The 57,671-nt window shown below is 38.7% G+C and carries 51 protein-coding genes, 1 tRNA gene and 1 other RNA gene; 23 read left to right on the top strand and 30 right to left on the bottom strand.

Annotated features, from left to right (window positions below; all coding sequences use genetic code 11):
• Nucleotides 1–6: 6 nt before the first annotated feature.
• Nucleotides 7–873: a triphosphoribosyl-dephospho-CoA synthase gene (locus IO68_RS30090; protein WP_023013972.1), complete on the bottom strand. Its 867-nt coding sequence runs from the start codon at nucleotides 871–873 to the stop codon at nucleotides 7–9.
• Nucleotides 873–2,552 carry a malonate decarboxylase subunit alpha gene (gene mdcA, locus IO68_RS30085; protein ID WP_023013971.1) on the bottom strand — a complete coding sequence of 560 codons (1,680 nt, stop codon included), beginning with the start codon at nucleotides 2,550–2,552 and terminating at the stop codon, nucleotides 873–875. The genes IO68_RS30090 and mdcA overlap by 1 nt, the downstream gene beginning before the upstream one ends.
• Nucleotides 2,553–2,767: 215 nt before the next feature.
• On the opposite strand from mdcA, the gene ssrA reads away from it, so the two are divergent.
• Nucleotides 2,768–3,127, top strand: a transfer-messenger RNA (tmRNA) gene (ssrA, locus tag IO68_RS33740).
• Nucleotides 3,128–3,562: 435 nt separating this feature from the next.
• Here ssrA and adeE read toward each other — a convergent pair.
• On the bottom strand, nucleotides 3,563–6,676 hold the full coding sequence (gene adeE / locus IO68_RS30080) for a multidrug efflux RND transporter permease subunit AdeE (protein ID WP_031234905.1): 3,114 nt from the start codon (nucleotides 6,674–6,676) through the stop codon (nucleotides 3,563–3,565).
• A gap of 11 nt (nucleotides 6,677–6,687) precedes the next feature.
• On the bottom strand, nucleotides 6,688–7,812 hold the full coding sequence (locus IO68_RS30075; protein ID WP_023013969.1) for an efflux RND transporter periplasmic adaptor subunit: 1,125 nt from the start codon (nucleotides 7,810–7,812) through the stop codon (nucleotides 6,688–6,690).
• 76 nt (nucleotides 7,813–7,888) lie between these two features.
• Here IO68_RS30075 and IO68_RS30070 point away from each other — a divergent pair, with 76 nt between their 5' ends.
• Nucleotides 7,889–8,521 (top strand): TetR/AcrR family transcriptional regulator, encoded by a 633-nt coding sequence (locus IO68_RS30070; RefSeq protein WP_023013968.1) that lies wholly within the window; start codon nucleotides 7,889–7,891, stop codon nucleotides 8,519–8,521.
• A gap of 217 nt (nucleotides 8,522–8,738) precedes the next feature.
• On the opposite strand, the gene IO68_RS30065 is transcribed toward IO68_RS30070, so the two are convergent.
• The 6 genes from IO68_RS30065 to IO68_RS30040 form a co-directional block, all read right to left on the bottom strand.
• Nucleotides 8,739–8,948, bottom strand: coding sequence for a cold-shock protein (locus tag IO68_RS30065; RefSeq protein ID WP_004881013.1), 210 nt, complete (start codon nucleotides 8,946–8,948; stop codon nucleotides 8,739–8,741).
• Nucleotides 8,949–9,054: 106 nt separating this feature from the next.
• Nucleotides 9,055–9,288, bottom strand: a complete 234-nt coding sequence (locus IO68_RS30060; protein ID WP_004881015.1) for a hypothetical protein — start codon at nucleotides 9,286–9,288, stop codon at nucleotides 9,055–9,057.
• A gap of 181 nt (nucleotides 9,289–9,469) precedes the next feature.
• Nucleotides 9,470–9,546 (bottom strand) — tRNA-Met (locus IO68_RS30055).
• A gap of 253 nt (nucleotides 9,547–9,799) precedes the next feature.
• Complete coding sequence (locus IO68_RS30050; RefSeq protein ID WP_007481276.1) at nucleotides 9,800–11,326, bottom strand: DHA2 family efflux MFS transporter permease subunit; 1,527 nt, start codon at nucleotides 11,324–11,326, stop codon at nucleotides 9,800–9,802.
• Between the two features lie 6 nt (nucleotides 11,327–11,332).
• Nucleotides 11,333–12,481: an HlyD family efflux transporter periplasmic adaptor subunit gene (locus IO68_RS30045; protein WP_023013967.1), complete on the bottom strand. Its 1,149-nt coding sequence runs from the start codon at nucleotides 12,479–12,481 to the stop codon at nucleotides 11,333–11,335.
• Between the two features lie 267 nt (nucleotides 12,482–12,748).
• Nucleotides 12,749–13,246, bottom strand: coding sequence for a thioesterase family protein (locus IO68_RS30040; RefSeq protein ID WP_007481271.1), 498 nt, complete (start codon nucleotides 13,244–13,246; stop codon nucleotides 12,749–12,751).
• A 174-nt stretch (nucleotides 13,247–13,420) separates the two neighbouring features.
• Here IO68_RS30040 and hemB point away from each other — a divergent pair, with 174 nt between their 5' ends.
• The gene (hemB, locus tag IO68_RS30035) at nucleotides 13,421–14,434 is read left to right on the top strand and encodes a porphobilinogen synthase (RefSeq protein WP_007481269.1); all 1,014 of its coding nucleotides are present in this window, start codon (nucleotides 13,421–13,423) and stop codon (nucleotides 14,432–14,434) included.
• Nucleotides 14,435–14,758: 324 nt separating this feature from the next.
• Nucleotides 14,759–15,880, top strand: a complete 1,122-nt coding sequence (thiO, locus tag IO68_RS30030) for a glycine oxidase ThiO (protein ID WP_023013966.1) — start codon at nucleotides 14,759–14,761, stop codon at nucleotides 15,878–15,880.
• Here thiO and IO68_RS30025 read toward each other — a convergent pair.
• On the bottom strand, nucleotides 15,863–16,771 hold the full coding sequence (locus tag IO68_RS30025) for a TIGR01777 family oxidoreductase (protein WP_023013965.1): 909 nt from the start codon (nucleotides 16,769–16,771) through the stop codon (nucleotides 15,863–15,865). The two genes, thiO and IO68_RS30025, sit on opposite strands and share 18 nt — an antisense overlap.
• Nucleotides 16,772–16,842: 71 nt before the next feature.
• Nucleotides 16,843–17,295, bottom strand: coding sequence for an ABZJ_00895 family protein (locus tag IO68_RS30020; RefSeq protein WP_004881025.1), 453 nt, complete (start codon nucleotides 17,293–17,295; stop codon nucleotides 16,843–16,845).
• Nucleotides 17,296–17,599: 304 nt separating this feature from the next.
• On the opposite strand from IO68_RS30020, the gene IO68_RS30015 reads away from it, so the two are divergent.
• Entirely contained in the window at nucleotides 17,600–17,977 is a 378-nt protein-coding gene (locus IO68_RS30015) for a VOC family protein (RefSeq protein WP_023013964.1), read from the top strand.
• 47 nt (nucleotides 17,978–18,024) lie between these two features.
• Here IO68_RS30015 and IO68_RS30010 read toward each other — a convergent pair whose 3' ends face one another.
• The gene (locus tag IO68_RS30010) at nucleotides 18,025–18,807 is read right to left on the bottom strand and encodes a crotonase/enoyl-CoA hydratase family protein (RefSeq protein WP_004881029.1); all 783 of its coding nucleotides are present in this window, start codon (nucleotides 18,805–18,807) and stop codon (nucleotides 18,025–18,027) included.
• A 502-nt stretch (nucleotides 18,808–19,309) separates the two neighbouring features.
• On the opposite strand from IO68_RS30010, the gene IO68_RS30005 reads away from it, so the two are divergent.
• The 5 genes from IO68_RS30005 (at nucleotide 19,310) to IO68_RS29985 (ending at nucleotide 27,400) form a co-directional block, all read left to right on the top strand.
• Nucleotides 19,310–21,352, top strand: a complete 2,043-nt coding sequence (locus IO68_RS30005) for a BCCT family transporter (protein ID WP_023013962.1) — start codon at nucleotides 19,310–19,312, stop codon at nucleotides 21,350–21,352.
• Between the two features lie 153 nt (nucleotides 21,353–21,505).
• Nucleotides 21,506–22,756 (top strand): exonuclease SbcCD subunit D, encoded by a 1,251-nt coding sequence (locus tag IO68_RS30000; RefSeq protein ID WP_023013961.1) that lies wholly within the window; start codon nucleotides 21,506–21,508, stop codon nucleotides 22,754–22,756.
• Nucleotides 22,757–22,765: 9 nt separating this feature from the next.
• Nucleotides 22,766–26,362 (top strand): AAA family ATPase, encoded by a 3,597-nt coding sequence (locus IO68_RS29995; protein ID WP_023013960.1) that lies wholly within the window; start codon nucleotides 22,766–22,768, stop codon nucleotides 26,360–26,362.
• A gap of 28 nt (nucleotides 26,363–26,390) precedes the next feature.
• On the top strand, nucleotides 26,391–26,663 hold the full coding sequence (locus IO68_RS29990) for a hypothetical protein (RefSeq protein WP_023013959.1): 273 nt from the start codon (nucleotides 26,391–26,393) through the stop codon (nucleotides 26,661–26,663).
• Nucleotides 26,664–26,734: 71 nt separating this feature from the next.
• The gene (locus IO68_RS29985) at nucleotides 26,735–27,400 is read left to right on the top strand and encodes an HAD family hydrolase (protein WP_023013958.1); all 666 of its coding nucleotides are present in this window, start codon (nucleotides 26,735–26,737) and stop codon (nucleotides 27,398–27,400) included.
• A 35-nt stretch (nucleotides 27,401–27,435) separates the two neighbouring features.
• Here IO68_RS29985 and IO68_RS29980 read toward each other — a convergent pair whose 3' ends face one another.
• Nucleotides 27,436–28,128: a YggS family pyridoxal phosphate-dependent enzyme gene (locus IO68_RS29980; protein ID WP_023013957.1), complete on the bottom strand. Its 693-nt coding sequence runs from the start codon at nucleotides 28,126–28,128 to the stop codon at nucleotides 27,436–27,438.
• Between the two features lie 126 nt (nucleotides 28,129–28,254).
• Here IO68_RS29980 and IO68_RS29975 point away from each other — a divergent pair, with 126 nt between their 5' ends.
• Together IO68_RS29975 and IO68_RS29970 are read left to right on the top strand one after the other, a co-directional pair.
• On the top strand, nucleotides 28,255–29,292 hold the full coding sequence (locus IO68_RS29975; protein WP_023013956.1) for a type IV pilus twitching motility protein PilT: 1,038 nt from the start codon (nucleotides 28,255–28,257) through the stop codon (nucleotides 29,290–29,292).
• Between the two features lie 24 nt (nucleotides 29,293–29,316).
• Nucleotides 29,317–30,435 carry a PilT/PilU family type 4a pilus ATPase gene (locus IO68_RS29970; RefSeq protein ID WP_023013955.1) on the top strand — a complete coding sequence of 373 codons (1,119 nt, stop codon included), beginning with the start codon at nucleotides 29,317–29,319 and terminating at the stop codon, nucleotides 30,433–30,435.
• A gap of 95 nt (nucleotides 30,436–30,530) precedes the next feature.
• Here the strand turns inward: IO68_RS29970 and fur are convergent, their stop codons facing one another.
• The gene (gene fur, locus IO68_RS29965) at nucleotides 30,531–30,968 is read right to left on the bottom strand and encodes a ferric iron uptake transcriptional regulator (RefSeq protein ID WP_023013954.1); all 438 of its coding nucleotides are present in this window, start codon (nucleotides 30,966–30,968) and stop codon (nucleotides 30,531–30,533) included.
• Nucleotides 30,969–31,079: 111 nt separating this feature from the next.
• Here fur and IO68_RS29960 point away from each other — a divergent pair, with 111 nt between their 5' ends.
• Nucleotides 31,080–31,478, top strand: coding sequence for an outer membrane protein assembly factor BamE (locus IO68_RS29960; RefSeq protein ID WP_004881046.1), 399 nt, complete (start codon nucleotides 31,080–31,082; stop codon nucleotides 31,476–31,478).
• Nucleotides 31,479–31,531: 53 nt separating this feature from the next.
• Here the strand turns inward: IO68_RS29960 and IO68_RS29955 are convergent, their stop codons facing one another.
• The 10 genes from IO68_RS29955 to IO68_RS29910 all read right to left on the bottom strand — a co-directional run bounded on the left by IO68_RS29955 (nucleotide 31,532) and on the right by IO68_RS29910 (nucleotide 41,691).
• Nucleotides 31,532–31,858 carry an RnfH family protein gene (locus IO68_RS29955; protein ID WP_023013953.1) on the bottom strand — a complete coding sequence of 109 codons (327 nt, stop codon included), beginning with the start codon at nucleotides 31,856–31,858 and terminating at the stop codon, nucleotides 31,532–31,534.
• Entirely contained in the window at nucleotides 31,858–32,940 is a 1,083-nt protein-coding gene (locus tag IO68_RS29950) for a membrane protein (protein WP_023013952.1), read from the bottom strand. Before IO68_RS29950 ends, IO68_RS29955 begins: the two co-directional genes overlap by 1 nt.
• Nucleotides 32,941–33,197: 257 nt before the next feature.
• Complete coding sequence (locus IO68_RS29945) at nucleotides 33,198–33,653, bottom strand: bacteriohemerythrin (RefSeq protein ID WP_004881051.1); 456 nt, start codon at nucleotides 33,651–33,653, stop codon at nucleotides 33,198–33,200.
• Between the two features lie 283 nt (nucleotides 33,654–33,936).
• The gene (locus tag IO68_RS29940; protein ID WP_007481247.1) at nucleotides 33,937–34,785 is read right to left on the bottom strand and encodes a class II glutamine amidotransferase; all 849 of its coding nucleotides are present in this window, start codon (nucleotides 34,783–34,785) and stop codon (nucleotides 33,937–33,939) included.
• 99 nt (nucleotides 34,786–34,884) lie between these two features.
• Nucleotides 34,885–35,661, bottom strand: coding sequence for a GNAT family N-acetyltransferase (locus tag IO68_RS29935; RefSeq protein WP_023013951.1), 777 nt, complete (start codon nucleotides 35,659–35,661; stop codon nucleotides 34,885–34,887).
• A gap of 126 nt (nucleotides 35,662–35,787) precedes the next feature.
• Nucleotides 35,788–36,687, bottom strand: coding sequence for an acetylglutamate kinase (argB, locus tag IO68_RS29930; RefSeq protein WP_023013950.1), 900 nt, complete (start codon nucleotides 36,685–36,687; stop codon nucleotides 35,788–35,790).
• A gap of 14 nt (nucleotides 36,688–36,701) precedes the next feature.
• Nucleotides 36,702–38,120, bottom strand: a complete 1,419-nt coding sequence (locus IO68_RS29925; RefSeq protein ID WP_023013949.1) for a phosphomannomutase/phosphoglucomutase — start codon at nucleotides 38,118–38,120, stop codon at nucleotides 36,702–36,704.
• A 193-nt stretch (nucleotides 38,121–38,313) separates the two neighbouring features.
• Nucleotides 38,314–38,766 (bottom strand): dUTP diphosphatase, encoded by a 453-nt coding sequence (gene dut, locus IO68_RS29920; RefSeq protein WP_023013948.1) that lies wholly within the window; start codon nucleotides 38,764–38,766, stop codon nucleotides 38,314–38,316.
• Between the two features lie 23 nt (nucleotides 38,767–38,789).
• Nucleotides 38,790–40,829 (bottom strand): DNA helicase Rep, encoded by a 2,040-nt coding sequence (rep, locus tag IO68_RS29915; RefSeq protein ID WP_023013947.1) that lies wholly within the window; start codon nucleotides 40,827–40,829, stop codon nucleotides 38,790–38,792.
• A gap of 196 nt (nucleotides 40,830–41,025) precedes the next feature.
• Nucleotides 41,026–41,691, bottom strand: a complete 666-nt coding sequence (locus IO68_RS29910) for an OmpA family protein (protein ID WP_004881069.1) — start codon at nucleotides 41,689–41,691, stop codon at nucleotides 41,026–41,028.
• 391 nt (nucleotides 41,692–42,082) lie between these two features.
• Here IO68_RS29910 and IO68_RS29905 point away from each other — a divergent pair, with 391 nt between their 5' ends.
• The 6 genes from IO68_RS29905 to IO68_RS29880 all read left to right on the top strand — a co-directional run bounded on the left by IO68_RS29905 (nucleotide 42,083) and on the right by IO68_RS29880 (nucleotide 46,547).
• Nucleotides 42,083–43,000 carry an acyltransferase gene (locus tag IO68_RS29905; RefSeq protein WP_007481233.1) on the top strand — a complete coding sequence of 306 codons (918 nt, stop codon included), beginning with the start codon at nucleotides 42,083–42,085 and terminating at the stop codon, nucleotides 42,998–43,000.
• 24 nt (nucleotides 43,001–43,024) lie between these two features.
• Nucleotides 43,025–44,083, top strand: coding sequence for a hypothetical protein (locus IO68_RS29900; protein WP_023013946.1), 1,059 nt, complete (start codon nucleotides 43,025–43,027; stop codon nucleotides 44,081–44,083).
• Between the two features lie 117 nt (nucleotides 44,084–44,200).
• Complete coding sequence (minC, locus tag IO68_RS29895) at nucleotides 44,201–44,920, top strand: septum site-determining protein MinC (RefSeq protein WP_031234904.1); 720 nt, start codon at nucleotides 44,201–44,203, stop codon at nucleotides 44,918–44,920.
• A 65-nt stretch (nucleotides 44,921–44,985) separates the two neighbouring features.
• The gene (gene minD, locus IO68_RS29890; protein WP_004881075.1) at nucleotides 44,986–45,798 is read left to right on the top strand and encodes a septum site-determining protein MinD; all 813 of its coding nucleotides are present in this window, start codon (nucleotides 44,986–44,988) and stop codon (nucleotides 45,796–45,798) included.
• A 2-nt stretch (nucleotides 45,799–45,800) separates the two neighbouring features.
• A complete protein-coding gene (gene minE, locus IO68_RS29885; RefSeq protein ID WP_004663449.1) occupies nucleotides 45,801–46,073 on the top strand; it encodes a cell division topological specificity factor MinE in 273 nt (90 codons plus the stop codon).
• A gap of 186 nt (nucleotides 46,074–46,259) precedes the next feature.
• Nucleotides 46,260–46,547 carry a PA4642 family protein gene (locus IO68_RS29880; RefSeq protein WP_023013944.1) on the top strand — a complete coding sequence of 96 codons (288 nt, stop codon included), beginning with the start codon at nucleotides 46,260–46,262 and terminating at the stop codon, nucleotides 46,545–46,547.
• A gap of 47 nt (nucleotides 46,548–46,594) precedes the next feature.
• On the opposite strand, the gene rhtC is transcribed toward IO68_RS29880, so the two are convergent.
• Entirely contained in the window at nucleotides 46,595–47,212 is a 618-nt protein-coding gene (gene rhtC, locus IO68_RS29875) for a threonine export protein RhtC (protein WP_004881080.1), read from the bottom strand.
• Nucleotides 47,213–47,340: 128 nt separating this feature from the next.
• Complete coding sequence (locus tag IO68_RS29870; protein ID WP_023013943.1) at nucleotides 47,341–50,406, bottom strand: DNA translocase FtsK; 3,066 nt, start codon at nucleotides 50,404–50,406, stop codon at nucleotides 47,341–47,343.
• Between the two features lie 254 nt (nucleotides 50,407–50,660).
• Here IO68_RS29870 and trxB point away from each other — a divergent pair, with 254 nt between their 5' ends.
• The 4 genes from trxB to IO68_RS29850 all read left to right on the top strand — a co-directional run bounded on the left by trxB (nucleotide 50,661) and on the right by IO68_RS29850 (nucleotide 54,932).
• Complete coding sequence (trxB, locus tag IO68_RS29865) at nucleotides 50,661–51,611, top strand: thioredoxin-disulfide reductase (protein ID WP_007481220.1); 951 nt, start codon at nucleotides 50,661–50,663, stop codon at nucleotides 51,609–51,611.
• A 102-nt stretch (nucleotides 51,612–51,713) separates the two neighbouring features.
• Nucleotides 51,714–53,270, top strand: coding sequence for a class I SAM-dependent methyltransferase (locus IO68_RS29860; protein ID WP_023013942.1), 1,557 nt, complete (start codon nucleotides 51,714–51,716; stop codon nucleotides 53,268–53,270).
• Between the two features lie 86 nt (nucleotides 53,271–53,356).
• Nucleotides 53,357–54,088, top strand: a complete 732-nt coding sequence (gene aat / locus IO68_RS29855) for a leucyl/phenylalanyl-tRNA--protein transferase (protein WP_023013941.1) — start codon at nucleotides 53,357–53,359, stop codon at nucleotides 54,086–54,088.
• A gap of 28 nt (nucleotides 54,089–54,116) precedes the next feature.
• Nucleotides 54,117–54,932, top strand: coding sequence for an arginyltransferase (locus tag IO68_RS29850; RefSeq protein ID WP_019385021.1), 816 nt, complete (start codon nucleotides 54,117–54,119; stop codon nucleotides 54,930–54,932).
• Here the strand turns inward: IO68_RS29850 and rimI are convergent.
• The 3 genes from rimI to IO68_RS29835 form a co-directional block, all read right to left on the bottom strand.
• Complete coding sequence (rimI, locus tag IO68_RS29845; RefSeq protein ID WP_023013940.1) at nucleotides 54,918–55,379, bottom strand: ribosomal protein S18-alanine N-acetyltransferase; 462 nt, start codon at nucleotides 55,377–55,379, stop codon at nucleotides 54,918–54,920. The genes IO68_RS29850 and rimI overlap by 15 nt on opposite strands.
• A gap of 92 nt (nucleotides 55,380–55,471) precedes the next feature.
• Nucleotides 55,472–56,356, bottom strand: a complete 885-nt coding sequence (locus IO68_RS29840; RefSeq protein WP_023013939.1) for a metal-dependent hydrolase — start codon at nucleotides 56,354–56,356, stop codon at nucleotides 55,472–55,474.
• A gap of 214 nt (nucleotides 56,357–56,570) precedes the next feature.
• Nucleotides 56,571–57,452: a metal-dependent hydrolase gene (locus tag IO68_RS29835; RefSeq protein ID WP_007481212.1), complete on the bottom strand. Its 882-nt coding sequence runs from the start codon at nucleotides 57,450–57,452 to the stop codon at nucleotides 56,571–56,573.
• Between the last annotated feature and the right edge of the window lie 219 nt (nucleotides 57,453–57,671).

The raw sequence follows: 57,671 nt of genomic DNA, 5'->3' as shown, positions 1-57,671 counted from the left end.
TCGAACTCAGTTGTATTGTTCAACTTCATCGAGAAACAAAAGCGTGGCCAATAAATCTGCCGCTCCGCCCGCTGATGCCCGAATGGCTAATAAGTCGCGCTCTAGTTCTTCAAGCCTTTGTTTTCCTTGAGCAGTTGAACAACCACCTAGTGCTAAAATCTGTTGAGCACCTATTTGCATCTTGTTCAAACCATTCAGTCCAGCACGATGAATCACACAGGTATCCGTAAGCTGTGCCATCATCGAAATGAGGGCATTTAAGCGTGCTTCCGACTCTGTACCACCCTGATCACGACTATGTCTTAACTGGGGCAAACCATGTTGCGTGATCATTGGAAAACCAAGTTGAGCCTGTTGTTTAGCACCATTTACACCAAATTGCTGTCTGACTTTCTCACCATGACTCGTCTTTTGTTGAGGAACGAAACGATCTTCGATCAGTGCAATTTCACTCGCTGTCGTGCAAATATTTTCAATAAAAAATGGTTGTTTATTGAAAACTCTGAGTGCTGTAGCAGTCACCACAAGTCCAATCGACCAAATCGCCCCTCGATGAGTATTTACACCTTGTGTGACTTGCAACATGCGTTGCTCACCTTGTCGCCCCAATTGCCCGATGTCTTCTCTTAACGCCTGACAAACCTGTCCATGATGCTCTGCTGCTTCTGCCATTGCTTTGAACATCGGTGCTAGACTGCGTGCAGATCGCTCCATTAGTTCAAGCGTAAGGTCATCGTGTGCACCACATCCACGTTGATCAACCAGTGCTGGTTTTGGGGTTAGATTCACTTCATCTAACAATGCCGCAACTGCCATATCAGCAAGATGCTCTGAGGTACTGAAGAAACTGGTTGTTTTTAGGATTGCATTCATTACCAGCTCCTGAATTTTGCAGGAGGCTCATATAGTCCATCTGACCAAGTCACCAAATCGGCAATATTTTTTGCGGCTAACAACTCGCGTGTCGCATCTGTTCGTCGAATTCCTAAATCCTCAGGGAACACGACTAGCCCTTCTTGGCGTAGTTTTTGTGTCTTTTTAGGATCTTGGCTTAGTCCAATTTCAGTCACACCAGCAACCGCGGCGATCATGTCTCGACGCTCTTCTAAGCTGCGCGCCTTGTATAAATAGGCAATACCTTCTTCTGTTAATAAATGCGTAACGTCATCGCCATAGATCATAATTGGCGCTAAATCCATTCCTGATTTCTTAGCCACATCCACAGCATCCAAAGTCTTAACAAATGTTGGCTTACCACCTTCTTGATAAGTTTCAACCATTTGCACAACTAACTTTTTACCGCGGGCTAAATACGTATCTGTATCCGTATTTCCTGCGACTCGCATATCAATCCAAGCAGGTGTAGCATGACGACGTCCACGAGGATCATGTCCCATATTCGGTGCTCCACCGAATCCCGCTAAGCGCCCTTTCGTTACAGTTGATGAATGCCCATCACCATCTACTTGCAAAGTTGCACCAATAAATAAATCAACAGCATACTGACCTGCAAGCTGACACATCATCCGATTTGAGCGCAATGAACCATCTCGACCAGTAAAGAAAATATCAGGACGAGCAGCGACATATTTCTCCATACCGAGTTCCGTACCAAAGCAGTGCACACTTTCAACCCAGCCTGTTTCGATTGCTGGAATTAAGGTTGGATGTGGATTGAGCGTCCAGTTTCGGCAGATTTTTCCTTTTAGGCCTAATGACTCGCCATAAATCGGCAGAATCAGCTCAATCGCAGCGGTATTAAAACCAATACCATGATTCAATGACTGTACTTGATGCTTTTCATAAATACCTCGAATTGCCATCATTGCCATTAAGACATGCACTGGTTTAATGTGTTTAGGATCACGTGTAAATAATGGTTCGATATAAAAAGGCTTATCGGAAACAACAACAAAATCGACCCAAGATGCTGGAATATCTACTCTTGGCAAATCAGTCACATCATCTACAAGTTCATTAACCTGCACGATTACAATGCCATCACTAAAAGCCGCAGGTTCAATTAGCGCTGGTGAATCTTCCGTACTTGGACCTGTGTAAATATTTCCTTGTCGATCTGCCATAAAACCTGCCGATAGCACGACATTCGGAATCAGATCAACCAATAAACGTGAATACAGTTCGATATATGTATGGATCGCCCCGATCTCAAGCAGTCCATCCTCTAGCAGCTGACTAATACGTAAACTTTGTGTACCTGCAAAAGAAAAATCGAGTTTTCGAGCAATTCCATTTTCAAATAAATCTAAATGTTCGGCACGTCCCACACTTGGCATGATCATGTGCAAGTCATGTAAAACGTCAGGATTGGCCTTTGCCAAAGAACGAGATAAAAAGTCGGCTTGTTTTTGATTATTCCCTTCTAAAACAACTCGATCTCCGGGAGCAATCAGCGTTTCTAACACTTTGATAATATCTGCTGTTGGAATGACCACACCATCTGTGTATTTGCTTGCCATTTCCAATTTTAGTTGTTTACTATGTCGACGCTTTGTCCAAAGTCGTTCTTTATGCTGAACAGAACCTTCCATGTGTATTTCCTTGGTTATGTCTTGATCTTCTCTTATAAAAAGCTTTTTCAAGTTTCCAATCAATCAACCCCATTTGCAGTTCATTAACTTCAGGTTAACAATTATTCAGGATCTACTTCTCTAGATACATCGCGTACTTTTCAATCAAAAATACATTCCATTAGAGATTTAGATTTAAATTTCCTATATTTGTGTTATGATGCTCGTTCATATATGGGGATGTTATTGGCTTCGACGCTGGTGATGAAGCTCATAGATGCATGCCGAGAGCGCATTTTCTCTCGTAAATAAAATTTGCATTTAAATAGTCGCAAACGACGAAACTTACGCTCTAGCTGCCTAAGGGCAGCTTGTCCGCTTCCTAGAATACTTGTGGTTTAGGAACCCGACCGAAGCGCACGCACACAAGTCCGTATAGAGTCAAGCCTCGGGGCTTTATACCAAACTTAGAGGATCGCACTTTGTACCCTGTTCGTCGGGTCACTTGGTGTTAAAACAATAGACGATATCTAAGCATGTAGTATTCTCGAGTGTAGTGCTGGCGGACGCGGGTTCAACTCCCGCCATCTCCACCAAAATTCGATTCGGAGCAATCCGATGAAATATATAAAAGCCTTTAAGCATTGAACTTAAAGGCTTTTTTATTTGACTCATTATGTACAATCTCATTTGACTTTTTTATTACTTCACGTAGATAAGATCAATAAAAATCTAACGAAGGTGATTCTTTATAATTAACAAATATAATTTACAAGTATGGAATGCAGCAGCCCACCTACAGAAAAAGATGCGCCGTATTTCAAAGGGAAAACATAGATCTTATGCCATTCATTCTAATGAAATCGCCATTAAACTTTGATACTTAACATAAGTTAGGAATATGAATCCAATTCTCTTTTAAATTTCATAGCAATATACCAAGACACTGTATATAGTTTTCAGGAACATCATGTTTAAAAATCTCTAATCGAAATCACTCTAGATGTTTCGATTAGAAATTTTTATTCAACTCATGTTTTAGGTATCATTTTTCTTCTAGTAAAGAAATGACGAACCAAAAAGAAAAATAAAGGAACAAAGAAAATTGAAAGCAACGTTCCGGATATCATCCCCCCTGTCACAGCGATACCAATTTCTCGTCTACTCGCAGCACCAGCTCCTGTGGAAACTGCCAGAGGTAAAACACCAGCAACAAATGCCAATGAGGTCATGATAATGGGCCTTAACCTTTGACCTGCACCCTCAATAACAGCCTCTATTAATGACTGACCTTCAGCTAGTTTTGCTGCGGCAAACTCCACGATAAGAATCGCATTTTTAGCTGAAAGACCAATAGTCGTGAGCATCGCAACCTGAAAATAAATGTCATTAACATATCCTGCAATACTTGCAGCAATAACAGCACCAATTAATCCAAGAGGAATAACAAGTAAAACGGAGAATGGAATTGACCAACTTTCATATAATGCAGCCAAACATAAAAAGATAAATATGATAGATGCCAGATATAACCAGATCGTCTGACCACTCGCTAACTTTTCTTGATAAGACAAACCACTCCATTGAAGGCTAAAGCCTTGTTGTTGATCAATTAACTGTTGCATTTTATTCATAGCACCCCCTGAACTTTCACCAGTTGCGGCAGAACCCTGAAGTTGAACAGATGAAAGGCCATTGAAACGCTGCAACATCTGCGGTCCCATTTGCCAATTAACAGATGAGAAACTAGCAAATGGCGTCATTTCTCCTGTCGTTCCTCTCACATACCACTGGCTAATGTCTTGTGGTAATGACCGATATGCTGCATCACCTTGTAAATAAACGCGTTTGACACGTCCTCTATCAATGAAGTCATTGATATAAGAGCCACCCCATGCAGTAGATAAAGTACTGCTAATATCTGTCTGCGCCAAACCGAATGCACTTGCCTTACGTTGATCAATATTAACCTGTAATTGAGACTTATCTTCGAGTCCATTTAATCGGACTGCAGCAAGGCTAGAATCTGCGGTTGCCTCTTTTAAAACTGCATTTTGCGCGGCTAATAAAGCATCTCGCCCTTTACCTTCCACATCTTGCATCCATAATTCAAAACCACTAGATTGACCAAGTCCACGTACCGCCGATGGAGAAAGAACTTGAACCCGCGCTTGTTTCATTGATCGAAAATGTGCATTTGCACGAGAAATAATTGCCTCAGCAGTATTATCTTCACCCTTACGATCATTCCAATGCTTTAGACTGGCAAATGCCATACCAACATTCTGACCACTACCAGCATTATTTCGCCCCATAACCATAAAAATAACGTTCAAGTTATCTTTCTCATTCGTCATGAAATACTCTGAAATTTGATTACCTATCTTTTGAGTTTCACCTAAAGTCGTGCCCACAGGCGTACTAAACTGAACCATGACGGAACCCTGATCTTCTTGCGGAAGGAAACCAGTATTCATTCGTGTATATTGCCATCCTAATAAAGCAGTAATCACTACAAATAAAACCATAAATATTTTAGGTTTACTGATGATCTTAGTGAGTAAATTGCGGTATTTAGATTGACTCTGATCTACTTTTTGGTTAAACCAAGTAAAGAAACGTCTCTTTTTATGCTGATGGTTTGTTGGTCTAACTAAAGTCGCACATAAGGCTGGAGATAACGTTAAGGCAACCACTGCAGAAAGCACCATCGCTGCGACCAATGTCACAGAAAATTGCCGATAAATCATACCTACGGAGCCGCCAAAAAATGCCATCGGCAAAAATACAGCAGACAAGACCATCGCGATACCAACTAAAGCACCTGAAATTTCTTTCATAGAAAGAAGTGTGGCTTCTCTTGGGTCAAGACCTTGCTCATGCATCACACGCTCAACATTTTCTACAACAACAATGGCATCATCAACCAAGAGTCCAATTGCTAAGACCATCGCGAACAATGTCAACGTATTAATGGTATAACCCAATACACTCAGAACTCCAAATGTACCTAGCAAAACTACTGGAACTGCGATAGCAGGAATTAAAGTTGCACGCCAACTTTGCAAAAATACGAACATTACGATAATAACAAGTACGATTGCCTCAGCGAGGGTCTTAATCACACCTTGAACAGAAGCCTCTACAAATGGAGTACTATCACGTGGATAGGCCACCTTTAAACCTGCTGGCATCGATGCTGTTAATCTGGAAACTTCTGCTTTAACACGTTCTGCAGTTTCAAGGGCATTTGCACCTGAAGCTAACTGAATTGACATACCTGAAGCATATTTACCATTCAATCTTGTGGTTGTCTGATAACTTTCTGCACCTCGTTCGACTCGAGCAACATCTTTTAGCAGCACCACACTACCATTTGGCTCAGTCCGCAAAATGATATTTTCAAATTGACTTACCGTTTGTAAACGTGAAAGTGCTGTCACAGTAGCATTTAAAGCTTGATTTTCTTTAGTTGGTAAAGCGCCAAGCTCACCTGCTGTAATTTGAGTATTTTGAGCTTCAATAGCTGCTCTGACATCGGATGGCATTAAGCTATAACTATTTAGCTTATGCGGATCAAGCCATATCCGCATCGCATACTGCGCACCAAATACTGTAATCTCCCCCACTCCATCTACTCGACTTAATGGATCTTGAAGTGTACTTACCATGTAATCTGATATATCAACATCTGATTTTGCACCACTTTCATCATAAAGAGCAAAAACTAACAGACTGTCTCCTTGAGACTTTGTAACGGTTATGCCCTGTTGTTGAACTTCTTGTGGTAAACGGCTCAAGGCTTGATTTACTGCGTTCTGTACCTGAACTTGAGCTGTATCTGGATTCGTATTTTGATCAAAACTCAAACTAATACGAGCCTGACCGGCTGAACTACTTGTAGAAGAAAAATAAAGTAAACCATCAATACCCTTAATTTGTTGCTCTAATATTTGAGTAACACTATCTTCAACTGTACTGGCTGAAGCACCAGGATAATTTGCTGTTACATTTACACCGGGAGGTGCAATATCAGGATATTGCTCAACAGATAAAGTGAAAATAGAAATTGCACCCAGCGCCATAATGCATATGGACAATACCCAAGCGAATATCGGACGCGCGATAAAGAAACTAGATAGCATACGAAAATTCCTCAGCGAATTGGTGTAGGTTCAACGACCAGACCAGCACTTAACCCTTGCAGACCTTCAACAACAACTTTGTCTCCAGAACGCAAACCAGATAATACTAACCACCGATTATCTATGGCTTCGCCTAAAGTAATCGCTCTTTGTTCAACTTTATTCCCCTGTACAACAACCCACACAAATGCTTCACCATCAGCATTTCTCATTTCAATCCCTTGGGGAATTAATAAACTTTTTGGACTTGGTCCTGTACCAAGTTGTGCCCGCACATACATTCCTGGCAATAAAGATTGATTGGGGTTAGCAAATGAAGAACGTAACGTAACACTACCAGTCGCTTCATCTACTGTAATATCGCTAAACTTAAAAGTGCCCTTTTCTGGATAGTTCATTCCATTATTCATCTGCAAATCAACACTTAACTCTTCAGGCTGTATTCCATCCTCTGTGAGTTGTTTCCGAAGTGCCATAAACTCATCACTGGATTGTGTTAAGTCCACATACATAGGATCTAGATTCTGAATTGTTACTAGAGCATCTACTTGACTAGACGTTACAAGAGCGCCACGTGTAATCGTTGATCGACCAATTCGCCCCGAAATTGGAGCCGTAATTTGAGTGTAATTAAGATTGGTTTGTGCAGTTTTTAGTAATGCTCTATTAACATTTACAGCAGCCTTTGCTTGTGCATAAGCAGCCCGTGCATCATCTAATTCCTGACGACTAACACCATTGACACTAATTAATTGTTCGTAACGTTCAGCTTGAAGACGAGTAGAGTTTACTGTTGCTTGAGCCAATTCGAGATTTCCTCGCGCTTCCTCAAAACTATCTCGATAAAGTGTTGAATCAATTTTATAAAGTGGTTGGCCCTTTTTTACATATGAACCTTCCTGAAAAAGCTGTGCAATGACTACCCCATTTACTTGAGGCCTGACTTGTGAAATTTCTGATGCAACTGTTCTTCCAGCTAATAGGTTGTTAGTTTCAATAGTTTCAGGTGTCATAGTCATCACGCTCACCTGTTGAATAGCTTTTTTTATAGGTTGATCTGAATCACATCCATTTAAAAAAGGGAGTAAAAGAAAGTAAAAAAAAATTTTATAACTTGAAAATCTCAAATCAGACATATCTAGAATCCTAGACCTATAGATAATTTATTTACTTTACTGTAAAATAAATATTAATCCGTTAGAAATTGTAATTATGTTGAAATTAAAAAAACCTAGAGGAAGGCCTTCAAATATTCGCCCAAAAATCATCTTAGCCGCACGTGAGCAATTTCTTGAGCATGGTTTAGATGTAAGTTTAGATAACATTGCAATTAAGGCAGGAACTACAAGACAAACGCTATATAACCATTTCCCAACAAAGACAGCACTACTTATTGAAATATTTGAAGATTTCAAAGCTGAAATGGATACTCCTTTTATTGATAATAAAAACCTAGATAAGATCAATCATTTAGATAAGTTATTGTTAGAAATTTGCCAATCTGTTCAAAAACACTTTTATGATCACGATGTAATTCGAATTCAAAGACTTCTAATTATTGCTTTAGTAGAAATGCCTGAAATTCTTGAGCAAGTCCAACAACGGACTCATGGAAGTGTTAAAAAATCTCTAATCAATATTCTCGAAAAAGCAAACAATGCTGGGATCATCAAAGTATTAAATCCTGAAGCAGCAGCAAAAGTATTTTTGGGTGCTGTTATGGGATACTCATATCCAGCAACACTAATAGGTGGTAAAACACCACCCCAACAAGAGTTTCAGCAACTTAACCAAGAAATCTGCGAAACATTTTTAAAGGCTTGGGAATATAAGACTAAGAGCTAATGCCATAATTTTAATATTCACAGTTCATTAGATTTAATTGTTTACTATGTAAAGCTTAAATCTATTGAACACCTCAATGATCAGTTGGAAAAAATATTTTATTTTGATCAGCTATCTTCGTATCACAACTTAATAATCGCCAAATTGACTAAATATTTAAACTATAGACGATAAAAAAGCCCACCTAATGTGAGCTTTTTTATTGTGATCTAATGCCTTAGATCACAGTAATCGTTTTAGCTACTGGCCCTTTCTGCCCCTCACCTAACGTAAATGTTACGCGTTGCCCTTCTTGTAGTGCTCGAAAGCCTTTACTTTGGATTTCACTAAAATGGGCAAACACTTCTTGGCCAGAATCAGATTGAATAAATCCAAATCCTTTCTTTTCATTGAACCATTTTACTGTACCATTGATTGTTTCACTCATGCCTGCTGTACCTTCAAATATCTTGTTTGAATATAAATAAAATTAGACCGTGATGCTTTCAATCAGCCTATTTTCATTTAATAAGTACTACAGCTATGTGAAATTTTTATGTCAATCGATAAAGCTGATTCACCGAAGTATAGAAGCTATTTCCATCTAAATTAAAGTCAATTTCTTGACCAGACTCTAGTAGAACTTTTTTCCCAACTTCAACCCATTTAAAACCTTCCAACGTATTTTGTTGACGTTTAAGTGGGATAATTTGTACAGATATTTCATTGCCATTCACGGCTTTGGCTATACGCCATTCATTGATAATTTTCACGACAGAATCACTCATTACTGAGCTCAAGTGATCGATTTTGATTTACTACAAGATTAGACAAATGAGAGAGGATAACAACATTTCTAGAATCTAATAATTTTAGCTTTATTTAGGGTTATTTAAGCTAATTTCATTGCCAAAGTGATTATGACCATCAGCAATATTTAAAACATCACAGAGCAAAATTCAAATAAATTGGTAGCGGGAGCTGGATTTGAACCAACGACCTTCGGGTTATGAGCCCGACGAGCTACCAGACTGCTCCATCCCGCACCAGAGGTTATGCTTTATACGCCTATAATTTCGATTAATCAAGCTTTTCACTAAAAAAATGCAAATTTAGTATATTTTACACCCAAAACCTTTAAATTGACGCTGAAAAACACTTTCCAAGTCTTTTGATTTTCCTCTCTCAAAAAGTACTTTTTGATAAAAAAATTACAATGAAAATAAAAAGTAGAAAAATAAAAAACTCGGATTAAATATCCGAGTTTTTTTTATAGTCAACAACCTATTTTCATCTAAGTTAATGTGGTGCAGGTCCACCTGAGATCGGTTTCGGTTTTGGACTCAACCAAATGAATGCACTCGCAAATATAAATACCAATGCCAAAAGCATAAATACATGGTTGGCTGATATGGTAATTGCCTCTTTATCGACTAAATTCGCAATCACACCCAGTGTTGCATCTGGAGAGAATCCATTTTGAAGCAAGCTATTTTGTACTTCTTGCGGATGTAAAGAATTAACCATTTCACTGCGTGCCACTTTGGTATGATCATCCCAAATCGTCACCGCAATCGATGCACCAATAGCCCCTGCCATGGTCCGTAAAAAGTTCATCAAACCTGCGGCAGAAGCCATTTCTGATGGTAATACCGATCCCATTGCAATATTCGACAGCGGAATAAAGAAAAACGGTACAGCAAAGCCCTGCAAAATCTGCGGCCATGCCAAGGCCATAAAGTCTGCATCGGTCACCCAAAACATACGCATGACGGTAACGACACCGAGCAAAGCTAAACCAAAACTTGCCAATGCTCGTGGATCGTATTTCGTTGCCAGTTTCGCAACGATAGGCGACATGGTTAAACTACCAAATCCCATCGTGGCGGTGAGATAACCAGCCCATGTTGCAGTATAGCCTAAATTGATCTGTAACCATTGCGGGATCAAGACAATACTGCCAAAGAATGAGCCAAAGCCAAAAGCCAGTGCGAGCACAGAAACTGCAAATCCCCGATGCCTAAATACATAGAGATTGACCACAGGATGCTTCTCAGTCAGCTCCCATATCATAAACACGATAAAGCCAACAACAGCGATCAGAGCAAGCATAATAATGCTGCTGCTATTGAACCAATCACGCTCATGTCCAAGATCAAGCATGAGTTGCAATGCGCCAATCCACAACACCAATAAGCCCAAGCCAATTGCATCAATACGTAATTTTTCAGTTTTGGTTTCAGCAACAGATAGCAAGCGTATCGCAGCTAAAACACAGAAAATACCAACAGGAATGTTAATAAAGAAAATCCAGTGCCACGACAAATTATCACTGATTAAGCCACCCAAAATCGGACCTAAAATTGGGCCAACGACAGTGGTCATTGCCCACATGCCCATGGCTTGTGAATGTTTTTCTGGAGGGAAAATACGCATGAGCAAGGTTTGACTGAGTGGCATCAGTGGACCACCACAAAGCCCTTGACCTATACGGAAAAATACCAACGTTTCCAGTGAGGTCGCTAAACCACAAAGGAATGAAAAAATAGTGAAACCAATCAGTCCAAAGACAAAGACCCGAACAGTCCCAAAGCGTCCAGCCAACCAACCAGTTAAAGGAACACAAATTGCTTCAGCCACAGCATAGGACGTAATAACCCAAGTCCCTTGTGAACTTGAAACAGCTAAGTTCCCTGTGATGTGTGGTACAGATACATTGGCAATGGTGGTATCTAAAACCACCATAAAGTTTGAGAGTGCAATAACAAATGCTGCAAGCAGTAATCGTCCACCACTCAGTTCTGCAAAAGGTGTTTGCGTTTTCATGGCTAATTACTTCGATGTAAGGTCAATATCCGCTTCCATCGACAAGCCGACACGCAGTGGATGTTCAGCAAGCTCTTTTGGATCTAGAGAAATACGTACAGGTAAACGCTGTACCACCTTAATCCAGTTACCAGTTGCGTTCTGAGCCGGAATCAAAGCAAATGCGGCGCCTGTACCGCCAGAGAAGCCTTGAACTACACCGTGGTAAACAACATCATCACCGTATAAATCAGATTTGAGTGTAACTTTCTGCCCTGCTTTTACTTTCGCAAGTTGGCTTTCTTTATAGTTCGCATCAACATAAAGCGCAGCAATAGGAACCACTGACATCATCACTGTACCGGGTGCTACACGCTGTCCAATCTGGATATTTTTACGTGTTACAACACCATCGACTGGTGCTCTTATCACAGTACGATCTAAGTCCAATTTAGCTTGTTCAACATGGGCTTGAGCAACCAAAACATCAGGTGTAGATGATTCATTGACTCCTTGAATCAATGCTTCATTTGCGGCCAAAGTACTTTCAGCTGCTTTACGGCTTGACGTTGCTTGAGCCAATCCAGCCTGAGCTAAATCCAAACTTGCTTTTGCTGTTGATACAGCACTTTGTGCTTTACTCAATTCTTCTTTTGAAATTGCGCCAGAAGCTGCCAGTTCATTACGGCGTTTTAATTCTAGCGTTGCACGATCAAAATCAGCTTGTGCTTTAGTTACTTGTGCTTGGGCACTAGTAATTTCATCATTACGAACCACAACTTGCGAGTTAAGTGAGCTGCTATTTGCCTGACTCTGTTTGTATTGACGTTGCGCTTTTGCCAATTCAGCTTGAGCTTGTGCCAATTGAATTTTGGCATCACGCTCGTCAATGCGAACCAGTACATCACCCTGTTTCACTTGTTGCGTATCTTTAACCAAAACATCGGCAACTTGACCATTCACCATCGAAGTGATTTGTGCAGTTTCCGCCCCTACATAAGCGTTATCTGTGGTCACAGAATGATTGAAGAAAATCGCCCAAATGCCATACAAAATTGCTGCAAGAATAAGAATGAGTGCAAAAAATCCTAAAAACTTTTTACGTTTTGCTTTCATTGCATCATCTGATACCGAATTTAAAGCAGCATCTTGTTGATTTGCTTGGGCGTCACTCATAAGTTATTCCTGAAAATTAAAGAAAATTTTAACTTTTGGTTTAATCAGCCGATCAGTCTATTTTTAAAAACTTAACCGAATGTTAAAACCATAGATCAAAATTCGAGCAAAAAATTTAAAAGCATTCTAACGACAAAAAATCACATAGCGAGAATAAAAAAAATAACTGGTGCGTTCAATTCTTATATTTTGATAATTATTTTCGGCAAAACTTATATACAAATATAAAAAAAGCGTCTGAGACGCTTTAATTATTGGTCTATTTTTTTAAAATGCATATGAAGCGATTGCTGTTGCAATTGGTTTCCCTTCATCATTGACCATCGTCATTCTCATCGTGCAACCTTTACGTCCTAAACGTAAAGTTTCTGCTCGAGCAATAAAATATTTTCCACGACCCGGCGCAAGATAATCCACACGCATATCAACTGTCGCCAAACGTGACACTTTTTTGATGGTATCGGGTAAATCCTCAGGTGTTGCACGGCGATAGAGCTGTTCCATAGCAACCACACCACCAATGCTATCTAACATTGTTGCAGCAACTCCACCATGTAGAATTTGAAATGCGACATTCCCGACCAACTCAGGCTGCATTTCAAAATATCCTTCGATCTGATCATCAACGACACGCATGACCATGCCACTGTACTTAAAAAAAGGACAGGCATTAAATGCTTTACAAAGCTGCTTCAAGACCACGTCATGATCTGCCTTTGCACCTAATTGAATATTTCCAGTCCAGTTTCTCTTTACATCATTCATACGCTGCTAACATCCAAGGGAACGATAAATGCCCCATTATTTTGCACAAACTTTAAAATATGGGGCTACAATAGCTAGGTTTTTCAATTGATCTAAGCCGCTAAGTTTTCTCCCCTAGCATGACTTAAATGATTCAATTATTCCTATAGTGTAATACTGAACATCGAGATTGTTATGACTTATACGTTCAATCGCCCAGCTTTCCCAGCGACGCGCATGCGCCGTATCCGTAAAAATGACCAACTTCGTGCCATGGTCAGCGAAACACAACTCACAGCAAATCACCTGATTTATCCAGTATTTGTATTACCGGGACAGCAACAAACGCAAGACATTCCAAGCATGCCAAATGTGCAACGCTTATCAGCTGACTTGCTGTTAAAAAAAGCAGAAAGCTTATTGGAACTGGGCGTATCAAAGCTTGCATTATTTCCAGTCACGCCACAAGAAGACAAAAGCCTAACAGCGGAAGCGGCATGGGATGAAAATGGTTTAGTACAAACAACCTGTCGCTTACTAAAAAAAGAATTGCCAGAAATGGTACTCATTACTGATGGTGCACTTGATCCTTATACAACACATGGTCAGGACGGTATCATTGATGATACAGGTTATGTACTTAATGACGAAACAGTTGAATGCCTCGTAAAGCAAGCACTTAGCCATGCAGCTGCGGGTGCAGATGTTGTTGCACCAAGTGATATGATGGACGGTCGCATTGGTGCGATTCGCCAAGCACTTGAACAGAATAATTTTATTTATACCAATATCATGGCGTATTCAGCTAAATATGCCTCAAGTTTCTACGGTCCATTCCGTGATGCAGTTGGTTCTGCCAGTAATCTAAAAGGCGGCAATAAATATAATTACCAAATGGATGTCGGCAACCGTGCAGAAGCACTGCATGAAATCGCCCTTGATATTCAAGAAGGTGCGGACATGGTGATCGTCAAACCAGGTATGCCTTATTTAGATATTGTCCGTGAAGTGAAAGATACTTTTGGTGTGCCAACTTTCATCTATCAAGTCAGTGGTGAGTACGCCATGCTTGCGGGTGCGATTCAAAATGGCTGGTTATCTGAAAGTGTCATTTTAGAGTCGTTAATGTGCTGCCGTCGTGCTGGTGCTGATGGGATTTGGACGTATTTCGCTGAAGATGCAGCGCGTAAACTGAAAGAGATGAAATGATTGATCTGATTTTGGTATAAAACCTTATACTGAAATTGGATACTCGGAAACGTCATCCGCAATTGTTTGAGACAGGACAACATTAAAAGAATGATGTTTCTGCGATTAACTAAACGAGTTGATGGTAAACAACGAGTTTTGCGGATGACAATGCCTTTGCTCTTACGAAGCTTCAAACGCTTCTCAGGGCAAACCAAAGTAAGTCTAGCTGAAGGCTAAGCATAGAATAGATTGAGAACTCGGCAAGACTCCGCCGTATTTATTCTTATTAATTTAGATCAAATTTGGGCGCTCACCCAAATTAAGCAAATAAAACTGGTTAACATGCATATTGCCATCATTGGTGCGGGTATCAGCGGATTAATGACCGCATTAGAACTTGTTGAACAAGGCTGTTCAGTCGACATTTTTGATCAACAGCAAGCGGGGCGAGCTGCTTCTTGGGCAGGTGGAGGAATCCTTTCTCCGATGTACCCTTGGCGATATGCACCAGAGGTCAATCAACTTGCTCAATATGGTAAATCCCTCTACCAAAAGTGGAATGAAAAGTTGCTGCCGATTACAGGAATCGACTTTCAAATCCACGATACAGGTATGCTAATTTTCGATCAGGAAGACTTTAACGTTGGTCTTGATTATGCAACTCAATTTAATGAACCTATGCAACAGGCTCATTTATTAAATAGAGAAAAATTAGAACATGTTAATCCGCATATTTCAGCACAATTTCAACAAGCGATTTATTTCCCACAATTGTCCAATGTACGTAATCCACGATTATTGCAATCACTGATTCGCTATTTAAAACAACATCCCCTCGTTCAATTTTTTGAACATTGTCCAATTGAAAAGCTACTGATTCAAAATCATAAAGCACAAGGCATACAACTCAATGACGGACAGCATTTTTATGCAGACCATGTGGTACTGGCTTCAGGCGCATGGAGTCAGCATTGGCTAGAACAACTGCAACGAGAAATTCCAGTTCATCCAGTTCAAGGGCAAATGCTATTATTCAAAACACCCGAAAACTGGTTACCTACCATGTGCATGAATCGTGTGATGTATCTGATTCCTCGCCAAGATGGGCATATCGTATGTGGCTCAAGCATGGCGGAAGTTGGTTTCAATACAAGTACCGATAGGCAAACGCAACAGAATATTTTAGACGCTTGCTTAGAAATGGTGCCCGAACTTGCGCAGTTTCCAATTGTAAAACGTTGGGCTGGTCTACGTCCAAGCTCGCCTAAAGGTATTCCTTATATTGGTCAAATGCCTGATATCGAAAACCTTTGGACAAACTTTGGACATTTTCGCAACGGACTATGTATGGGTTCTGGCTCTGCCCTTTTACTACGCCAATTGATTTTAGAACAAAATACCATTGTCAATTCCAGCGCCTATTCACCTAGCCGCTTAGAAAAAACATTATTGATGACGAGCTAAAATGTCTTTGAGGGCTGATTCAAGTGTTGGATATTGGAATTGAAAACCATACTCAACCAAAGCTTTGGGTTCAACAAATTGACCATTTAAAATCAATTGAGACTGTTCACCTAACATCAATTCAAAAATACATTTAGGCATTGGCAGTAGCGGCTTACGCTTTAAAATTTTTGCCGCAACTTTTACAAATTGCTGCTGATTTGATTGCTCAGGTGCAACCAAATTATAGACTTTTTGTGCTTGATCAGATGTGAATAAAAATTCGATTGCGCTAAGCACATCTTGGATATGAATCCATACAATCGGCTGTCTTCCAGATGCAATTCGCCCCACGGTATTTAAACGAATGGGCAGTAACATTTGCGGCAGAATTCCACCACGACCAAACACAACCCCCAAACGAATGATTTTGGTGTTTTTTGCAGTGAATTTGAGCGCCATTTGCTCCCATTTTTGGCAAAGTTCAGACATAAATATAGCTTGGGGCGGTGTATTTTCATCGCAACTTACCGCCCATTGTTCATTTGGATCAATGCCGTAATAACCAATTGCAGAACCAGAAATAATGCACTTGGGGAAGATTTGATGTACATCTAGCCATTCATACAGCTTTTGCGTCATTGCAACACGGCTTTCAATCAGCTGTTGTTTACGATTTTCAGTCCAACGCTTAGCGCCTATATTCTCCCCTGCTAGATTTACAACATAATCAATTTGTGTCGTCTCTATTTGCTCAAAATGATTCACCCAATACAGATCAGGATGATCCGATGATTTATTCCTTTGCCGCGTCAATGCGATGACTGTATATTGTCTTTCCAATAAATAAGCTAAAAGATGAGAACCAATAAAACCACTTGCTCCCGTCACCAATACAGTCAATTTTTGCATCTCACGACCTATCAAAAATTATGTGTATTTGTAGTCTTAGCAAAATAAAAGTGAATTACAAGTGAACTTTTTTAGTGCGTATTAAACATCTTGTTCGCCATTCGTTGAGCTTGTGGACCATAAAACCAAAAAGTAATCAGAAATAATGGAACGGCAATGACGAACCACATGGCTAAAACTGTCAATAAAAATGCAGGTTGTTTTAAATACAATAAAAAGTTCTGCCAAATTTCAGGGTCTTTACGTGCAAAGATAAATAAACCAAGCAATAAACCACAAGCGTTATACCCCCAAAAGATCAAAGTAAAGCCCAGTGTTAATCGTTTTTTCTCTTGAGGTGTTGGCGCACGACGCTGTTTTTTTAGAAATCTGAATAAAACAAAAATTATCGCGATCAAATAAGGAATCGCTGTTAACACACCGCCTACACTATTTGGTAAAATTGCAGCCAAGATACCAGCTATCAAAGTTGCAAGCAGACAAATAATAAAAAACCAAATATAGTACAAACGCAATGAAATCATAAAGATAAACCTAATAGAATCGGCTTTGAAAAATAATTATAAATTTTTTTCTCTTTTTTTTCATTTTTATGTCAACCAATCCTCATCGAGCAGCGTTATATAGGGTACAAGGTCGCAGCAACCGAATGTTCATTGCACGGCATCCGCAATATTTTTCGGTGACCTTTCATTATGACTCTCCATCTTTGGCAAAGGTTTTGTTAGCAGCCAAAACCTTTAATAAAGATTTTGACCGACGATTTCTCATCACTCGAATCGTCGGTTTTTATTTTTTATCATCAACAAAAATAACAAGGATAAAAATATGAATCATCTTATTTATTTTGAAATTCAGTCTTCAAATCCAAAGCGTGACATCCATTTTTATCAATCTGTGTTTGATTGGCACTTCGAAAAAACTGAGGGGCTTCCAATTGAATATTACCGTATCGAAACATCTGGAATTCACGGTGGTCTATTACAACGTCCTGTTGCCATACCACCTATGGAATGTGGTACCAATGCCTTTACTTGCTCCATTCAAGTTGAAAACTTTGATGAAACGGCAAATAAAATCTTAAATTTAGGCGGTACTGTTGCTATGCCAAAATTTGCGATTCCAAATCGTTGCTGGCAAGGCTATTTTGTCGATTTGGATCACAATGTATTTGGGATTTGCGAGGTCGATGAAAATGCCAAATAAACCTGTCATCCCAATATGTTATATGACCAATCAGAAAAACTTAAACTTCATTTTCCTTTAAAATCAGGTAGTCTTCTTTCAAGCATAGCCCTTACACCCTCTTGGGCATCTTGAGATGAAAATAACGGTTTGAGATAACTATCCATTTTCTGAAATGCAAACATCTGTCCTTCGGTTACAGCATCGGTTGCTGATGCCAATAAGGCCTGTACTGCCAATGGTGCGGCAATACAAATTTCTTGTGCCACCTCGATAGCGCGATCTAGCTGTTTACCTTTTTCAACGATCTCTGAAAGCAAATTAAGTTTATCTGCTGTTTGAGTGTCAAAGGTCTTACCCGTTAACAAATATGGCATCGCTTTTTGCCAGCCTGCTGCTTGTACAAATCTTACCGTCGCTCCACCAAATGGCATAATTCCACGTAATACTTCAAGCTGTCCAAATATGGTGTCTTCACTTGCAATCACTACATCAGCATTGAGCATTAACTCAACGCCTGCGGTATAACAAAAGCCTTGTACGGCGACAACAATAGGTTTCGTTCTATGTCGTCCACTCACACCCCAAGGATTTACTTGACCTTCCTCAAAATTAAAAATTCCTTGTGGAATTTTCGGTTGTAATTCGACCAGATCTAAACCCGCAGTGAAATGATCACCATGTGCAAAAATCACGGCGCAACGCAATTCAGGATTATTTTCATATTCAGTTAAGGCTAGGGATAAATCGGCAATCATATGACTGTCAAAAGCATTACGCTTTGCGACCCGATCTAAGCCGATCAACATAATATGTCCCATTATTTCTCGGCTTACTTTTCCTAAGCTCATTTTATTTTCCTCTTTGTAATCATCATCTCGGTAATAAACTAATTGATGGTTTAAATATCTTCAATGTATGTCTTGTAGATTTTTTGGCTTAAACACAACTCTTTGTTTGATTTAATTAAAAGTATTTCAATCATCATATTTTAGGTATTTTTGCATTGATTAGGAAAATGAATAAACAGTGATTTTTTTAATAGAAACTTCATTAGATACTGATTTAATTTAGCTTTTCAAAATTTAGCTCGATAAAATCAATATAAAAATATGTCTGAATTCTCAAACTAAACGGATCAACTTTTAACTTCGCCTGACCATTTCAACCATGTGCACTGATTTGTCGCATCATCATTTTGACGTTATTATAGTCAATATGAAGAAAATGATGTCGAGCAAAGCACACACTTATTCTTATAGATTCAAACGCATTATCATCTATCAATGATGTTATACGAACCCTCTATCGACTTAAAAAATTTAAGAAAAATATCGAAAGGAAAGGTTTTGTATGACTTCCACTACAGAAACAAAAGGATTTTTTAAAACAGCAATCTTACTTCCTGTTTTTATTCCAGCCGTTATCGTCATTGTCTTCGTGCTATTTGGAACAATCAGTAATCCAGAATTAGCAGGTCAATTTTTCTCAGAAGTTCTTAACTATGTAACCCATACTTTTGGTTGGTTCTACATGTTAGCCGTCGCAACATTTCTTATTTTTATTGTTGGGATCGCAATGAGTAGCTGGGGAAATATCAGATTAGGCCCTGATCACGCTGAGCCAGAATATAGTTTTTTATCATGGTTCGCGATGCTATTTTCAGCAGGTTATGGTATTGCGCTTTTATTCTTTGGGGTGGCCGAACCTGTTTTGCATTTTAGTCAGCCACCTCAAGGGACACCAGAAAGCGTAGATGCCGCCAAACAAGCCATGCAAATCGCCTATTTCCATTGGGGTTTCCATATTTGGGCCATCTATGGCGTGGTTGGCTTATCACTTGCCTATTTCACTTTTCGTCATGGCCTACCACTGGCGATGCGCTCAACGCTATTTCCCTTAATTGGAAATCGCATTAATGGCTGGATGGGACATACCGTTGATACCTTTGCAATTTTAGGCACTTTATTCGGGATTGCGACTACCTTAGGATTATCTGTAACGCAAATTAATACAGGGATGAACTACTTATTCCCTTCTATTCCAATTAGCACGCCTGTGCAGATTGCAACCATTTTAATTATCACGCTGTTGGCAACTTTTTCCGTTGTTGCAGGTATGGATAAAGGCATTAAGCGACTCTCCATTATTAATATTGGACTTGCTGTTGCGCTCATGTTGTTTGTATTTATTGTTGGCCCAACCTTATTTATTTTACAAACATTTGTTGAAAATACAGGGAGCTATCTCAGTAATTTAGTTGAACGAACTTTTAGTTTACAAGCCTATACCTCAAATGACTGGATAGGAAACTGGACTTTATTCATCTTTGGCTGGACGATTTCATGGGCGCCATTTGTTGGTATCTTTATTGCGAAGATTAGTCGTGGACGAACCATTCGACAGTTTATTGTTGGGATTATGCTCATTCCAACCTTTTTTACATTCTTATGGTTTTCCGTCTTCGGTGATACCGCTCTGCATTTGATTATGGTCGAGGGTTATCGCTCACTGGTGCAAGATGTTCAACAAGATAAAGCAATTGCCTTATTTAAGCTCTATGAACATTTACCACTCACGTCTTTATTATCCTTTCTCAGTGTTATTTTGATTATTACGTTCTTCGTCACCTCAGCAGATTCAGGCTCATTAGTGATTGATTCCCTTGCCTCTGGCGGGGTAACAGATACTCCGATTTGGCAACGTATCTTCTGGTCGACCACACAAGGATTAATTGCTTCAGCATTACTACTTGCTGGTGGTTTAACTGCTTTACAAACGGCCTCTATTGTCAGTGCACTGCCCTTTACCATCATCATGTTGATTGCAATTGTTGGAATGTGCCGAGCCTTGGTGATTGAACAACATCGCAATGCAAGCTTAACTCACCATCAACCGACCCAACACGCCCCTGAAAAAAGTGATGATACAGAATCCTTAATTCAACGTCGTCTACACTGTCTTGTAACGTTCCCAACTCAGCAACAAGTGAGTCAATTTATCGCAACGACGGCTTATCAAAGTATGGAAGCAGTAAAACAAGGTTTCCAAGACAAAGATTGGCCATTTGAAGTGATTTACGATGAAGTCAATACGCGAGTACAACTCAGACTATCCGAACTCGATAATGTTGAATTTATCTACGAGATTAGGATGTGTGAATATACGATTCCAAGCTATATGAAAGACTTGAAGCGTAAGGAATACGCTGATCAAGAAAAATATTATCGCGCTGAGGTTTTCTTACTTCGTGGTGGTCGAGCGTATGATGTTTATGGTTTTGATCAAAGCTCTCTCATCAATGATATTTTAAATCAGTTTGAGAAATATCTTCACTTCTTGCATATTTCACCAAGCACTTTACCGTGGAAAATGGAAAGTGATATGCATCATTAATCTGACAGCAAAATGCCCTAAATTATGTAAATAATTTGGGGCTTTTATTTTTATGGTTTTGATCTTCCCTCACACATTCAGATAACACGATCCTATTTTAAGTACCAATTTATGCTACCTTATCCCTATTCAAAAATAGGGATTTTCTATTTCATGACTGTGCGTTTTTTTCATACGTCTGACTGGCATTTGGGACAGTTTTTTTATAACCACTCACGCCAATATGAACATGAACAATTTCTTGCATGGTTACTGGAACAGATCAAAATAAAACAACCGCATGCGCTATTGATCGCGGGTGATATTTTTGATGTCATCAATCCCAGCTCACAAGCACAAAAACAACTTTATCAATTTCTCGCAGATGCGCATGATCTTGCGCCACAAATGCAAACTTTAATGATTGCAGGTAATCATGACTCAGGTTATCGCATCGAACAAGTTGAGCCTTTATTAGAAAAATATAATGCCAAAACCGTCGGCGTGATTCGTTGGAATCAAGACAAAAGCCTCGACTTGGAGCGTTTAATTTTACCGATTTATGATGAGCAAAAACAGATTGTGGCATGGTGTATTGCCCTACCTTTCTTGCGTTCAGCAGAAATCACTGGGTTTAATGAACACACCAACAACAGCCAAAATGCGATTGCTTATTTACATCAACAATTAATCGAAGAAGCTAAACGTCGTAAAACCGATGACCAAGCACTAATTTTAATGTCACATGCACATATGCAAGGTGGAGAAACCTCTGATTCAGAGCGACCAATTATTATTGGCAATGAAGAAGCACTTTCGACTGCTTTATTCGACGACAGTATTGATTATGTGGCACTTGGGCATTTGCATAAACCACAGAAAGTTCAACATCCGCATATTCGCTATAGCGGCTCACCGATCCCACTTTCATTTAGTGAAATCAACTACAAGCACCAAGTAGTTGATGTCACAATTGACTCAGCAAATGTTGAAAATAAATTTTCTTTTGAAGCCATTGCGATTCCACGATCAATTCAGTTGCATAAAATCAAAGGCGAATTAAATGAAATCATGCAGCGTCTTAAAAACTTGCCCAACGCTCCCATCGAAAACATTGACCATCGTGAATATGTCGATATCGAATACCACACCGCTACGCCACCACAACCTAATTTAAGACAACAATTTGAAGATGCGCTCCCTAAAGATCGTTATCGCTTAGTACGCATTTCAAGACAGTATTTGTCTACTGAAAACTCAACTGAAACTAAGCAAAGTGTCAATTTAGAACCGCCAACACCTGAAAAGCTTTTCCAGCAAATTTGGGAGAAAAAAGGATATGACAATGATAGTGAAGTGATCAAAGACTTTATAAGCCTCGTTGCTGAAGCACAAAAACAACTTGAAGATGATCAGACTGTTTAAGGATTTGCCGTGAAAATTTTATCGATTCGACTTAAAAATTTGGCATCACTGGCAGGTGAACATTTTATTGATTTTGAAAGCGAGCCACTTGCAAGTGCTGGTTTAATTGCCATTGTCGGAAAAACGGGCGCAGGTAAATCTACACTACTCGATGCAATGTGTTTAGCTTTATTCAATCAAATTCCCCGTCTTAAATCGAGCGATGGCAAACTGGTCGATGTTGATGGTTCAGAGCTGCTGACCAACTCCCCTTTGACAGTATTACGTCGTGGGACGGGACATGGTTTTGCTGAACTGTGTTTTGTTGCTCAGGATCAAAAACATTATCAAGCACGTTGGGAAATTAAACGTGCCCGTGAAAACCCGAATGGCAAACTACAAAGTGTACAACGGTCATTAAAATGCCTGACTGATGGTGTGGTGATTGCAGATAAAACCAAAGCCGTAGAAACCCATATTCAACACATTACCCAACTCAGTTTTGAACAATTCACCCGTGCCGTGTTACTCGCGCAATCCGAAGTGACCGCATTTTTAAAAGCACGTGATAATGAACGTGGTGAATTATTAGAATATCTCACCAACTCCAGTATTTTCGCCAAGATTGGACAACTCGCTTATATCAAAACCAAAGAAATCGCTGATCAACGAAAGCAATTGGAAAATGTGTTAGGTCATATTGAAATTCGTTCTGATGAAGAAGTTGCTGAATTACAGAACCATTTTCAACAAAAACAACAGCAGGTTCAACAGCTTGAAATTGAAAAAAATCACCTCAAACAACAACAGCAATGGTTTGAGCAACGAGATAAAATCAACAATGAAATTGGATTAAAACAACAACAGTATGATCAGCAACTTAAAGCACAAGAAACCATTACCAAAGATCGCCAATTACTGGGTCAATTAGAACAGTTTGCTGAGATACGCCCTGTTGTATTTCAAGAGCAACAGTTGCAAAAAACATTGCAACAACTCGAAACAGCATTTCAACAACGGCGACAAAGTTTTACAGCATTATCGGCTCAGTTCGAACAAGAGAAAAAACAATATACTCTGGCTGAAACTGCATTAAATCAATTTCAAGATTTCGAAAAAAAGCATCAAGTTGAACTAATGCAAGTTCGGAAGTTTGTGCAGGAGCGCGACTATATTGCTGAAGAATATAAAAAAACCAAAACTCGACTGACTCAACTGGAAAGCCAGCAGCAACCACTCATTGAGCAACAACAACAGCTTGAACAACGCATTAAAAATTTAATTACGCAACATACGACCTGTTTAGAACAGTTAAAATACAGTGCTCAATACGCGCCTTTAGATCAAGGTTTAAATGCTCATATTCAACAACTCAAGCAATTTATTCAGCAATATCAAAAAGTAGAAAATGCGCTCGGTTCTATCCAACAAGCACAAGCGAAACTTGAGCAAGATCAAAATACATTCGACAGTTTAATCGCGAAATTTGGCACAACCCAACACATTGAACAGCGTATTGAGCAGCAATTGAAATCAAAAGAAACTCAACAGCTTCGCCTTAATCAATTGGATGTAATTCAACAAAAACTTCAGCAGTATTTTGAATTAAAAAATGAAGTTGTTTCTTTTCAAAACAAATTTGACGCTGCGCAAAATCAATCTCAACAGCTAGAACAACGCAGCAAAAAAACTGAGCAGGATTATCATGCTGCTAAAACTGAACGTGAGAAACTACAACAAGTTTTGCAACAACAACGTCTACTGCATGCTGAAAATATTGAACATCTACGTGCTGAACTCAAACCCGGCGAAGCCTGTCTAGTCTGTGGCAGTACCGAGCATCCTTATCGTGATGATGAAAGCCAAATCTCTAAAGCGCTGTATGAACTACAGCAACAACAAGAACAACAAGCAACTCAACAAGAACAACAGCTTTTCCAGCTTTGGCAAAAAACACAACAACAATTCACCCAAAGCCATACTGAACAAACTCAATTGCAACAGCAGTTGCAGCAATTGAATGAAAAAGTAAAAGCACATGATCAGGTGCTACAACAGCATGTATCACAGACGAATATTCAACTCGATTTCAATCTCAGTGAGCATGACATCACGAATAAGATGCAAACATTCATTTTAGAGTCGACGCAGGCTCAACAACAGCTTGAAAAGGAATTACAACAACTTAACCAAGCCAATAAAGATCAGCATACGCTCAATCAAAATATTCAGAATACCCGTCATCAACTCCAAACCATAGAGCACTTACAACAACAGATTCAGCATATCGTGGACTGTCTCAATACAGACGATAAAACTTCATGGTCTAAGCAAGGCGTGTCATTCTCACAACAAGTCTTACAAGCATTGCAACAACGCAGCCAACAAATAGAACATGCGGAATCACTCACCAAACAGAAAGACCAATTCGATCAGCAGCTAATTTTATTAAAGAGCAATTTGGTAGGACTTACCACTCAACAAGTTGAATGTGCACAACAGCTAAAAGACATCGAAATTAAAGGCAAACAAAATACTGATGCTGCCAATCAACTAATCTTGACCATGACAGGTTCAACTAAAATCAAAGCCAATGAATGGTTACAACAGCATGATCAACAACGTCAGCAATTACAAAACCAATATCAGCAGTTAAAGCAGAGTTTTGAACAGGCTCGTCAAAATTTTGAACAACAGAAAAACGTACTCGATCAACTCAAATCACAACAGCAACAGAATCATGCGTCTTCGGAACAATGTAAAACTGAAATTAACAGTTGGTTAGCTCAACATCAAAATTTTGCAGAAGATCAACTCAACGAATTAGTTGCGATTTCATCAGCTCAAGAACAGCAGATTCGGAGTGCAATACAGCAAGCAGATCATACGCTCAGTGAAGTAAATTCTGCACTAAGAACTATCCAAGAACAGTTGAATACACATCTTCAATCAGAACCGAATATTCAGGTTGAACAACTCACTGAATTGATAAATACCAATCAAGAAGTTTTGCAGCAAGCAACAGATCAGCGAGATCAATTAAAAGTTCAACTTGAGTTACATCAGCGTAGCATTGAGAAACAAAAACAATTTGCCGAGCAAATCCAGCAGGTTCAACAGCAAGAACATCGCTGGAATAAAATCTCTAGTCTGATTGGCGATTCAAAAGGTAAAGAATTCCGAGATTTAGCACAGCAATATAACTTAGATATTTTGCTCGAATATGCCAACCAACAATTAGCGATGTTGTCTCAACGCTATACATTAAAGCGCTTGGATAATTCGCTAAGTCTCGCCATTATCGACCATGATATGGATGGTGAAACTCGTTCTGTGGCTTCATTGTCTGGTGGTGAATCTTTCTTGACTGCCTTGGCAATTTCTTTAGCGATTGCCAATATGGCTTCTGGTTCAATGAAAATCGAATCTTTATTTATTGATGAAGGCTTTGGGACTCTCGATGCATCTTCGCTTCATATGGTGATGAATGCGCTTGATCAACTACAAAGTCAGGGCCGAAAAGTGATTTTAATTTCCCATATTCAAGAAATGCATGAACGGATTCCTGTACAGATTCAGGTACAACCCATTGGTTCAGGTTCAAGTCGGGTTGAGGTGATTGGATAGATTTAATAATTCATATGGAAAATAAAAGATGGAACAAAATAATTCGTTTCAATTAATACCAATATTCAACCGTATTTCGAATCAAAAAATTGCGGAATACGGTTGCTTATACTGCTTAGAAACAAAAGAGTATGCTGTTCTATGCACTAACTTTTACAGTCCCTCTTCCTCAAATGAAGATCATGCTTATTTCAAGAAACAGACTATTGAGTTATTACTAGAAGAGTCTCCTCAGATTCGTTGTAAATGGTTCTCTTCAATTGAAGAAGCCATTGATGAACACGATTTAGAGTTTATTTAGTTACTATTTCAGATTGAAATCATTTATGAGTAAATTTTATGATGCTTGAATAACCACAATACCGAACCCTAATGAATCAAAAGAAAGCCGTTATCTTTGATCTTGATCAAACCATACTGGATAGAACAACCTCCTTAATAAAATTCTTAAGTTGGCAGATCAATTTTTTTCAATTAGTTCCTACTATGAAAAAGGAGCTATTCATTCAGCGATTTCTTGAACTTGATGATAATGGCAAAGTTTGGAAAGATCGTGTTTATGAACAACTCACTCATGAGTTTTCAATTGATCATGTTTCAAGAGATATCCTATTAGAAAGCTATATAAATGATTTTAATAAATTTTCATGTTGCTTTGAACATATTGAAAAAACGATGACCCAATTAAAACAGCAAGGATATTTAATTGGCTTAATTTCTAATGGTAGAACACCTTTTCAAGAACATAATTTTTATGCCCTAGGTCTGACAGAATTCTTTTCTAGTATCATTGTTTCCGAGGCTATAGGATTTCGGAAGCCTGATCCTAGAATTTTTCTCTTGTCTTCTGCACAGCTTGATACACCACCACAAAATTGTATCTTTGTAGGCGATAATGAAATAGCGGATATACAAGGAGCAAAGGACGTTGGCATGAAAACCATATTCTTTCACCCTATTCCAGAAGTTAAGTCATTTATTGCTGATGCTAACTTACATGATTATGCAAGACTCGTTGAAATTCTGGAAAATCTCTAGCCATACTTTCAAGCGAATATCAGCAAATAATCATTTTAGCTTTTGGTTGAATAATCTCTTGCACCAAATAGCGCCGTCCCTACTCTTACCATCGTTGAACCAGCTGCAATTGCAGCATCTAAATCAGCAGACATCCCCATACTTAAAGTATCCCAGTCTTGTGGCTGTGCATGTTGAGATTTTACTTGCTCAAATAAAACTTTGGCATCTGCAAATGCAGCATGATTTTCAGGCGTAGGAATCACCATCAAACCACGTAAACAGATATTTGGAAGTCGGCTAATTTGTTTAACTAGCTCACTAACCTCTTCTGGCTGACAACCATCTTTGGAATCTTGCCCATCAATATTCACTTGTAAACAAATATTCAAAGTTTTTTGAGATTCTAAGCGCTGAGTCGATAAACGCTCGGCAATAATCAAACGATCAACCCCATGTACCCAGTCAAATTTTTCAGCTAAATGTTTGGTTTTATTGCGCTGCACATGTCCAATAAAATGCCATTCGATCTCTAAATCTTGTAACTCTTCTATTTTGGTCAGTGCTTCTTGTAAATAGTTCTCACCAAAACTACGCTGTCCAACGGCATACATTTCTCTAAGCGCTAAACTTGGATGTGTCTTTGACACGGCTAACAATTGCACTGTTGCAGGATCACGTTGGGCTTGCTGACAAGCTTGTTCAATTTGACTTAAAACAGATTGGCGGGATTGTTCCGATTGATTCATTGACACAGTTCTCATTTATGAAATCTTTTTTTGCGTTCGCATTCTATAAGGTGTTGGTAAGCTAGAATGAAAGCCTTATATTATTCTACAAAATAATGAGACATTTTTGATTGTTTCGGGGAAATTATGGATATTACAGAATTACTCGCCTTTTCAGTAAAAAACGGTGCTTCAGATTTACACCTTTCTGCGGGTATGCCGCCTATGATTCGTGTAGATGGTGAAGTTCGTCGTATTAACTTACCTGCATTAGAACATAAAGATGTACACCGTTTGGTGTATGACATTATGAATGACAAACAACGTCGTGATTTTGAAGAAGATCTAGAAACAGACTTTTCATTTGAAGTACCAAATATTGCTCGTTTCCGTGTCAACGCCTTTAACCAAAACCGCGGTGCGGGTGCAGTATTCCGTACCATTCCATCTAAAGTTTTATCGATGGAGGATTTAGGTCTAGGTACAATTTTTAAAGAAATTTGTGACTATCCACGTGGGATTGTACTTGTTACAGGTCCAACAGGTTCAGGTAAATCAACGACTTTGGCGGCAATGATTGACTATATCAATGAACATCGTTATGACCATATTTTAACCGTCGAAGACCCAATCGAATTTGTACACCAATCAAAAAAATGTTTGATTAACCAACGTGAAGTTCATCGTGATACACATGGCTTTAACGAAGCACTTCGTTCAGCGCTCCGTGAAGACCCTGATATTATCTTGGTCGGTGAGATGCGTGACTTAGAGACCATCCGCCTCGCTCTAACTGCAGCAGAAACAGGTCACTTAGTATTTGGAACGCTACATACCACCTCAGCAGCAAAAACCATTGACCGTGTGATCGACGTCTTCCCTGCTGAAGAAAAAGACATGGTACGTGCCATGTTGTCGGAATCGTTACAGGCCGTTATTTCTCAAACACTATTGAAGAAAAATGGTGGCGGTCGTGTTGCTGCACATGAGATTATGATTGGTATTCCCGCAATTCGTAACCTTGTTCGTGAAAACAAAGTGGCACAGATGTATTCAGCGATTCAGACGGGTGCTAACTACGGAATGACCACACTGGATCAAAGTTTAAAATCTTTAGTTTCTAAAGGTATCATTAGTCCACAGACTGCTCGAACAGTAGCGAAACAACCTGAATCATTCCTATAAGAACAACGACAGGACTCAAAATATATGGACTTTAACGACTTACTCAATCTAATGATTGAACAAAATGCATCAGATTTATTCATTACAGCCGATGTAGAACCCTCAATGAAAATTAATGGGCAAATCGTGCCTGTTTCTAAAGCAAAACTCTCAGGAGAGATTGTTGGTCAGTTATTAAACTCAATTATGACAGACAAACAACGTAAAGAGTTTGCTGATACACGTGAATGTAACTTTGCCATCGTTAATCGTGAAAAAACTGCACGTTTCCGTGTGAGTGCGTTCCAACAACGTGATATGCCAGGTATGGTATTACGTAAAATTGAAACACATATTCCAAGTATGGATGACCTAAAATTACCAGAAGTTCTTAAAGAACTTGCAATGACCAAACGCGGTATCATTATTTTTGTTGGTGCAACAGGTACAGGTAAATCAACTTCATTGGCTTCAATGATTGGCTACCGCAACCAAAATTCTAAAGGTCATATCATTACCATTGAAGATCCAATTGAATTTGTTCATGAGCACAAAGGCTGTATCATTACTCAACGTGAAGTCGGTATCGATACAGACTCATTTGAAATTGCATTAAAAAATACTCTACGACAAGCACCAGATGTGATTCTAATTGGTGAGATTCGTTCTCGCGAAACGATGGACTATGCAATTGCTTTCGCAGAAACGGGGCACTTAGTACTTGCAACACTGCATGCAAACAATGCCAACCAAGCACTAGATCGTATTATTCATTTCTTTGAAGCTGATCGTCACGCTCAACTTCATATGGATTTGTCACTGAACTTAAAAGCAATGGTTGCACAGCAACTTATTCCAACACCTGATGGTAATTCACGTCGTGCTGCTATTGAAATTTTGATTAATACTCCACTCCTTGCAGATTACATCCGCAAAGGTGAAATTCATGAGATTAAGGATCTGATGAAACGCTCGCGTGAGCTAGGTATGCAAACCTTCGACCAAGCATTGTTTGATCTTTATAAAGCGGGTGAAATTACCTATAAAGATGCGCTTAAACATGCAGATTCTCCAAATGACTTACGTTTAACCATTAAGTTATCTGAAGAGGGTTCAGACCAATTATTGAGCGCAAGTAAAAACATTACATTTGATGGCCAATAATTAGCGCTAAGCCCATAAAAAAAGGAAGGTTTTTGTAACCTTCCTTTTTTATTTGTTCATTTTTAGTGAACAAGAAAATAAAGCATGAATCGTGGTTATTTTTTACGATAAGCTTCTTGGCATTCTGGATCATTACAGTAGCCATATAAATTTAAAGAGTGTCCAGTGAGTGCAAATCCATGTTGATCTGCTACAGCATGTTGCTCTTTCTCGATAATATCATTAGTAAATTCAACAACTTTATTACAATTCAAGCAAACTAAATGATCGTGATGATCTTCTTGCATGATCTCAAATACAGAGTGATTATTTTCAAAGTGATGACGCTGAATAATACCTGCAGCTTCAAATTGTGTTAAAACACGATAAACCGTAGCTAAGCCAACATCTTCACCTTGCTCAAGCAAAGTTTTATAAATATCTTCTGCACTTAAATGATGTTGTTTTGAATTTTCTAATAATTCCAAAATCTTAATACGAGGAAGGGTAACTTTAAGTCCAGCTTTGCGTAAGTCTTGATTGGAAATAGGCATGAAAAAAGGTCTCTCAACAAATCTTAAGTTGGAATAGGCAATAGAGTTTAGATGCAGTATGATCTATCCTTGAACCAAATGCATCATCATTTATCAGGATAGTGTAGCAAAATGCAAAAAATCATGCTGACGTTATTCGTCACTTCAGTACTTAGCGGTTGTTCAGTCTTTGGTGTGTATAAAGTCGATATTCCACAGGGAACTCCATTAACCAAAGCACAAGCATCTCAAGTACAAGTAGGCATGAGCTTTCAACAAGTACGTTTCTTACTTGGTAGTCCAACTGTAACAGATCCTTTGAATCCACTGCGTTGGGACTACATTTATAACTACATTCCAGGTACTTATGCTAAAAAAGCAAAAATACCAGCAGCACATGGTCAACATTTAAAAGTTTATTTTGATGGAAATGGCATCGTAGAACGCATCGAAGGTTTAGATACTATTCCAGAATCACAACCTGGTTTACCAGCATCAAAAGAAGCCATTTTGACTGCGCCCCCACTATAACCACTTTCACATAAAAAGAAACCCCTCATTGAATCGATCATGAGGGGTTTTATTTATGAATTTGATGGTCTAAAGCGATTGCCCTTGGCAAATCTTCCTACAGGATTCTTTGCGGCACGTTTTCGCCGAATATCTTTGGGATTAATTTTTAATGCACGATAGATTTCAACACGATCACCTGCATTCAAAACAGTATCCATGTCGATCTTGCTTCCAAAAATACCCAACTGTAAGGGCTCAGGTAACGCGACCTGCTCAGCGATTCCACTTTTATGAATAGCCTCTAATGCCGTCATTCCATTGATGAAATCAACAGTAATATGAAATTGCTGCTGTTCAGTTGCGAATGCAACAGATACATGCTGCTGTTTATGTTCCATTAGAAGATTTGTCCAATAACTGCCACAATTGCGACAACAATTGATAATGGCAATACTAAACGAACCGCAATACGCCATAAGTTATAGAACAACTCATTACTAAAATTCATCGCTTTACGCAAATGACTGATTTTCATAATCCAACCAGCAAAAATGGCATAGATTAAACAAATCACAAGTCCCCATAACATAAGCGCAATATTAAAAAGTGATTCAACTTGTGGTACAGCCCAAACTGCAATTGCAGCGAGAATGATCAACCATTGCACAGCCATCGCCAATTGACGCTGAGCCAATTGCTCTTTAGCAAACTGAATCAATAAAGCTGCTGATGACACAGCTGCAAATATCCAAACAAGTGCTGGAATTTGTGCTTGTAAAGAGAAGAATCCAAAAGCAATGACAGCCAATAATTGTGCAATCCAGACAGGTAAGGCTGTAGATGTCGCAGCATCTTGTTTTTGAATATCAGCAAGGCTTGTCTGCCAATACAGCCCTAGACCTAAACCTGTCGCTACAAGCGCAAGAACAGTCGCATTGCCCCACTCTTTAAACTCAACACCAGTCCAGTGCCATGCTTGTAGATGTGTTCCCATAACATTTGCGAGAACGAACGCAGCAAGTACCCCAAGTGCAGATAAAGCAATTAAAAACTGACGAGGAATAAAAGATAATCCCACAGCAATAACAGCTAAAACTGCAAAAATAATTTGGCTCGTAATATCTAAAGAGAACTGTTGTTCGATCAAATGCGTAGCGGTCGTTAAAACACTACCAGCAAAAAAAGGAACAAACACAACTGCCAACCACCCAACAATACGCCATTTAGGTGAAGCATCAGCATCCCGTGTCAAACTCGATAATGCTTGTAAAGCAGTCACCTTCGAGCGTTTTGCTAATGCAATTTCTAAATATCCAATTGGCAGTGCCAATAAAATCATCGTACCTAACCAAAGCAACCAAAAATCAAACTGACGATCAATTTGAATCCCTACTGTCGGTGCTAGTGTAGTGATCATGACAAATGATAAGCAAAATGCCATCACTGGAGTGAGCCAGCGTGACAGAGTTGTGTCCTGCATAATGCATTCCTTGAAAAATCTTTGAACTCATTGCGCTATATGGTGTTTGCAATGGAATATTCAATGTATTTTGCCTTTCTCAAGCATGAAAATCAAAGCAAAAGATGTCGAAATAAAAAGGCAAACCATCATTTCAGATGGTTTGCCGCGCACTAATTATTATAATGTTTATTCGACCCTCTATTTCTCACTCATGCCTATCGTATTATTTTTATTTAATAGAGGGTCTTTTTTATTATTTTTTTATTCTCTTATTATTATGAGAAAAATCTAGAAAACCAATTCTTCCCTTTTTTCTTTTCATTTTCTTTAATAATACCCATCATATTTTCTTTAACTGCACCTACATAATCGGCATCATCATGACGGATATGATTAATTAACCATTTTGATAGTACCTCATGCAATTCAGTATCAATGTTATGTCCTAATTCAAAACGCTCACGATATGTCTCTATCTTCTTGATAAATAAGTCATGAACACGTTTATGTGGAACGCGATATTTGTAGTTCGCCTCTTCTTGAAGACTTTCTTCAAAAGTAAAGTGAGACTGAGTATAGTCAATAATATTGTCTAAAACACTTTTCATTTTCATACGATCATTGGAGTGCTTTAAATCAGCAATTTCATTAATATAATCTAGAATACGTCGATGTTGATCATCAATAACCTCGATTCCTGTATTATATTCGACAGACCACTTCATACCCATATCGAACCCCAAACCAACACGTTTTATTGAATAAGAGCATAATATCTATAAAGCAAGTAAATAAAAACACAGCGTTTTTGTCAGATTTTAAGTATTTCCAATTAAAATAAATTAACCTATTGTTTTATATTTATTTAAATATTTTCACCAATCAAAACACTCAAGTATTTTTTAACCAATAAGAAAAATTATCTCTTTAATTTTATTAAAATATGTATAAAAAATACAACTTTAGTAGCATAAGAAAATAATATGCAGACTATTAATTAGAGTTATATTGAAATTAATATTGATCAGCTTTTGTCACTCTTTTTAATGATGGGTTTTCAGCTTCTCTTACAAGTCGCTCAATATGAGTTAATGCGTGTTTTATTGATTTACCATCTTGAAATAAAATCATTTCACCAGGCTGATACGCTGTCCATGCTTCATTATGCGTTAAAGGTTCTGTCGTGATGACAGCAACTCTGTCTTCAGGTGTTGTCACTTCACTAAAGTCGACCTCAACGTCTAAATCAATGAGATGTGCATGCTGAAAAGGATATTCCCGTACTAACCAATGTAGCTTCGTTGTCGCATAACTAAATAAAGCTTTGCCATTCGACAAACAGAAGTTAAAAGTTCCATGCTCAGCTACTTGCGGTGAGATACGTTCTAATAAAGAAAATATTTGCTCCAAGCTCGGCTCAGTATAGCCAAACTCCTCAACCAATTGATCAAGCAAAAAGCAAAAAGCGAGTTCACTATCAGTATTACCAACAGGTTCAAAGCGACCACTTAATTTTGGATCAAAATTATGTAAATCACCATTATGTGCGAAAATCCAATGTCTCCCCCATAACTCTCGCAGAAATGGATGAGAATTTTCTAAAGTAATCTTACCCTGTGTTGCTTTTCGGATATGTGCTATGACATTACGAGACTTGATAGGATAATTACGCACTAAGTCTGCAATTGGGGATTCAACAGCTGATTGATTATCGACAAATAAGCGACAAGCTTTATCTTCAAAGAATGCAATCCCGAACCCATCACAGTGATCAGACGTCACACCTGCTCGTTGAGAAAAACCACGAAAAGAGAAGGTAATATCTGTTGGGGTAGCGCAATTCATTCCTAATAGCTGGCACATATCTATAATCTTTTTAACATCTTCGCCTATTGTGCATGAGGTTTCGATGTATTGTAAATCTCAATATGTGCTCACTATAGGATTGAGAACGATATATGCTTATCGTTGCACCATCTTATTCATTACAAAAGAGGTAGCAATCTTATTTACTTCTAAAAAAACAAAATAATCTAAACATTTAAAATGCTCATCATAGAATGCTTCTTTAGATAGTTTTGACTGCATCCCCAAATAAGTTTGGAACAGTTTCGGCATACGCTCATCTTGAGGGAAACTGAAATCAGGACGTACTGGCTCAAATGCACGCTTTGAACGAATATCGATGGTTTGATGATTTGCCAACTGTTGAATCTGGCGATGTGTGTAATAAGTACGAGCCAAATTGTCTTCTAGATGAATGCTGACACAGCCCATCAAGTATTTTGCACGCATTGACCAAAGTACTTTTGGGGCTAAGTTCAGCCACAACATCGACAATGCTTTACCTGAGCGAAAACGGGGATGTACACAAGTACGCCCAATTTCGAGAACATTCGGTAAATGTGATAATTGAGGAACGATTTCAAACTCTTTTGCACTGTAGCTCTGGCTAATTTCATGGCCTTGGAACAATTTAAGGCGCGTATACGCAACAATCTCACCAGTCCACTTCTCACGTAACACGGCGTGTTCACAACCAAAATCGTAAAGATCCTGATCTAAACCATCTTCAAATGACATACCAAATTGATGAGCAAATTGCGTTGCTCTAAAACGTTGTACTTCTTGTAATTCTTTTAAGTTGTCCACCCATTCAAAACGGAATTGATTTTGAGCTGGTTTGTGGCGTAAAGGTAAAGTCAATGTCTGACGATATTGATTTAGTTTTTCTAGCATAATGAAAGCTCCTTATGGCTAGATTTACCTTAAATCCCTTAAATGACACTGCCATGACTAAAACATGAACAGGTCATGACAAAAAAAGAGACCTACTTGAGATCTCTTTTAAATCAATATGATGAATTAATGTTTTGCACGATTAGTAATGAGTGTACCCACACCATGATCAGTAAAGATTTCTAATAAGCTTGCATGTGGCACACGACCATCAACAATATGTGCACTCACAACACCACCTTTCACAGCATCAAGCGCACAACCGACTTTAGGAATCATGCCACCATAAATCACACCTGTATCGATTAGACGATCAACTTCTTGAGTTGTTAAACCTGTTAATAGGTTTTTATTTTCGTCCAAAACACCAGTGATATTGGTGAGTAGAATAAGCTTTTCAGCACCAAGTGCTTCAGCAACTTTACCCGCGACAAGGTCAGCATTGATGTTGTAGGTATTACCGTCCTCATCGACACCTAATGGTGCGATCACAGGGATAAAATCACCTTGAGTAAACATTTCTAATACATCAGTTTTTACGCCTGTAACCTCACCCACCATACCGAGATCAATTTGCGAAATTGAACCATCAGCTTCCTGTTTTTCCATTAACAGTTTACGCGCACGAAGTAAATTACCATCCTTACCCGTTAAACCAATTGCACGACCACCATGTTTATTGATCAAATTCACGATTGATTTATTGACGCTACCGCCTAATACCATTTCAACCACTTCCATCGTGGCTTGATCTGTAACACGCATACCATCAATACGGTCAGACTCTTGACCTAAACGCTTAAGTAATGAATCGACTTGTGGGCCGCCACCATGTACTACGATTGGATTTAAGCCCACTGTTTTTAACAGCACTATGTCACGAGCAAAAGAGCTTTCTAACTCAGGATCAGTCATTGCGTTGCCACCATATTTTACAACCAGCGTTTTACCTGAAAAACGTTGGATATACGGCAAAGCTTCAATCAAAATTTTTGCTTTATCAATGCCGATATGCTGGTGTGGCATGTGACTCTCCTTCATTAAGCCTGTGCGAGTTCTTGTGCAATCAATGGATACTGTGGTTGCAACATAGAAACAAATTTCTGGCGGATTTCAACTAAGCGGTCAGGATGATCTGCATCAAAACGAACAGTAAAATACTCGCCAGTATTAGATGCTCGAATAATGCCAAAACCATCATCAAAATCAAGTCTTACACCATCGATTTTACTGATACGAGCACCTAAACGATGACTTAAAATTTCAACGTCACTCAAAACTTGCTTTGGATTGATATGATGCGTGCTGATATATGTGTCTTCGGTACAGTATCTTTCTGGGTAAACTGAAAGTAACTCAGCTAAGCTTTTAGCATCAGATTGAGTCAAATACTCTATAACACGTAACGCTGCATACAAGCCATCGTCATAGCCATAACCTCGCCCGTCGTTAAACACATAATGTCCCGCATATTCACCACCAAATACAGCTTCGCCTTGTGACTGCGATAAATACGCGCGTAAAAAACTACTACCTGTTCGGATCATTTTCGCTTGTCCCTCAAGCTGCTGAACTGTATCAGCGACCATACGAGAGCATTTCACATCAAATACGATTTCTTTATGTGGATGTTGTTGCAAACACATCTGGGCAAATAAAGACAATAAACGATCAGGACTAATAATATGTGCTAGCTCATCCAATAAAACCACTCGATCTCCATCGCCATCTAAGGCAATACCAAGATCGGCTTTCTCTGAAAGAATAGCTGCTTGTAATTGTGATAAATGTTCTGCATGTGAAGGATCAGGTGCATGATCTGGAAAGTGCCCATTTGCCTCACAACGCAGCGCGATCACTTCGCAACCTAACTTTTCCAAAACAAGCTTTGCACATCGCCCAGCAGAGCCATTCAAACCATCTAAAACAACTTTTAATGGTCTTGTTAGGTGAATATCGCTGAGTAAAGAATGTTGATATTGCAAGCAATACTGCGGAATGATTTTATGGAGCAAACCATCAACTAAAGGACTATCGAGTTGATTCTTAGATATTTGAGCAAGATGTCCGACATGTTGAATCATTTCAGGACAAGGTGGCTCTCCTTTTAAAATCCATTTAATCCCATTATCAGATTTTGGATTGTGACTTGCCGTCACCATGATACCATTACCACCAAAATCTCGAGCGATGTAATACATCATTGGTGAGGAACAGCATCCTATATTGGTTACAGCTATTCCTTGTTGTTCAAATATCTGTTGAATGATATTTGCATACGTTGGACTGGTTAGACGAGCATCATAACCAATGACTATATGATCTTGCTCACTTTTTTTATATTGATCTGCTAATGCATAAGCAATTGAGCAAATCACTTGAGGTGTTAAATTGCTAAGTTTTCCACGGATATCATAAGCACGAAAAATATTCAGAGGAAATGTATGTTTTATATTCACAGCAAGCCCCTATTTCTTATAATCATAGATGATTCAAAAACCAAAATTGTTTAGAAATTAATTAACCCTTATTCAGTTAAATTAAAATAATTAATCTGCTGCTTTTTAATATATATTTGGTTAACAATCAATATGAGAAATGCAATATCTCATAGGAAGATATTGCATTGATATAGATAACAGCTAAATAAACTTATTGTTTTCCTGTGTGACCGAAACCACCAGCACCACGCTCAGTCGCAACAAACTCATTCACTTGTTCAAACTTAGCTTGTACTACAGGAACGAGTACATATTGTGCCAAACGCTCACCTGGCTCTAAGCGAAATGTATTTTTTCCACGATTCCAAACAGAAACCATGAGCTCACCTTGATAATCAGAGTCAATTAAACCAACTAAGTTACCTAACACAATACCATGTTTATGACCAAGACCAGAACGAGGTAAAATTAAACCAGCAAAATTAGGATCTTCAATATAAATTGCTAAACCAGTTTTAACTAAAACCGTTTCACCAGCAGCAATTTCAATCGCCTCATCCAAACATGCACGTAGATCCAAACCAGCTGAACCATTTGTTGCATAAGAAGGCATCGCCCACTCTTGGCCTAAACGCTTGTCTAATACTTTTACTTGGACTTTCATTACAACTTCCTACTTACAATTTTTTAACGTTTCAATAAAGCTTTTAAATTCGCGAGATATTGCTGAGCTTGTTCTTTTGGATCGACATTTGACGCAAGTTTCTTTTTACGTCCATGCCATTCCAACTCATCTTGTGGCAACTCATCCAAGAATCGACTTGGTGTCATTTGACGCATTTGACCACCATTCTTACGCTGTTCAGCTAAAGTAATTGTCAAACCTTGTCGCGCACGTGTAATCCCCACATACATCAATCGACGCTCCTCCTCGATGGTTTCTGAAGCGATTGAATTTTTATGTGGTAATAACTCTTCTTCTAAACCGATCATATAGACATAAGGGAATTCCAACCCTTTCGCAGCATGTAAAGTTAATAAGTTAACTTTATCAGTATCTTCCTCTTCCTGTTGCTGCTCAAGCATATCTAACAACACAAGTTTACGAATGACACTTTCAATATTCTTCTCATCAACATCGTCTGTACGATTCAATAAGTTTTGAATGCTGGTATATAAACTTTCGATATTGTCTATTTTAGTTTTTTCTTGTGCAGGCGTTGCAGCTTGTTCTCGAACGTAATCGATATAGCCTGCTTCATTGATCATCTGACGGACTTTTGGAACGGGTTCATCATCATCTAATAACTCGCGCGTAAATGTTGCAATAAAGTCTGCAAACTCATGCAATTGTGTGGCAGCTTTCTTCGGTAAAACCATCGATAAACGTTGATCCGAAGATGCTGTTAATAACGACAAAGTATTTTCTTGGGCAAATAACCCCAACTTTTCAAGCGTTACAGGGCCAATCGCACGTTTTGGCGTATTAATAATTCGTAAAAATGCACTGTCATCTTCGGGGTTGATGATCAAGCGTAAATAGCTCATCACATCTTTAATTTCTGCGCGTGCGAAGAAAGATTGCCCGCCAGAAAGTTTATAAGGAATTTGCATTTGGCGAAGTTGTGTTTCTAAAACACGTGCTTGGAAGTTACCACGATATAAAATCGCATAATCTTTCCAATTTTTTCCATTCATCAATTTATGTGTGATGAGATCCTTAACAACACGCTCGGCCTCATCATCATCATTTAAACAAGTAATAATACGGATGGTCTCGCCATGTCCTTTATCACTCCAAAGCTTCTTATCAAAAATATGTGGATTATTTTCAATAACAGCATTGGCTGCTTTTAGAATACGGCTGGTTGAACGATAGTTTTGTTCAAGCTTAATCACTTTTAAGTTATGGAAATCATCTTTCAACAACGCCATATTTTCAGGTTTTGCACCACGCCACGCATAAATGGATTGGTCATCATCACCAACGGCAGTAAACTGCCCCATCACACCAACCAACAGCTTCACCAAGGTATATTGTGCCGTGTTGGTATCTTGATATTCATCGACCAGTAAATAACGCACACGATTCTGCCACTTATCACGCACTTCAGCATTTTCTTGAAGTAAACGTGTTGGCATCACGATCAGATCATCAAAGTCTACAGCATTATATGCACGTAAGTTGCGCTCGTAGAGTTGGTATAAATGTGCAAGTTGTACGTCTTCAACAGTTTCACAAGTTGAGTGTGCCTGTTCTGGCACAACCAAGTCATTTTTCCAATCTGAGATTTTCTTCATTGCTTTCGCAATAAGTTCTTTGCTCTCTGCCCCTGACATATTGTCACGTTGCATCAAATCCATCAGGATTCGTTTACAGTCATCCGCATCTAGAATCGAAAAATTATTTTTAAGCGGTAAATGTTTTAGTTCTATACGTAATAAATTCAGACCAAAGGTATGGAAAGTAGAAACCGACAAACCTTTTGCTTCTTCACGAGAGAGTAATTTACCAACACGCTCTTTCATCTCACGTGCTGCTTTGTTCGTAAATGTCATTGCTGTAATACGATGTGCTGGAATACCACATTGCTGCACTAAAAAAGCAATCTTTCGGGTAATAACAGAAGTTTTACCTGAACCTGCACCTGCAAGCACCAACAATGGCCCCTGAACATATTTCATGGCTTCAAGTTGCTTGTCATTGAGTTGACTGGCAGATGACATTAATAATACCTCTCTCGTTTCCGAGCCTTATTTTTCGAGCACAATTATAGACATCTCTTTTTTAGAATCCCAATAGTAAATCTTGGGATATGTATAAATTATGATGTCTTATGCAATTGCTACGCCACAGTTTGTCGCAAGATTCTAAACGCCATAAAAAAACCACCCGAAGGTGGTTTTTAGAAATCAGTAAAAATTACTGTTTTGCATAAATGCTGATTTCAACACGGCGGTTTTGCTCTTTACCAGCAGCAGTTGCGTTAGAAGCGATCGGGTTAGAAGAACCCATACCTTGCGCATCAATACGGCTGCTTGAAATACCTTGACCAGCTAAATACGTTTTAACTGATTGAGCACGCGCTTGAGATAATGGAATGTTGATTGAGTCATTACCTGTATTATCTGTATAACCTGTTACAAGAATCGCGCTCTTGTTATCTTCAGCTAAAACTTGTGCAACTTTGTTTAAAGTGCCGTAGAAGTTAGGTTTGATATTTGATTTGTTAGTATCAAATGTAATGCTACCAGGCATAATCAATTGAACAGAACCATCTGGATTACGGCCTACATCAACGCCAGTACCTGCCATTTGCTCACGTAATTTTTTCTCTTTGTTATCGAGATATAAACCACTCGCACCACCAAGAATCGCACCAATTGCAATCGCACGGTTGTTTTGGCTGCTGCTACCGTTGTTAATACCCTTAGAAACACCGTAACCTGCCGCCGCACCAATTAATGCACCTAAAGCAGATTTGTCGTAAGAAACACCACCAATATCATTACCCTGACCGCTCATTGTTTGGCAACCAGAAAGTACCAATCCAGCCCCTACGAGTGTTGAAATTACTAATGCACGCATTGCGTAGCTCCTGTCTATGTATTTTGTTGTCTTGGTAAATAATGAAGTAGAACTTTGCGCTAGACCATTGATATTTTGTTAATAATAAACACTTTATTTATATTTTTGTAATATTTTGATGCACTTTACTTGAAGGTATCATCACACTTCCTCCATGTTTGACCAATTATGAACTAAAAATGAATTTCGAGACTCGTATCACAAAACAAATCATCTGATAATAGATCTGATTCATATATTGAGTTTTCACCTATTTTGCACAGAAAAACTCGCTTAAATGATTTAAATATATAAAAAATGTCAACATCTCTAAATATACAGTTGTATTTCAATCTCTGTTGTTTATAGTTGGAGCATCTTTATTAAAACATCTGCACTCAAGGCTCGATTTATGACTAACGCAAATAAAAAAGCGTCCTTATTGCAAAAAGTAAGCAAAGGACTCACCGTCAGTTCAGTGATCACTGGAAGTACATTTTTGCATGGTCCTCCAGTTCTAGCTTTGGGCTTCACTAAATTCTTTAAAAAATCAAAAAAAGTCGATGAAACCAATATCCAGTTAGCAAATAGCTGGATTGGCATTAACAATCAATTAATTGAACACGTCTTACCAAATCTAAATTGGGACATCACGATTGATGAAAAACTCGACCTGAATTTACAAGGTCGCTATATGATGATTTGTAATCATCAGAGCTGGGTCGATACGACGGTTAATCAATATTTTGGTTTAAAACGTATGCCACTCACCCGTTTCTTCACCAAATGGGAACTTATTTTTATTCCTTTTGTAGGGCAAGCCTTCAAGATTTTGGGCTTCCCAATGATGAAACGTCATACCAAGGCTCAAATTGCAAAGAATCCAGAACTTAAGCATCGTGATATGCTCGAAGCACGCAAAGCTTGTGAACAGCTATTAAGTCAACCTTTTACTTTATTAAACTATTTAGAAGGAACACGCTTTACGCCTGAGAAACATGCTCAACAGCAATCGCCATATCAAAACTTATTAAAACCTAAAGCTGGTGGATTGGCCTTGGCATTGAATATCTTGGGAGATAAAATCGATTCTCTCGTTGATATGACCATTGTTTATCCAAATGGTGCACCAGGTTATGGTGATTTTTGGTTAGGTGGCGTATCAGATATTGCGGTCGATTTACGCAAAATTGATATTCCAGATTGGGTTCTCGGTGGTAATTACGAAGACGATCCAGTTTATCGTGAACGGTTCCAAAAGTGGGTAGATCAAATCTGGACTGAAAAAGATCAACTCATTACTCGTATGAAATCCAGATACAACCAGTAATTTATTAAGGGATTAAATAGAAGTATGGCCCAGCAGGACTCTGATCAAAACTCTAAATATAACTATGTAAATCCGAGCAGTAAGTTTTTTAAACTGTTCCTTGTCTATGACATTTTCATGGTCTTTATTATTGTTTTTAACCTGTTCTGTTTGGGCATGAACTTCTTTCTCATGAGCAATATTGGAGCGTGGTTTTTTAATACCATCCAGCTCCCAAGTGTTCTTGAGTTTTATCGTACACACTTACATCCGTGGGTCATCATCACAGAAGCGTGGTTTATTATCTTTTTAATTGCTGAGCTTGGCGTACGTTGGTTTCTTGCAATTGTCCAAAAGCATCATGCGCGTTGGTGGTTCTTCCCTTTTATTCACTGGTACGAGATCATTGCGATTATTCCGCATTTCCGTTTTTTACGTTTATTCCGCGCTGGTATTATTGCTTATCGGCTACACGAGCTGGGTTATAAAGTTGTTCCTGACAACCTTCGAATCAAAGCACTCTTTTATTATCGTGTCGTAATGGAAGAGCTTTCTGATCGTGTTGTGATTACCGTGATTGATGGTATTCGACATGAGCTGGATACAAGCTCAAGTCATAAAAAGATTATTCATGACTTAGTAGATCATCATCGACAATTATTCACAGTAACACTCGCTTCGATGTTGCAAGAGTCGCTTGCTGTCGCATTACAACAACAAGAACCTGCAATTAAGCAAAAAGTCGGCCTGATTGTGAATCAAGCAATTGAGGATACGCCTGAACTTACCCAATTATTGCGCCTAATTCCGATTGTTGGTGGGCGCATCGAACAACAAATTCAAAATATAGGACAACGCTTAGGTGAAAATATTAGCGCTGGTTTAATTGAACCATTTATCGCAGGTTCACCACAAAAACCAAATGAAAGTTATCAGCTGATTGCAGAGAAAGTCAGTGAGTTAAATATCGACAATCATTACTTGGAAGAATTGGTTGAATCCGTCGTATATGAAAGCCTTGAAGCTATTCGAAAACAAGTAAAAGTAAAACAATGGCAGCAAATGTTAGAAGAACATGATCAATTGGATAAAAAAGCAGAATGATTACAAGAAAAATTACTAATCGTGCTAGAGAATTCGTGTAATTTGTTCTAGCATTTGCTTTTATTTACAACATGCTTTAACACAATAGAGCGCTTAAAAAGCCCTGAAGGATAAATTATGGCTGATATACGGATTACGGGCAGAATGGTGAATTTTAGTCGACTGATTTTCGACACAAATGACCATACTGCAATCCGCCAGCAACTTAGCAACACACTCAGCGAAGGTTCTTACTTAGGAACTTTAGTTATTATTGATAGTACAGTTGAGCAAGAACTGATTGCCTTAATTCAGCTTTTGATTGATTTGGGCTTACAACCAATGGCTGTAATTGATGGTATTTTGGGCGAACAAGCACGCGCGATCCAGTTCCCTGTACTTCCAGCAGACCAACCACTACAAAGAATCAAAGCATCTAAAGAGCAAGTCGTTGAGCATGTAGCAGAGAAACCTTCAGAGAGTTCTGCAATACAAACACCACAAAAAAATACATCGAATAAGCATATCACCTCTTATCATGATGAGATTTTGCGTACAGGCCAATGTTTGGTCCAAGATCAAGGCGATATCATCTTAAATGCAGGCATGAATAGTGGTTCAGAAGTGATTGCGTCTGGAAATATTCACATTTATGGTAATGCTCGTGGTAGAGTCATTGCAGGTGCAGGTGGACATACTTCAGCGCGTATTTTTTGCCACTCGCTAGAAGCTGAACTTGTCTCTATTGCAGGGACTTATTGCGTAGCAGATGATATTCCAAAAGATATGATCAAAAAGTCTGTACATATTTATTTAAATAACAAGCAAGAGCTTGAATTTGAAGCTTTACAGTTTTAATTTATCAGATTAAACACCAAAAAAGCCCTTTTAGGGGCGTATGACCATAAATAGGAGTGGATTCGGTGGCCAAAATTGTTGTCGTAACGTCAGGCAAAGGTGGTGTAGGTAAAACTACAACAAGCGCATCTTTTGCAACAGGGTTAGCCCTACGTGGTCATAAGACTGTTGTGATTGACTTCGATGTAGGTTTACGAAATCTTGATTTGATCATGGGCTGCGAACGCCGCGTAGTTTATGACTTTGTAAATGTCATTAATAATGAAGCACGCTTACAACAAGCGTTGATCCGTGATAAAGATATTGAAAACTTATACATTCTCCCAGCTTCTCAAACACGCGATAAAGATGCGTTAAGTGATGATGGTGTAGCACGTGTAATCGACGAACTTTCTCAAGAATTTGATTACATCATCTGTGACTCACCTGCGGGTATTGAACGTGGTGCTATTTTAGCCATGTATCATGCTGATGAAGCAATCATTGTAACGAACCCTGAGATTTCATCAGTTCGTGACTCAGACCGTATCATCGGTATGCTAGACAGCAAAACTAAAAAAGTTGAACAAAACGAAGGTCGTATCCGTAAGCATTTGTGTATTACACGTTTCAACCCAGAACGTGCTGATAAACAAGAAATGCTCACGATTGATGATATTTCGAAAGATATTTTACGAGTGCCGACATTGGGTGTTATTCCAGAATGTCCGAGCGTACTTCAAGCATCTAACGAAGGTAAGCCAGTTATTCTTTATTCAGAAACTAAAGCTGGACAAGCCTATGATGACTTAGTGGCTCGCTTCCTTGGCGAAGATCGCCCATATCGACACATTGAAGTACAGCCAAAAGGTTGGTTAGCTAGACTATTTGGAGCGTAATTATGGCAGGATTCTGGAGTAAACTTTTTAGCAGTGATGAAAAACCATCAAGTGCACAAACTGCCAAAGATCGCTTAAAAGTTATTGTTGCATCTGAACAAGGTTTAGGTCGTCGCCTAAGCCAAGATAAAATTGACCAAATGAAGAAAGAAATCATGCAGGTCGTAAGCCGTTATGTACGCGGTGTTGATGAACAGCATATTCAAATGCAAGTTCGTTCAGAAGCAAATATCGAAATGTTAGAAATGAATATCAATTTACCTGAAGATCGATAGAAGTTTTTTCATTAGCGAACTTTTGTAAATAAAGGCAGAATATACAGCAGAATTTTAAAAGTATTACTTTTCTAATCCCTCCCTACTTGAAGCCTAGCTTCTCGTCTTGCGGCAGGGAAAAGCGATGCTTTTCTAGTCCTGCCTCATATTTTGCCTTTATTATTTTATAAGACAGAGGAGATTGTCATGGCATTATCACAGCCAGCAACTTTCAACGAAGAATGGTCAGATGAGCGTGTGTTTGCCTACCTCAACCAGCTTCCTCCAACTGGCGTCAATGCTGACTTTCATGTGCTATATCATGCATTCAAACATATGCGTCCAAATGACTATGAACGTTTATTAACACAGTTCTTAGCTGATGGTCGTGATCTGAATGCAACGAATCCTGAAGGTCAACGCATCCATGATGTTATTGCACAGTTCCCTCGTCAAAAAGATGGATTCTTAGAAGTTTTAGCAAAATTTGCTTAATTCAACTTCATCAAAAAAGCCTGCATCGTGCAGGCTTTTTGTTTAAATTATCGGCTACCGATTAGATATACACCCAATAAAGTAAATATCCCGCCAGAGACGCCATCAATCCATTTTGCAAAGTTTTGATAAGCAGCTCTAAATGTAGGCAATGAAAATACAAAAGCAACCACCAAAAACCATAACAAGGTTTCTACAGCGATGATAATAAAGAGTAATGAATGATGTTGATCAAACAATGGGTTTGCAAGGAATAATGAGAATACACTGCCAAAATAAATGACCGCTTTTGGATTTGATAAGTTCGTCAATAAACCTTTCATAAAAAACAAATAAGGCGACTGTGGTAATACCATTTGTTTTACAGTCTGCTCACCTTTTGAAAATGCCGAACGGAGCATCTGATAACCTAACCAGCATAGATAGAGACCACCTGCAATTAAAAGCCCTTGCTTCAACCAAGCCATTTTTTCAAAAATAATATTAAGACCCATTAATGCTAGAAGTGACCACACCATTGCGCCTAAACAAATGCCAAGTGCAACAAGTACAGCATCTTTACGAGAACGACTAATCGCAGTCTGAGAAACTAAAAAGAAATCTGGACCCGGGGTGATGAGCGCACAAAAATGAATAAAAATTAGTGTACATAATGCGACTAACATGGCTCACCCTTCAACTTGAGTTTTTGAACGATAAGCTTAAATAAAAAGCGTGATTATTACCATATAAAATTGATAAATATATAGCAATAAAGCCTCTAAATAGAGGCTTTATTCATACACTATTCTTATTAAACGAGAATCTCGCGTTTACCGTTCGCCCCCATTGAACTCACGATACCATTCTCTTCCATCTGATCAATGATACGTGCAGCACGGTTATATCCTAAGCTAAATTTACGCTGCAAAGAGGATGTCGATGCTTTACGAGTTTCGAGTACAAATGCTACGCACTGATCATACAGCGCATCACGACTTGGATCACCATCACCATCCTCAAAACCACGAGAAGTTGGTTCTTCATCATACGGCGTTAAAATTTCATCAACATAGTTAGGTTCGCCACGCTCACGCCAAGCATCACAAATACGGTTGACTTCATCATCGCTGATAAACGCACCATGTACACGCTCAGGTTCAATTTTACCAGGCCCAAGGAATAACATATCACCATGACCAAGTAAGTCTTCTGCTCCGCCCGCATCTAAGATAGTACGAGAGTCAATTTTACTATTCACACGTAAAGCTACACGTGTAGGAATATTGGCTTTAATTAGACCAGTAATTACATCAACCGATGGACGTTGTGTTGCAAGTAATAAGTGAATCCCAGCAGCACGAGATTTCTGTGCTAATCGCGTGATCATTTCTTCAGCTTTCTTACCAACTTGCATGATCATATCGGCAAACTCGTCTGCCACAATCACAATTGAAGGCAATGGTGTTAAACGTGGTGCACGTTCACCCACTACTGAATCACTTGCTTTCCATGTTGGATCAATCAAATCCTCGCCATTCGCAATCGCTTCTTCTACCTTGCGGTTATAGTCACTAAGCTTACGAATTTTTAAGAATGACATCAGCTTATAACGACGCTCCATCTCATTAACACACCAGTTCAATGCACTCACCGCATCTTTCATATCGGTCACAACTGGCGTTAATAAATGTGGAATATCGTTATAGTTTGCTAATTCAAGTTGTTTAGGATCAATTAAAATGAGACGTAATTGATCAGGTGTATATTTCAACAACATCGATAAAATCATCGAGTTAACTGCAACTGATTTACCCGAGCCTGTCGTACCAGCAACCAACATATGCGGTGCTTTTCCGAGATCTGTAATCACAGGATTGCCTGAAATATCTTTACCCATCGCCATTGAGAGCAAACCCGCGGGATCTTCAAATGCAGGTGTTTTGAGTAACTCAATCAAACGTACCATTTCACGGCTACTATTTGGTACTTCGATACCGATATACGGTTTACCGGCGATAACCTCAACAACACGTACAGAAGCCATTGACATTGAGCGAGCTAAATCACGAGAAATATTCGTCACTTTAGATGCTTTTACACCCGGCGCTAGGTCTAGTTCAAAACGTGTAACGACTGGTCCCGGTTGAGCCTCTACAACTTGAGATTTAACATTAAATTCCTGTAATTTAATTTCTAAAAGTTCAGACAACCGTGCTAATTGCTCAGCCGTAAAATTCACTTTCTTGTTTGGATCAACTTCATCCAGTAACTCTAAACCCGGTAAAGTTGGTAGATCACGACGTTTTTGTGCAACTTGCATTGCGCGCGACATTGGACGACCAAATGCATCTGTTAACGGAGCATCTAAATCAAAGTCTTCTTCAATATCCAGATCAGGTTCAGCTTTACCAGCAGTCTCTTGCCAAGCTTCGATAAATGCTTCTTTAGATAAAGCTTCTTTTGGTGCAGCGACTTCGATTGGTGCTTTTACAAATGCAGAAGTTTGAGCATAGCTAGTGGTTTGAGGGCTAACTTTTTGCGGCTCATCATCAACCAAGAGATCATTAAAGTCATCAAAGCTAGCTAATTCATCTGATGCAGAGTTTTTAGGTGAATTGACTTGGGGTTGAGTCTCAACTGTATGTATAAACTCAGATGCAGGTTGTTGAGGCACTTCATTAAAGGATTCTAAATGTAATGCTTCAACTTCACTGACAATATTTGTGCTTGGTTGTACTTCTTGAGTAAAAGGCGTATGTACATCTGTCGCAGTTTTACTATTTGGAACTGCTGCAAGTAACTCATCAAAAATCTGATCATCATTCCAATCTAAATGACTATGAGCAGCTTGCTCTGCTTTAGATTCAGTTTGCGAAGGATGAGCATATTGCGTTGATGGATTTACTGAATCATCCGCAGCACGTAGCAACGCATCAATTTCTTGTTTATGACTTGCATCATCGTGTTGAAGCGCACGCCAAACTTCGCCTGTTTGAATCAGACGTTGGCTTTCAGTCTCAAACTGATGAGCACGTTGTAAAGTCTCTTCAAAATCTTCTGTTGACTGAGTTTCTTGAGGTTGATTACTTTGCTGCTCTTTTGCAATAACATCAGCAAACAACTTTTCAGCTAATTGTTGATGATGATCATCATGTTTTGATGCCTTAACAGGTTCTTCAACCACTTTAAATTGATCGTTGGCTACACCAGCAGTTTGTTCTTGGGCTTGCTGCTTATTTTTTATTGCGGGTGTATCTGCTGCTGTTAATTGCTCAGTCAAGTCATAAGCAGATTCTTGCTGAGGAATATTTTTATAAAATAAATCTTGCAGGTAAGCGGGTGTATTTTTCAACGTTCCCCATGTTTTATTCCATTGTATTCCAAATGCCAAAGTGACTAATAAAATACTAAATGCTAATAAGAAAAGCGTTGCACCGTAAATTGTCAATAATTGGCTAAGGCTTTGACCAAGTTCAAAACCAATGATCCCACCTGCCGCATTTTCTAAAGTATCGGCTGGCATACTCCAATGTAAGTAGAACAAGCTAGACAAAGACAGAGTTAAGAAAAATTGAGCTGCATAACGAAATGGACGATTTAGAAAACTTCTTGGCCACCACACTTGTACTGCTTCGATAAACAGAAATAGTGGAATCAGTAAACTTGCCCATCCCAAAAAGCCAAACAATAAATCTGCGATCCACGCCCCTGCCACACCACTTGCATTTGACACCTGTTGTGTATCACTTGATATATGCATCCAACCCGGATCAAAAGGTGTGTAGGTTACTGTGGCAAGAAATAGATAAATGCCAAAAGAAATCAAAAATAATGTCATTAAAAAGCGTTGTGCATAAACACTTGACACCGCAGTCATATACTGTCCTGTAACCCAATTCGTTATTTGTTTGTCTATTTTTTAAGGTCTAAGCCACCTTAATCAATAAGTTTAATATTATGCACTCGTTCTTACAAAAAAGATGCACGATTGTTTACTGTTGTTGTTAACATCCAGCCTTGATATAGCCCAATTCGATTGAGTTAATCAATATTATCCTGATGGATTTAACCCAATCCCCTGTGGTTTCACGTATAATTTTACCAGTTTCAATATAAAAAGGATGTTCTTTAATGAGCGCTCGTCACTCACGGTTAATTATTTTGGGCTCTGGACCTGCAGGCTACAGCGCGGCAGTATATGCTGCTCGTGCAAATTTAAAGCCTACACTGATTGCAGGTTTACAACTTGGTGGTCAATTAACAACGACGACTGAAGTTGATAACTGGCCAGGCGACCCTGAAGGATTAACTGGTCCTGTGCTTATGGAACGTATGCAAGCTCATGCAGAACGTTTCGGTACAGAAATCGTTTACGATCATATCAATGAAGTAGACTTAAAAACTCGCCCATTTGTCTTAAAAGGTGATATGGAAGAGTACACATGTGATGCGTTGATTATTGCAACAGGTGCAACTGCACAATATTTAGGTCTTGAATCTGAAGCTGCCTTTATGGGTCAAGGTGTAAGTGCTTGTGCAACATGTGATGGTTTCTTCTACAAAAACCAAAATGTAATGGTTGTCGGTGGTGGTAACACGGCTGTTGAAGAAGCACTTTACCTTTCGAATATCGCTGCACATGTGACTTTAGTTCACCGTCGCGATACATTACGTTCTGAGAAAATCTTACAAGACCATCTCTTTGCTAAAGAGAAAGAAGGCAAGATCAGTATTATTTGGAATCATCAAGTTGATGAAGTTCTGGGTGATAAAACAGGTGTAACTTCTGTGCGCATCAAATCAACTCAAGATGCTAGTACACAAGATGTTCAGGTACAAGGTTTATTTGTTGCAATTGGCCATAAACCAAATACAAGTATGTTTGATGGTCAGCTGAACTTACGTGATGGATATATTCAAGTCCATAGCGGAACAGCGGGCAATGCAACAGCGGCTTCTGTTGAAGGTGTATTCGCAGCAGGTGATGTTGCAGATAGCGTGTATCGCCAAGCGATCACTTCAGCAGGTTCGGGCTGTATGGCTGCACTAGATGCTGAGAAATATCTTGATAATTTAAATTAATTATCTAAAAGTAAAAAAGCCACCGATATGGTGGCTTTTTTTATTAAATTAAGCATAATCAAAAAAATGATGCATTTTTAAACAAAAAATTGGAACACATAAATGACAACAACTTGGACCAATGGTTATCAAACTGAAGTTAATTATACCTACGGATATTATCGAGATCTCAGCCCCAATTTTCAAAAGTTCTGTTTATTACTCAATGGAATTGAAAGCCCAGATTTCCAAGAGAATCAAACACATTGTGAGTTAGGCTTTGGACAAGGAGTCAGTATTAATATTCATGCTGCTAGTAACATTGCAAACTTTTATGGTACGGACTTTAATCCAGCACATGCAGCACATGCCAATCAACTAGCGGAACAGAGCAAGACAGAACATTATTTTTATGATGATAGCTTTGAAGAACTGCTTAACCGACATGACTTACCCATGTTTGACTCAATCAGTTTGCATGGTATCTGGAGTTGGATTAGCTATGAAAACCAGCACATCATTTTGAAGTTTATTCGTAAATTTCTAAAGCCAAATGGCATCGTTTATATCAGCTATAACTGCGTTACTGGATGGGCCGCGAATATGCCTATTCGAGAGTTATTTCATAGTCATTTTAAATTTAATAGTAAAAGTACCAACCCATTGCAAAAGGTCACTGAAGCACTTAATTTCAGCGAAAACCTATTACAGCAAAATCCTATTTTCGCCCAGCGCAATCCAAATGCCGTACAAAAAGTTGCAGATCTAAAACAACAAAATCCGAATTATCTTATCCATGAATATTTAAACCAAGATTGGCAATGCTTTTCTTTTCAGCAAGTGGTTAGGATTTTAGATGAAATCAAACTTTCTTATGCTGGTTCTACAGACTTGAATACGCATTTAGACAACATTAACTTTTCAGAGCAACATCAAGCATTCTTAAATGCAATTGAGCACCCTATTTTTAAAGAACAATGTCGTGATTACTTCGCCAATACTCAATTTCGCCGCGATCTGTTTATTCGAGGAAAAAACAACTTAACACCACTACAAGCCCAAGAAAAACTTCGTAACACTGCTTTTGTTTTATTAACAGCTAAAGAGCAACTTCCGACAAGCATTAATGGTTTATTAGGAACCTTTCATTTAATCGAAGAAATTTATCTTCCTATAGGTGAAATGTTTGCTGAAAGAAACTATGAAGCAATTACGATTGCTGAACTAGAACAAGGGCTTAAACAATTAAATTATGCTCAAATCTTAAATGCTCTCGTCATTCTCTGTCATTTAGGCTTAGCTCAACCTTGTCAAAACTTAGCACCTAATGATCAAGTTTTGCAGCGTTGCCATAAGCTAAACCATTATTTACTTAGTCAAGCAAGCTTCCATCAAAATTATGGTGCTCTCATTAGTCCATTAACGGGTATCGGTATTCCAACCGAACATTTCCATCAATTATTTTATCGTGCCCATTTCATTGATGGGCTGAATACCGCCACTGATTTTGCTTATTACGTTCAAGATGTCATTCATCAACTTGGATGGTTGGTATTAGACAAAAAAGGAAATGCAGTCGCTGACAAAAATGAAAGCCTCACCATTATCCAAGAAAAGGCGCAATACTTTATAGACAGCAAGAAGTTGCACATCGCCAAACAACTTCGTCTATTTGAATAATTCAATGCTGGAATGGCGATCGAGGTTGATTGCCATTCTATGTTAGTTCAGTTAGCTTAGAATCAGTCCTATTGAATTTTCGTACTATGCAACAACTCCCTCCCTCACAATATATTTTTCCAGATCCTATTGAAGCAGATCCTGAAGGTCATGGTTTTATTTGCATCGGTGCAGACCTCTCCCCTTCAACACTATTTGAAGCCTATACACATGGACTTTTTCCATGGTTTAACCGAGATGAACCGATTTGTTGGTGGAGCCCTGAACCACGCTGCATTATTGACCCTAAAGCTTATAAACCAAGCAAGTCTCTAATTCGTAACATGAAGAAATATGATTATCGCATTACGATTAATCATGCCTTTGAAGATGTCATCCGATCTTGTTCTTTACCCCGCAGTTATGCAGATGAAACATGGATTAGTGAGGATATTATTGAAGGTTATACTGCCTTATTTACAGCAGGCTATGCATATAGTGTCGAAGTCTGGCAGCAAGATAAACTGGTAGGCGGCCTATATGGTGTCACCATCGGCAAAGGCTGTTTTGGTGAATCCATGTTTAGTACCGAAACCGATGTCTCTAAAATGGCATTTTATACCCTAATGTTAATAGGCCAAGAAAATCAGCTCCCTTGGATAGACTGTCAATTAGTGAATGAGCATCTGATAAGCCTTGGTGCTAGTACACTTTCTCGCCAAGCCTACTTAAAATCGTTACAAGATGTAATTATTGCCCCCTCTATCAATTGGAAAAATTATCAAGAACGTGTATTTTCAAGTAAAACAATAGCGCTTTGTGCAAAATTAAACGGTTAATGGATTAACGCCTTGGAGGGACAGATTAATGAAATCATACCAACCCAAGTCCCTTTTAAATGACTTACAGTATTATATTACGCCACCACATGACTGTAGCTATCTCGAAAACAAGTCTGCGCGAATGGTGTTTTTAGACCCGATTCATCGCATTGATGTGGTGACATTATCTGAGCTATCACGTGTCGGTTTTCGGCGTAGTGGAGACTTTGTTTATCGCCCTGAATGCCATCTATGTCGTCAATGTTTATCGTGCCGAGTACCTGTACAAGAATTCCAGATGAACAGTAGCCAAAAAAAAGCTTGGCGACGTAATCAAGATTTAACAATGAGTATCTTGCCAACATCAAAGGCTACTCAAGAACATTATGATTTGTATGAACGCTATATCAATGAACGCCATGCCGATGGTGATATGTATCCTGCAAGTCTCGACCAATTTGAGAAATTCTTAGTCCACAGTTGTACTGAAAGTTTCTTCATTGAGCTTTGGGAAAATGAAAAATTAATTGCAGTTTCAACGTGTGATTTGATGGATGATGGGCTTTCAGCTGTTTATACTTTCTTTGATCCAGATGAACAACGTCGTTCTTTAGGTGTTTTTGCAATTCTCAAGCAAATTGAATATGTTAAAACGCTAAATCTAGAGTATTTATATCTGGGCTATTGGGTGCCACATTCATCCAAAATGAATTATAAATCGCAATATACACCACTTGAGTTATTACTTGATGGACAATGGCGAAGACTCAATCGTCCACTTTCAGAAAAAGAAATCCATCAACTCGGAAACTCTTTGATGAGCACATTGCCCTCTGAGTGGAATAATTTAATTATTAAATAACGCTGCAAAATCATCAGTGCATGTTTTGACCATAATCACAGCATGCTCTTTTGTGCCATCTGAGTTTGGATAATAGTTTTTGCGTAAATCAATTTGATGAAATCCTGCTTTTTCGTATAAATGAATCGCAGCAGTATTAATTTCGCGTACTTCTAAAAATATTTGAATCGGATTATTTTTTAATTGTTGAATTGAATAATCCAGTAATTCATAACCCAAACCCTTTCCTTGCTGATTAGGATGAATCGCCATCAATAATAGATTTGCTTCATCAAGCACAGGCTGCAAAATACAAAACCCGACAACCTGATGATTATGCTCATACACTGTGCATTGATAAGATTCTAAAGATTCTTGAAACTGTTGTTTAGACCAAGGATGCGTTTGAACAAGACACTCAATTGCCGCAACACTATCCAAATCTTTTTCCTGCATCAATCGAATCACAATATCACACCTATAAATCATTGTTGCAGATTATCAGCAATTTAAAGCAAAATGAGAACAAAAAAATGGGCAACTTTCATTGCCCACCTATATTAATTTGCATTAAAACCCAGTTCAGCACGCCACTTATTCAAAAGTGCTGTAGTGTCATCATCATTTGGATGAAACTTCGGTCTCAAAAATGAAAGTAATGTTGGGATTTGACGTGTCATAAAGCCTTTATAACCATACATAAAATTAATCATATACTTCGTGTCACGCCATGTAAGTTTGCCATCAGTTTGCAATAATTTCGCAGTGAAGTACGACTGAGTAATAAAGATTAAACCCATTGCAATGACAAGTGCCAATGACCGCATGAAATAAGCTTTCGCTCCTTGTCCATACATGGCTTCGTACACATCAAAAGCGACTGCTTTATGCTCATTTTCCTCAACTGCATGCCACATCCATAAGTGATACATGGTTTCATCCATGAACATCGACTGAATATCTGGATTACTCAGTAATTCCTCGGCAATCGTAGAAGTAAAATGTTCTAGTGCACATGTGCCCGTTAAGCCAATCATTTCTTTAGTAAAGCCAAATGGTTTTAAAAGCTTAGAGGTAATACCCACAGCACGATTAATTAGTCGTCCTGTCTGATCTTCCATTTTGCGCACACCATATCCATAAGCTTCGGCTGAGGAATTAAACGCCAAATGCTCTTTTGAATGCATCGCTTCTTGACCAATAAAGGCGCTGATTTCTCTTTGTAATCTTGGATCGGCAAGCTTCGGATCATTTCGCACAGCTCTCGTACTATTTACGAAGAATTGTTCCCCTTCAGGAAATAGTGCTGACAAAGCGGTCATAAAATGCGTTAAAGCAGCATCACCATTTGCCCAGTAGCGAGGTACTTCACCAAACTCAAAATCCATTCTTCGTACAGGGAAACTAGCACCAGCTCGGTTTGAAATATTGACTTTAGCATTCATACCTTCTTCTCCTTAAAGATACTTATTTATTTTAAAAATTCATCTATCTTCTATTTATACGCCCTTTTCTATGCATGAAATAAGTGCAAATAAGGTCATAAAAGCATCATATTAGGACATCTAATTATTGTAAAGAGCGTTGTTTTAAAGCATAAAAAAGGAGCAAATGCTTGCTCCTTTTTTTTAACAATTAGTTTTTAAACGCGTCCACAACTTAAAAACCAAGTTTAGCTTTCCAGTCTTTTAATAGTTGAACTGTATCTAAATCATTTGGATGAAAGCGCGGTTTAAAATATGCCAACATTTCGCCTGCCATACCTGTAATGATCCCTTTAGAAGGACTATAACCATACTTATAGATCATCCCTAGCTCTTTTAGATTTAGCTTTTTATCTTGTTGTAATAAGCGCAAGGTAAAATAAGACTGTAAGATAAAAATTAGAGCCATCGCGAATACAAGTGCAGTCGTTCTTAAGCTATATGCCTTAAGCCCAGTTCCAAATACGCCCTCGTATACATCATAAGCAACTGCTTTATGCTCATTTTCTTCAACGGCATGCCAGAACCACATATACGACATCGTGTCATCTGTCATCAAATCTTGGATGTGTTTATTACGCAATAATTCCGAAGCAATCGTCGCGGTAAAATGCTCTAATGCTGTCGTTGCTGTTAGGTCGACCATTTCACGCGTCATACCAAAAGGTTTTACGATTTTTGAAAAATTATTTAATGCAAATTGAATATAGCGTCCCGTAATCTGTTCCAAAGAACGTACATCATGACCATATTTTTGCGCAGAAGCATTGAAATTTACATGCTCTTGGGTGTGCATTGCTTCTTGACCAATAAATGCACTAATTTCTTTTTGTAATTCTGCATTATCTTTAATTGCTGGGTAATAACGTACTGCACGTACAGCATCGATAAATAATTTTTCACCGTCAGGGAATAATGCTGACAATGCTGTCATAAAGTGTGTAAGACCAGCTGAACCATCCATCCAGTACTCTGGTACTTGATCGAAATCAAAGTTCATACGACGTACTGGAAAACTCGCACCTGCACGATTTGAAATATTTACTTTAGCATTCATGCTGCCCACTCCTTCTGTGGAATCTCTCCACTTAGATACTTTTGTTCATTTTCTTAAGTTTTATATTACGGTTTTATGCGTATCAATTAAGTGCAGTTTAGGACAGCTAAGTATCAGTTTAGGACACTCTTACAGACAAATTGTCAAACAATCGATATAAAAAAACACCCCGATGGGGTGTTTTTTTATTACCTTAGAGGCTTATGCAGTTACTTTAGC

The organism is Acinetobacter sp. COS3 (assembly GCF_000475335.1).
Taxonomy (GTDB): Bacteria; Pseudomonadota; Gammaproteobacteria; order Pseudomonadales; family Moraxellaceae; genus Acinetobacter; species Acinetobacter venetianus.
This window is presented reverse-complemented; position numbering and strand designations above follow the sequence as displayed.

Excerpts from the sequence above, each read along its gene's own strand:
- IO68_RS29900 (WP_023013946.1), top strand. The coding sequence starts at position 43,025 with ATGGCCCAGCAGGACTCTGATCAAAACTCTAAATATAACTATGTAAAT.
- IO68_RS29880 (WP_023013944.1), top strand. The coding sequence starts at position 46,260 with ATGGCATTATCACAGCCAGCAACTTTCAACGAAGAATGGTCAGATGAG.
- rhtC (WP_004881080.1), bottom strand. The coding sequence starts at position 47,212 with ATGTTAGTCGCATTATGTACACTAATTTTTATTCATTTTTGTGCGCTC.
- IO68_RS29905 (WP_007481233.1), top strand. The coding sequence starts at position 42,083 with ATGACTAACGCAAATAAAAAAGCGTCCTTATTGCAAAAAGTAAGCAAA.
- aat (WP_023013941.1), top strand. The coding sequence starts at position 53,357 with ATGCAACAACTCCCTCCCTCACAATATATTTTTCCAGATCCTATTGAA.
- IO68_RS30005 (WP_023013962.1), top strand. The coding sequence starts at position 19,310 with ATGACTTCCACTACAGAAACAAAAGGATTTTTTAAAACAGCAATCTTA.
- IO68_RS30025 (WP_023013965.1), bottom strand. The coding sequence starts at position 16,771 with ATGCAAAAATTGACTGTATTGGTGACGGGAGCAAGTGGTTTTATTGGT.
- IO68_RS29840 (WP_023013939.1), bottom strand. The coding sequence starts at position 56,356 with ATGAATGCTAAAGTCAATATTTCAAACCGAGCTGGTGCTAGTTTCCCT.
- IO68_RS29990 (WP_023013959.1), top strand. The coding sequence starts at position 26,391 with ATGGAACAAAATAATTCGTTTCAATTAATACCAATATTCAACCGTATT.
- IO68_RS30060 (WP_004881015.1), bottom strand. The coding sequence starts at position 9,288 with ATGAGTGATTCTGTCGTGAAAATTATCAATGAATGGCGTATAGCCAAA.
- IO68_RS30020 (WP_004881025.1), bottom strand. The coding sequence starts at position 17,295 with ATGATTTCATTGCGTTTGTACTATATTTGGTTTTTTATTATTTGTCTG.
- IO68_RS29940 (WP_007481247.1), bottom strand. The coding sequence starts at position 34,785 with ATGTGCCAGCTATTAGGAATGAATTGCGCTACCCCAACAGATATTACC.
- IO68_RS30000 (WP_023013961.1), top strand. The coding sequence starts at position 21,506 with ATGACTGTGCGTTTTTTTCATACGTCTGACTGGCATTTGGGACAGTTT.
- hemB (WP_007481269.1), top strand. The coding sequence starts at position 13,421 with ATGACTTATACGTTCAATCGCCCAGCTTTCCCAGCGACGCGCATGCGC.
- IO68_RS30015 (WP_023013964.1), top strand. The coding sequence starts at position 17,600 with ATGAATCATCTTATTTATTTTGAAATTCAGTCTTCAAATCCAAAGCGT.
- argB (WP_023013950.1), bottom strand. The coding sequence starts at position 36,687 with ATGCCACACCAGCATATCGGCATTGATAAAGCAAAAATTTTGATTGAA.
- IO68_RS29960 (WP_004881046.1), top strand. The coding sequence starts at position 31,080 with ATGCAAAAAATCATGCTGACGTTATTCGTCACTTCAGTACTTAGCGGT.
- IO68_RS29860 (WP_023013942.1), top strand. The coding sequence starts at position 51,714 with ATGACAACAACTTGGACCAATGGTTATCAAACTGAAGTTAATTATACC.
- IO68_RS29870 (WP_023013943.1), bottom strand. The coding sequence starts at position 50,406 with ATGACTGCGGTGTCAAGTGTTTATGCACAACGCTTTTTAATGACATTA.
- minE (WP_004663449.1), top strand. The coding sequence starts at position 45,801 with ATGGCAGGATTCTGGAGTAAACTTTTTAGCAGTGATGAAAAACCATCA.
- mdcA (WP_023013971.1), bottom strand. The coding sequence starts at position 2,552 with ATGGAAGGTTCTGTTCAGCATAAAGAACGACTTTGGACAAAGCGTCGA.
- IO68_RS29970 (WP_023013955.1), top strand. The coding sequence starts at position 29,317 with ATGGACTTTAACGACTTACTCAATCTAATGATTGAACAAAATGCATCA.
- IO68_RS29950 (WP_023013952.1), bottom strand. The coding sequence starts at position 32,940 with ATGCAGGACACAACTCTGTCACGCTGGCTCACTCCAGTGATGGCATTT.
- IO68_RS29975 (WP_023013956.1), top strand. The coding sequence starts at position 28,255 with ATGGATATTACAGAATTACTCGCCTTTTCAGTAAAAAACGGTGCTTCA.
- trxB (WP_007481220.1), top strand. The coding sequence starts at position 50,661 with ATGAGCGCTCGTCACTCACGGTTAATTATTTTGGGCTCTGGACCTGCA.
- thiO (WP_023013966.1), top strand. The coding sequence starts at position 14,759 with ATGCATATTGCCATCATTGGTGCGGGTATCAGCGGATTAATGACCGCA.
- IO68_RS30075 (WP_023013969.1), bottom strand. The coding sequence starts at position 7,812 with ATGTCTGATTTGAGATTTTCAAGTTATAAAATTTTTTTTTACTTTCTT.
- IO68_RS29910 (WP_004881069.1), bottom strand. The coding sequence starts at position 41,691 with ATGCGTGCATTAGTAATTTCAACACTCGTAGGGGCTGGATTGGTACTT.
- IO68_RS29935 (WP_023013951.1), bottom strand. The coding sequence starts at position 35,661 with ATGCTAGAAAAACTAAATCAATATCGTCAGACATTGACTTTACCTTTA.
- dut (WP_023013948.1), bottom strand. The coding sequence starts at position 38,766 with ATGAAAGTCCAAGTAAAAGTATTAGACAAGCGTTTAGGCCAAGAGTGG.
- IO68_RS29955 (WP_023013953.1), bottom strand. The coding sequence starts at position 31,858 with ATGGAACATAAACAGCAGCATGTATCTGTTGCATTCGCAACTGAACAG.
- IO68_RS30065 (WP_004881013.1), bottom strand. The coding sequence starts at position 8,948 with ATGAGTGAAACAATCAATGGTACAGTAAAATGGTTCAATGAAAAGAAA.
- adeE (WP_031234905.1), bottom strand. The coding sequence starts at position 6,676 with ATGCTATCTAGTTTCTTTATCGCGCGTCCGATATTCGCTTGGGTATTG.
- IO68_RS30050 (WP_007481276.1), bottom strand. The coding sequence starts at position 11,326 with ATGAAAACGCAAACACCTTTTGCAGAACTGAGTGGTGGACGATTACTG.
- IO68_RS30090 (WP_023013972.1), bottom strand. The coding sequence starts at position 873 with ATGAATGCAATCCTAAAAACAACCAGTTTCTTCAGTACCTCAGAGCAT.
- IO68_RS29850 (WP_019385021.1), top strand. The coding sequence starts at position 54,117 with ATGAAATCATACCAACCCAAGTCCCTTTTAAATGACTTACAGTATTAT.
- IO68_RS29985 (WP_023013958.1), top strand. The coding sequence starts at position 26,735 with ATGAATCAAAAGAAAGCCGTTATCTTTGATCTTGATCAAACCATACTG.
- IO68_RS30070 (WP_023013968.1), top strand. The coding sequence starts at position 7,889 with ATGTTGAAATTAAAAAAACCTAGAGGAAGGCCTTCAAATATTCGCCCA.
- IO68_RS30040 (WP_007481271.1), bottom strand. The coding sequence starts at position 13,246 with ATGAATGATGTAAAGAGAAACTGGACTGGAAATATTCAATTAGGTGCA.
- IO68_RS29980 (WP_023013957.1), bottom strand. The coding sequence starts at position 28,128 with ATGAATCAATCGGAACAATCCCGCCAATCTGTTTTAAGTCAAATTGAA.
- fur (WP_023013954.1), bottom strand. The coding sequence starts at position 30,968 with ATGCCTATTTCCAATCAAGACTTACGCAAAGCTGGACTTAAAGTTACC.
- IO68_RS30045 (WP_023013967.1), bottom strand. The coding sequence starts at position 12,481 with ATGAGTGACGCCCAAGCAAATCAACAAGATGCTGCTTTAAATTCGGTA.
- rep (WP_023013947.1), bottom strand. The coding sequence starts at position 40,829 with ATGTCATCTGCCAGTCAACTCAATGACAAGCAACTTGAAGCCATGAAA.
- minC (WP_031234904.1), top strand. The coding sequence starts at position 44,201 with ATGGCTGATATACGGATTACGGGCAGAATGGTGAATTTTAGTCGACTG.
- IO68_RS29945 (WP_004881051.1), bottom strand. The coding sequence starts at position 33,653 with ATGGGTATGAAGTGGTCTGTCGAATATAATACAGGAATCGAGGTTATT.
- IO68_RS29835 (WP_007481212.1), bottom strand. The coding sequence starts at position 57,452 with ATGAATGCTAAAGTAAATATTTCAAATCGTGCAGGTGCGAGTTTTCCA.
- IO68_RS30010 (WP_004881029.1), bottom strand. The coding sequence starts at position 18,807 with ATGAGCTTAGGAAAAGTAAGCCGAGAAATAATGGGACATATTATGTTG.